Raw genomic sequence first — 51,995 nt, forward strand, 5'->3', positions numbered from 1 at the left:
ACGATAAGTATTCAACCCAGGCGCACCGCCAAAAGGCAGCACCGCATACTGCCCAAACCGACACTGACAAGCCGATAAAGTTTTCGCGCACTGGTCTAGCGCTGGATTTGAGGTTGGTTGATTACCCAAAGTAAACATCCCACCCATCCAACCACACTCAGCACTGCGATATCTCCAACTACACGAACGCAGCAGTGGACGCGCTGGAAGGCTGACACCCTCAACATCAAATGGACTACCTAAGCGAAATTTCACAGCAAGGTAGGTTTCTTCTTGCATTTGGTCTATTACATATATTTGCTGTGGTAACTCTTTGATTGCCGCGTTGACGCTCGGCTGACCATCCAAATATTGCTGCTGCGTGACTCTTCTTAACACCCTAGACCCTTCTAATCGGTAGTTTGGAAGGGTTTTGCATTTGAAAAGAAAATCACTAATTATCCGCCCCACATTGGAAATAGTTAGCCCTGGTGTAGGAATTGGCCCTTGCCCAATCAAATCAAATCCCTCGCTTTCGCAACCAATTGCTAGATAGCCGACCCCTTCAAAAGCTACACCTGTGAAATTGCAAATAAATAAAGTCTCTGTAGGATTGGCGAGGTTCCAGCCCGATATTTCAAATAATTCAATAGGACTATTAGGTGATAGTGTTGCTAAATTAGCGGGTAGTAAGCTCATGAAAATCTATCCAACAAAATAGTATTGTTGCTAATTGATAAATACAGAATGGCTTTATAGCCCTGTGCTGAGTTATAGCGATTGAAGGAGAAATATTTAGTTTGGGCGCTTGGTGCAAAGGTAAAATAATTGTTTGATATTATGTCTGCCATCCAAACACGGTTGCTAAATGTGGATAAATTGTTGTTCCACTTATTTACTTCAATTGCGCGACTACCTACGGTGGCAGTAATTAAAAAAGTAAAAAACTGGTCATAAGAAGGCGGTAAAAACTCTAGTATTCTGCCTCTGTCTGATGAGTAAGCACCGTTGCAAATAATTTTGAATAATGGCCCCATTGGGGATGGGAATCGTCGTACCTGGTTAATAGTGGCGCTGAAACTTCCAACTCCTACACCCAATTGCTGAATCTGCCAATCTGTGCATATATAACATTTACCATCGTCAGTGACACCGCCATCCAAAGACAGGCGAAATGGTGAACCACGGCGCGAACGCAAAAAATCATCAACTTCTTGAAAATTACGGACACTAACGTTAATCTCCCAACTTTCATTAATTGAATTAATGCTGTAGAGCGATCGCAACTCTACCCCAGCTTCACCGTATTTGCTTTTGGCAATGTCGGTTTGGAAAGATTCAGTGTTACCCCAAGTTGGCGTTAAGGGAAGAATGGGATACGACATGAAGAACGAATGATGATTACTATTACTCTATGTGGTGAACTAGCTGATATATTTATAGAAACAATTGATATTGCTGTTAATAGTGTTGCCGAAGCGATCGCGGCGTTACGTGCTAATTTCCCAAGTTTTGCAGCTTATTTATACGAAGCTGCCCATCGGGGTGTGAATTATCAAATAAAAGTTGGGTATCAAGAAATTGATGAAACCCAACTTTGTAATCCAATATCTCAAGAGGTGCGGTCAATTAGAATCATTCCCGTTATCGCCGGTGCTGGCACAGTTGGGAGAATTATCGGTGGTATTGCGCTGCTGGGATTAGGTTTGGCTGGTGTAGGCTTTTTAGGGCTTGGTGCTACACAACTGGCATTACTTGGTGGTGCGATGCTACTCGGTGGGATTTCTTCTCTGTTCGGCAGGGTAAATTCTCCTGCTGACGATGCTAGTAATGGCAAGAAATCACTAGTTTTTGGCAGCCCTTCCACAACCCAGCAAGAAGGGGGAAGAGTCCCGATAGCTTACGGTGTAGTGCTTTGTGGGCTGTATGTGGTCAATGCTAAAGTGGTTTCGTATTTAACCGCTTAATATTTGTACACATGACTAAAAAACGCACTCTCCTTGGAAGCGGTGGCGGCAAAAAACCCAAAAAGCCCAAAGAAGAAGCTGATAGTGGGCACAGTTCGAGCTACGCAACTATGCTGGGTATTGTGTCTGAAGGTGAGATTGAGGGGTTAATTAGCGAGGCCCAGTCAATCTATTTCAATGAAACCCCAGCACAAAATAGCGATGGTAGCCAGAATTTCCAGTCTTTCAGCTATGATTATCGGCTAGGTACGCAAGGGCAAGATAAGCTACCTGGATTTAGTGATGAGATAGCCAGTGAAACCAACGTTGGGGCAGAGGTTAAAAACCAGTTCCCCCTTACCCGTGGAATCGTTAATGCCAACCTCGACCTTATTCGTATCCGTATTGGGATAGTGTTGCAGGAGTATCCCTCAGATGGTGGGGTATTGGGTCTAAGCGTCCAATTTCGCATCTATATAAAGGAAGGGAACGCCGCTTTCGTATTACGGCTTGACCAAACTATCAAAGGTCGGTACTCAACGCTCACAGAATTTGAATATAATTTCCCGGTTAACAATGCGTCGGGTACTATTCAGAATTTCTCAGCCAGGATAGAGCGTGTAACGCCGCAAGATACTGACACGACCCGTTATCAGCGAACATTACAATGGCGGACATTACTAGAAGTCACCGAAACCCAACTTTCCTACCCCAACAGTGCGGTTTTTGGATTTCGCTTTGAAGCCAAACAGTTTGAATCGTTACCCCAAATTGCCGTCAGAATTGCGGGCCGCAAGATTAAAATCCCCACCAATGCCACAGTAACTTCTGCACGGGGTTTACAATTTTCAGGCTTGTGGAATGGAACTTTTTATACACCCAGCGTAGCGATCGCTGACCCAGCTTGGATTTTGTACGATTTATTAACCAGCACTCGCTACGGTTTAGGGCGCTACATTAACCAAAGTCAAGTTGACAAATGGTCGCTTTACGAAATCTCACAGTACTGTAACGAATTAGTTCCGAACGGTGAAGGGGGTATGGAGCATCGGTTTCAGTGCCACGCATTCATTGAAAATAAAGACGATGCCTACAAAGTAATCGAAGCCATCCGTTCGATTTTTCGCGGTTTCTCCTATTGGATGAACGGTGCAATCGGATTTATCAGCGATAAGCCGGGGTATCCAGTAGCCCAGTTCACCCAAGCTGACATTGAAAATGGGATGTTTTCGTATTCTCGCACATCACTGCGATCGCGCCACACTTTGGCGATCGTAACTTGGGTTGACCCTGACGACTTCTACCGCCGCACAGTAGAAGTAGTGGAAGACCCTGAAGGAATTGCCAAGTTTGGAGTGCGGGAATTAGAGTTATCTGCTTTTGGTTGCGTTTCTAGAGGACAAGCAAGACGCGCTGGACTAGCTGCACTGCTAACTGAAAGGCTAGAGCAAGAAACTGTAAATTTCCGCGTCCGGGCTTATGGTGCGTATACGAAACCTGGCGACATTATCAGAGTGGCTGACGCAAAACGAGCCGATATTCGCTACGGCGGCTTAATCGCGGCTGCCACAACTACCACGATTACACTTGATAACCCAGTATCCTTAAATGCTGGCGAATCCTACACAATTACGGTGATGCTACCTGATGGCGCGATCGCAGAAAGAGTAATCACAAATACTCCCGGCTCTTACACCACCGTCAATCTAGTTTCTGTCTTGCCCCAAATACCCAATTCAGAAGCAAACTGGATAATTGCTTCTACGAATATACAACCACAATTATTTAGGGTGTTGAACCGAGTACCCGCGCCAGGAAGCGGAGAAATGCTGCACGAAATCACAGCGCTGGAGTACCGAGCAGATAAATTTAATGCCATTGAGCAAGGGTGGCAACTTGCACCACGCCCAGCAAAGAATACTGTCCCTCTGGTGGTAAATGTGCCAAGAAATATCCGGCTAATTGCCAGAACTGTTTTTAGACCATCAGGTGAATACACCTTTACCCTTGATGCAGCGTGGGATTACCCTTTGAATAATGGGGTGCGTGACCAATTTGTAACAGACTACTTTGTGGAGTATCGGCGTGGTGAAAATGGAGACTGGCAGGGGACAAAAACCGTAAGTAGTACTAATACTCAGTATGAAGGTCTACCAACCGGAGAATATTATGTAAGAGTAGCAGCAATTGACATCAACCAAAATAGCTCTCGTTGGGTTGAATCGGCTGCATTGGTACAATCGTCTGTTAACTACAATGCCGCTTTTAGTAGTCGACTAACTTCAGTTTTTGCAACTGACTTTTGAAGAAGGTTCATAATCTTTGCAGCCTTGACATGGGCCACATGGATTTACTGTGCATCGGAGGTAGGATGATCGCGCATTGTTTATGCATGTTAAATCGCCAATTGTTTGTACAGTAGCAGAGTTATCAAGAACAATAGGAGAGTTGTCAAAATCGTCCGTTCCGTAGAGTTCAATCTCTTGGTTTATTTCATCAAAGGTTCTACCCTCATCACGCCAGATTTGCCATCTTTTAAATCCTAAATATATCAGCAAGAAGACAGCCCAAATAAATAAACCCCAAAAACCGATAAAGTAAAAAATTATAAGGGTGACTTGAATACTGAACAGTGCTGTATAAAAATAGATATTATTAAGCTTTTTCACTTGAATCTCCACATATCAACAATCAATCCCAGTGACGCAAGCCACAAGCGATCACGCCATTTTTCAATATCAGCATTGTAGTGGAATAGCAAGCTTTTCAAGTAGTCGGCGTGTTCAACTTCGTCCCGTGCAATAAGAGAAGCGATCACTCTTAATGGTTCAGGAGCGCGTTGGCTGTTTGCTAAAACTTCATAAAATTGTAGGGTTTGCCGTTCCAGAACATACATAAAAGCTAATCTGTCATCCCAGTTGTAGGCAAATGCACTCTTGTTTCCAAATAGTAAGCGCAGTGTGCAATACCGTTTAGATAACCCATCAAAGTTTTCAAAAACCCCTTTTAACCTTTCTCCAGGTAAATTAACGGAATCCCATTCTAAAACTTTCCCCTCAGCTTCATAATCAACATTACGCCGTAATTCCTCACCAGTAGGGCGGACAATACTAATGAATCTGCCACTACCTTCGTGATGAAACCGCTCATTTCCATCAGCCAAAGAAGCCAGCATTTTACCGTGTTTTTCTTCTTCTTTGCTGTGGGATTGCAGTAGTGCAGCTAAATTAAGTTTATTTTCTTGAACGGCCGCAACAGCTAGCTTTTTACAAAAAATACTGACTCCAAACTCAATTTTGGCAAGTAAGCGCAAAAACTTTTGCTCTTGCCGCAAGCCAATACTAATAATAATCTTAGTTAAAAACATACAATTTTTATTATGAGCGTTCCCTATATAGATGGCTCCGGCGCGTTACGCCAACGTAAATCGGCATCTGGAGATGGCACAACTGGCGATCCTGATGTATTTAGCTTTGCCGATCAAGGGACTTACGATCGCTTAGGTGCAATCAGTGATTCGCCCATAAGTACCCCTACAACTTCAGGATCGCTTGCCTCCGTTATCAGGGGGCTTTGGCAGAATATGCTAGGCACTGCATCCGATGCCTCGTCCCCCACTGGTTCGATTCACGCCAAACTGCGATCACTCATTGCTGACACAGTGGGCGCTACCTCTGATGCACTCTCAACCACCGGCTCGCTAATGGCAAGGGTGCGTACTCTGTCTGAAGGGCTTGGTACTGTGTCTGATGCAGCATCTAGTACAGGTTCAATTCATGCCAAACTGCGATCACTTGGCGCATCACAAGACGCGGCGGCAAGTTCCGGCTCGTTGATGGCGATGCTGCGATTTTTAGCTGAATCGAAGTTCCTAGAATCACAAACAGCCAGTGCTGTAACTGTTAGCACATCACTTACCACCGTAATAACCTTTGATTGTCGGGGTAAAAGGACTTTAGGAGTGCAATTACAAAATACTGGTGGACTGATTGCGCTTTCAGCACTACAAGTGCAAGCACGTTTTAATAGCTCTTTAAGTATTTGGAATACTATTGCTTCAACTAATGCCGATTTCACCACTAATAATGGTAAAACCGCAAATAACACCAGCGCTGAAATAATTAATAGTGCTGTGAGTGGCGGAACAATCCCTACCCTTCCTGCGAATGGTACGGCTTATTTTCGGATGCACTGTGAAGGGATGGAATCGGTTCGGATTCAAGCACAAGTAGCGATGTCATCTACTACTGTGCTGGCTCATGGAATTATGGAGTGAAGTACTTACGCTTCCCTTACGGGTAGGTGTGAGCCTTCTTGTTGAAAAAGGTAAATACTTAAAAACCAAGGTTAGCCTTGGTTTTTGCTCTCTGTGGTATTGCTCATGCCCCAGTGCCGAGCAAGGAATACTATGAGAGTGGCGTGTGGCCGCCATGTCGATTTTAGCGTAGGCATGGAAGAGAGTGAATTTTCAGCTGTTAGTTTACCTGTCCGAAGATAATAAAAAATCTCATGAATTAAACAACAGTTATGTTTTAGGCAGAGATTCCAGTTGCGAAATCCGCATACTTAGCAACATCTTATCAAGGGAGCATTGCACCTTGATTTTGATGCCTAAAGCTAAACACGATTTGCATCCCTATTACCTCCTTAGAGACGGAGTTTTTGCTGGCAACCCAAGCAGAAATGGCACTTGGGTAAATGGCGATCGCATTACTGAAATAACTAAACTTAAGCATCAAGATATTATTACTTTTGGACGAGATTATCCCAAAGCAGTCTTTTGGGAATCAGAATCAGAAGCTGAACAATATAAAAATGAAACTTTCCCCTCAGACTATGAATATTAGTGATAGCCAGAAACGGAATTTATTGATAATATCTTTTGCGCTGGTGTTAGCATGGTTAATTTATACTTTCGTTAACCACAAAGATAATTTTTGGAACTTAACAGGACTTGTTCTAGGATTAATAGGACTTTTTTTTAATATTGAAGATAAGCGCAACGCCAAAATAACCAAAGCTTTTGATGATATTTCGCTTGCTGTCCGGGAAATGAAAGCAGAATTAAAAACCGAAATGCAAGGCCGTGACTCAGGACACGACCATAGACTAACTGAACTAACCACAAAAGTAGCATTTGTGGAACACAAACTAGAATTGCATTCTGAGCAGTTCGGACATCCAAAAATGGTAGAAGAACTTTTTGATTTTCAAGGGATATGCAACAACAAGATTAGCGATTTGAACGCCAATGTTGCCCTACTGACGCAGCAGGGAAGGATAGCTCATCAATTGGATATCGTGAAGTCTGATAATGAAAAGCTGACCGAGCTAGTGCAAAGCTTGATGGCAGCACAACCAGACTCTTAAGTACGGGATATTGGGGTTTTGCAGGGGTAGAAATTGATACGACACGTTAAGGGATTCGCTGTAATCTTTGTTGTGTCCTTATTTTTTAAAGTTTGTGCTTGTTATATCCATTAGCAGATGAGTCAATCCACTAAGTTCAATCCCTATTAATGCCAAGAAAATTGATGAATAATTTTTTGCTATCCAGTGCAATAGGGATGCGTGAACGCCGGATAGCACTACTGGGATGAAGCACAGCAAGAATAGATACCCAACTCGTAGTATTGTGCCAATAATTGGGGCATGAGACAGAGGATTCCGGTTGAAAAATCTACCCCGGTGCGGGATAAGTTTTTGATACGGTTTCCAAATCCAACGCAGAAATCCCCAGCGATAAAAAGGCTTTGATTTTAAATCCAAATCTGGCGAGAGATACATTCCTCCAAGCAGATATGAAATTGTTAAAATGCCAGTTACCACCCAGTTAGTGGTTGTGTAATAAGTAAGTCCCCCAGCTAAAGGGGACGAGATTAAAATTGAGCGATCATGCCACTTCCCCGATGCCATTAAGTTACTCCCGATAGTTAATTAATCTTAAACTTGGAAGCTAATCCTCTGTGATTAGCTTCTTTGATGATTTTAGAGATTGCTTTTTTTAATTCGGCAAGGCGATTAAGATCACCCAGTTCTTGAACAATAAAATCATCAAGCGATTCATGTTTGGATCGCTCCAATTTATCTATCATTGCGAGTGTGGCTGTGCGCTGTCTTAATTCTTGGCTACCACCATTATTGGATTTGTTATTATCTCGATCAATAGCTGAGTAATTGGGCAGTTGTGGTAGTGCGTACCACTTGGAATGTCCTCCCCAGTACACGGCGCGATTTACTGGTGATTCTTTGGTTAGTACCTCTAGCAAGTCTCTGCTAATGTTCTCTAGGTTTGCCGATTTTGACCATTGCTTGATTACACCCATATCATTTGCCCCAATAAGCGCAATCCACTTCATTTGACTTGAGGAGGTTAAATTTAACCCCATTGCGGTTACGTAGGGTGTCTGAGTAATTAACCAAGCATTTTCTTCAGCCGCACCGCCCAAAGACGAGATGTGCAAAATCAAAGTACCGATGCGGGTGTTTTTAGTTTTTTTACAAGCGTCCCCAATCACCATTCCCTCATCTACCACAAGTAGGGATTCTTCTTGCTGATTTGCCCATTCAATATATTCATCTAATACTTCGTCAAGCCAGTTGCATATCTCCTCTGGAGATTTGTTTTTGCAGGTTTTACGGCGTATTACGTCTACCACGCCTTCTAGATACCTGTACTCACCCTCTTCGTTTTTAGGGTCGATGTAAAAAATCTTGCGGTTACGATTATCCGCCTTAATTGTACGTAATGCGTTGGATACTAGTATCCCTTTACCACTGCCACCAACACCCAAGATTATGCAATTTTGTACTGGAGAGGCAATCGCCCTAACTATGTCAAATACATTGCTTGTTTCGTGAACGGATGACTCGGTGACTGATGACTGTTGACGGTTGACGGTTGACGGTTGACTGATGACTGTTGGCGATGAACCCTCAACCCTCGACTTTTCTTCCAAATAATCTAAGGCTGCATTTGAAAGTGAATAGCCTTGTTTTTTTGCAAAATTTAATTCTGTTTGTATTCCGTCCTTCCCCGCTTGCTGGTAGTAGGCGCAGAAATCATCGCCATCTAGCACATGAGCCACGCAACCATATTCCCTAATTGCTGCTTGATTTCGCTGCACTTCCCGCGCTTGCTGCCAAGCACTGAAAATAGACCACATAGCGATCACTATTCCGGTAATTGGGGAAGTTGCAGAAGCAGCGACGGCGGCGACTATCACGCCTAGTGCAATCTTCCACTGAATATTATTTTCCGTGGTTTGTTTAAAAGCGATCGCGCTCCATTCTTCGGGGGATCTCTGGTTTTTTTGTATATCAAATCTCGACATTTCTATTGTTATTAATTGTTGATTACATCGCCGTCAATTACCTTTCCACCAAGGTTTTCAACGTAATTCGCGCCATTGGTGTTAATGGTGTCAGGGTTTGGTTTGGTAAATTGTTCAACTTTCTTCGGTTCTTTGACTTTTGGTTCTTTACCTTGGATATAATTGCCCTCAATATGTGCGTTATAAATGCCACCACCAAGATTGATAATCCGCTTCATTTTGCTGACTCCTGAATCGCATAACTCAATTTGCCGACCCAAACAATTAGGCTAATAATCACCTCAATTGCAAATAACGTAATTAGCGCCAGTGCCAGATTGCCGTAGTCCAGCTTCCCCCATTGCCCGGTAGCCAGGATGAAGAAAAAATCTGAAAACTTGCCACTGGCTACAGGTGAGTAAACGGTAATGCAAATCAAAAAATCTATGGTGTATGTGAAAATTTTTAGTATCTCAAGATTGCTGATTACAGAAGTAGGAAGTTTATTGTACGTCTTTTTCAGCATCCTCAGCGCCGGGTCGTCGTTGTCTTTTACCTGATAAGAACTGCGGCTATCTGCTGAGGAAATAATAGTCTGCACAAACTTTTCGTTGTTGTAGAGAACCAAGGGCAATACTTCGATGATTTGAATAATTCCCCACAGAATTGTCCCTAAAATCCAAGTAATTCCCTTGCCGATAATGGCAGCAATCCCATTAACGATTGGGATTACAGAAATCAGATAGCCAAATGCACCATTGACGGCTTTACCACTAAGCAAAGCCACTACTTTTTCGTAGGGTTGGATATTGAGGTAGGCGAACCATATAGCAGCAGCTACCAGCCCCCAGTACAAGATTCTCAGCAAGGAGTTGGGTTTACTCTTTTTATCTCCTTGCCGCTTAGGCATTGTGAAATTAATCATCACGGATTACCTCTGTCTATTGGTTGGCTGTAAGTCCCACCTCTAAATCTTTTGAGCCGTTTGGCAACCATATCCCTATCACCCGTGAAAGCTATCACCCCCACCGCTCCTTTTTCGCTAATTACGCCCGTGTTGCCATTGGCATCACACACCCTAGTGCCTGATGGGAGTGTGCGCCCTGTAATTCTATCTGTCAAAATTTGGTCTTCAACAATCGTTACGTAACGGATATTTGGGTAAGTTCCAAAAACGATCGGTATGCAACCTTCTTGATATCTAGTGTTCGCAATTTTGGCTTGTTCTTGTTCAAAAGCGATTTGCTGCTCTAGTTTGGTTTGTTTCTCGGATTGAGTTGCAATAGTAGCTTTAATGTTGGAAATGGACTGCATATTTCGGGAAATGTCGCCACTGGAGAAAGCAAGGGAGATAAGCGTAATTCCCCCAAAAATAATGGTGGTTTTGTGCTTGCGCCATTGTCTAGAAGTGAGCATTATTCGCCTGCCTCTAGTAAAAAAGCTTCAATGTCAAAATCTTTTTCCGATACAGGTGCAATAGTTTTTACTGTGCTTTTTACCTCTTGGGAATTACCCCTCACTTCTGCTAAGAAAGCCTCAACATCAACTGTTTCCACACCATACCTAGCAGTCATTTTGTTAAGGCGATCGCCATCGTTTGCTAACTCCTGAATATAGCTGGATGTTTGCTGTCCACGGTTTAAAATTGATTGAGCAATCGCCATATCCCCTTGCTCCAAAATCCGCCCCAGTACGTGAGATTTGATTTGAGTTAGCGCTGCACCTTGGGCGATCGCTTCTTCAGTCACCACCCGAATCATCGCGGCCATTAGCTGAGGGTTGGAGTGTTGCGAGAATTTGGATGCAATGGCGTTAGCCTCGATTACCGTTAACTCCTCTGATTGTCCCAGCTTCTTTTGGTTGTTCAGCGCTGCACCAACAGCTTTGAATATCTCTTCCAACTCTTCTGTGATATCCAAGGAAAATTCATTGGAGTTGATGTCAATGTTTGCTCCATTTTCTGCAAGTATTTGCAAGGCACGGTTTACCTGTTCTGGTGTATAGCGATCGCTAAAGTATTCATGTAATTGTTCAATACTGAACATATTTAATCCATTCCTCAAATTGTTCGCGTTTTAGTTGAGAAAAATTTATCTTGAGAAACTTAATTCCCTCTTTATTCGGTTTAGAGCAATTCTCTAAACCACCCTTGACGACAAACAAGCAAGCTAGGATAAAGCGTTGATAGTTATCAAGGCAATTACTTCTCATGCTTCTGGAGTCTCCAAAATAAGCATTTTTAATTGGGGAAACAGATTGGATTATTTCTGATTCCCACCGCATAATCGTCATGCGGTGAATTCCTAATACCTCTGCCCACTCTCCACGAGTTAGTAAGTTGTCCAATAATCCATCCTTAAAAGTGTTTTCTTGCTTGATAGTCTCCAAGACTATCAACAGACTACTATTCTCCATTGCTGTTTTAGGGCTTCAAAAACTGGTTTTTACTCGCATGTAGGTTGTTTTAGAGGTTGATTCTGTTGCATTGCAACTTTGTGCAAGGGTGTATCAATGATGCGGTGTCACAAAGTAACAATGAGTTTGTTTTAGGAAAAATTTGGTGGGCGAGAGCATAAGTATTCAATGTTTGCAAATGAAATGTAGGCAATCGCTCCCACCTTTACACATGAATTTACTTTCTGCCTTGTCGAAGCGAATTAGCAAAATCTTGTGTTGGGGCTTCATACACGGTGGTAGTTTTATCACCTTTGCTATCAGTTTTTGTCTCTGAATATGTAGTAGTTTGATCGTCAATAATTAGTTTTTCACTACTTAAAATGGTGTTAGGAGTGTATGCAGGATTCGGCATTGCTTTCTTTTTGAATTGGTGAAAGTTTGTTGCATTGCTGCTTTTAAATAATAAAAAACCCGCACAAGGCGGGCAATTGAGTGAATCAATGATTTGAGCATTGACTAGTAATTAATCAAAAAAAATGGGTTGTGGTGGCTCGTATCCACTTTGGCGAATGAAGTCAAGTAGCTGCGATATTCGACAGGTTGTAGCAGATGGTTTTGTTCTATTCTCAGTTGCCAAAGTCTGCTTGCGGTATGCGTTTTCGCTGATGCAATGCTCGTAAGCTACTGCGATCGGCTTGAGTTTATGCTTTAAAGCGTATTCTTGAGGTGTCATAATTTGGTAGCTCCAAGTGACTTTGGGGTTACTGCCTTCGGGTGGGGAGCGATCGCGTCTTTGCGGGGGCGATCGCTTTTAAAAATATATCATATAGCTTAAAGATAATCTATTTGGGGTAATATTAGAGCAACCACAGACAAATTAATGGACAGATGCCCAGTGAAAAAACATTATTACTAGCTCAAGAATTCTCTATTTCTTATTACTACCTAACTCCTGAAGACAGCGAGAAGGTGCAAATTTTCTGTAAAGTATCAGGCGATAAAGAATCAACGTTAATCAATCAATACGTTCGGGGCTTTATTGGACGAAATCGAGCTTACTTCTTAGAGCTAGCTAAGTTTGACGCAACAAGTAGAGGCTTAACCTCTGAACAGTGGGTAGACATCGTGTTGGCTGAGGGTATGAGGGGTATGCCTGAATATCAGAATATTGTAAAAACTGAGGATATTCCCAAAAACCCTTTAGCCTATATTCCCGCGCCTGTTGAAAGTAAAGTTAGGCGATCGCTTAACTACATTACCCTAGCTGCTCAAAATATAGCTTTCTTGCACCTGGGTATTTATTATGACCGCGATAGTCAGGCGGGCTACATTTCCCGTATAGCCCGTGAACACATTGATCGGAATTGGGATGATTTGTACTTGCGCCAAGTTGAGGCGGCACAATCTAAGGTTTGGTTTTAAAAGGAGAAAGAAAATGGTAACAACAACATCAGCAGCAGGATTAACATTAGAAAAAGTCACTGAAGCGATCACTCTTATCCTAGATGAACTTGGCGAACCGCAAACAGATGCACAGCATGAAGCACTATCTGCTTTTAACTTAAGTGACCACACAAGAGTGAAGAGACTGTCATTAACCAACCCAACTGACTATTTTTGTAAATCCTTGGGGTACTTGGGGGGAGCGCTGAAACTAACTCCCAACACTGACACTATACTAGCTGAAAGTATCCGTGCAGCTGTTGACCACAGCAGGGAAAGAAGGCTGCAAAATCTAGGTCAAGAAATTGGCACAATTCTAAGTTGAGGCTGCGATTCTCACAAAAAAGCCAGTAGTATCACTGGCTTTGTGTCAATTGGATTTATTGTGTGCTTTCTTAATTCTTTTCGTGAATCTCATCCGTGGCTTTCTCTAGATGCCCCGCAACCTCTTCAAGCCTCGGTTGCTCATTCGCCCAGTTAGCTAGCGCGTGTAACAAATCTTCAAAGCTGTAACCTTCAGAAAGCAAAACTGCCATAAATTCGTTGAGAAATAGTGTTAGTCCCAGACGGCGAGAGTCTTGTAAACCGTGCCGAATCCCAGCGATTGATTCAAAGTCCATTATTTTCCTCCCCCAGTGCTTCCAAAACTGACAAATGCCACTGCAAGGACTGAACGGTTTTATCTCGTCCCCTTGCGGTATCTAGCACCATCTGGCTGTACTCAGAGCCTTTTTCCGTGGGGAGGTAAGCGGGGTTTTTGCCATCAGGGTTGAGAATTTGAAAGCCTCGTTCAATCAACAGTTTGTTGACCTTAATAGCGCTCCACTTTTGGCCAGTCTTGGCTTCTAGTTTTTCACCCAGCACGGTTGGTCTGACCAATCCCTCATCAACCGGAATTGATAGGGCTGACTTTGCTATCTCTGCTGCTTCTAGTAGCGCAGGATTATAAGATGCGATCACATTTAACTTCACCCCTGCGATTAATCGGGGATCTAGTCCTGCACCGCCCAAGGTTAGGTCAAATAGTTCTGAAATTTCTTGAGCAGTTGGGGTAGGGAGTGAGGAAGGCGGTTGCAAGGCTTGTGGTAGCTCGTATTTGCCAGTTTTACGAATACTAGGCAACACAACTGAAGTCACCCATTTTTTAAAACGTTTTGCTTGCGCCTTGCGACTAGTAAGGATAAGAGAGTATAAGCCAGACTCGTTGATGCACCAAGCTTCACCTTGACGACCTATGTTAAACATAGCTCGTTCATCATCATCTAAGCGCTCTATTGCTTGACTCGGATTTTTGACATCAACAGCCGCACAAACATCAACAGCAACCCACCAAGGGTTTTCCGCAGTGCCAATAAATCGGACTTCGTGAGACTCAAACTGAAATATTGTTAAATCGCTCATTGCTTCTACCTCAACAAACATACAAAGCAAGGGAGAGCGTTAATTGACGCTCTCTAGTGGTGGAATATCGGCTTGCTATGCTGCCATTGGGACGACTAAGCCGAGCATGGCGAGAATGACGAGTTGTGCTTGATATTCGGTGTCACATTCTTGGCGGCATTCGGTATTGCTAGGCTGTGCGATCCACTTACCGTCTAGATTTTGGTAAAAGGAGCCAAGAAAGAGATAACCTTTCCACATTCTGTAGAGAGTGCCAAAATCTCCGTCTTCTGCGCTGTCGATTTCAAAATCTGGTGCGAGTTTGACATAAAGATTTGACTGAGGATGCGCGCTCGCTTGAACGTCAACGGTTGATAATGTCATAATCATGATCTCCATAGTTTTGGAATAGAAAAGCGCTTTAGTTTGCGAGACGGGGCGCTTTTCTATAATTAATACTGTAAACTGCTTAGTTTGCACTTGTCAACTGCTTACTTTGCGATTTACGATAGACTTAAACCGCAGGACTATAAATATGGCTGTGCTAATTCATCGACGGATCACTCAAACGGCTAATATGCCAGGACTTGCAACTAAGATTCAGCAAGCTCAAGAAGCAAGTGGTTTAAGTGTCACCGAAGCTTGTCGGCGAATTGGCATAAGCCGCACTTACTGGTACAAGCTAATTAATGATGATTTGCCTGAAGGAATGGCAGAACCAACGTTTCGTAAAATTGAAGAGGTGCTAGGTGTTGACTTTGGAGTGAGTTTTGATGATTAACCCTTCTCCATCAATTCCCTCACCCTCCCTAACCGTGCCTTTGGAAAAGCGATCGTGGTCGATGCAGAAGGTGTAATTCAATATATTAAGCATTTAATAATGATTGAACCAAAATTCCAAGTAGGCGATCGCGTCTTACACAAACGCAGTGGCAAAACCTACACTGTGCTAGATCGCGTCTACAACAAAGCCGTTGCCACTCATGCAATCAAGGTATACACAAACGGCACAACCTCAACAAGCCCAACAACCATTGCCGAACATTGGACTTACAAGCTGGACGATGGGCATAGTTGGCGGTATGCTGAATCGCTGCTGGAATACATTAAAGCGCTTTAAGGAGATTGAATTTAAATTCCTAAACGTAACTATTAATCACTTCCAGTTCCCCCAACCGAAACGTAGCAATCAAATTTTCATCTTCAGAATACGGCGACACCGTTTCTCTTCTCCTGGGAAAATATCGCCGTATTTTTTCAATTGCGCTGCTGAATTTGTTGTATCCTTCTGAGGTACGCTCATCCAGTTTCACCGCCACAATCCACTCATAGCGATGTTCTTGCTGGTTGTTAAGCAGCAGAGAACTACTAGAGATGTTTTTAAACCGAGAAATACTCACCTCCACGCCACCACTTGCGCCACCTTTGGGTGTGGATGGCGGTTCAACCCAGATAGCGGGTTGATTATTGGCAAAAGTGCCTAGCTCTAGTGCGAGTAAGTCGGCTAAGACTTGGCGTAGTTCGGCGGTGGTGTGAATATGTTGGGGCATCTTTTAAGATTCACTAATGCTTTGGCTATTGCATTAATCGCTTGTTCTTGAGATGTTGCTTTTAGTCCGCTTTCAATATTAAAGGGCGCAAAATGCAGATGCAACAACTCGTGAATTAGCGTTTGTTCCATATCATAAGGACGCATTGCGTCAAAGGGGTAGCCTTCGGGCTTAACTAGCTTGATATCAGCAATTTTCTTACCCAAGTCCCAAGTGATCCGCCCCTCCGCATCGTCTATTTCTTCTGAAGAAACGATTTTGACCAATACATCCCAATCCATCAGCCCTAATATCTGCTGCCACTCCTGACAAGATTGCTGGGGATTTTCGAGATTCATTAACTCAACACTATCGACTGCGACGCTTTCAACCTACCACCACGAACCGGAACTTCCTGCAAAAAGCGTTGATTCAGATAGTTAGCGGTTGTACTGAATGCTAAATCTAGGTTGGGAGTAGTCTGGTAGTTGGCAGCAAAAACAGCGGGTAAATTGCTTCCAGACAACGCTCTATCAGTCCAGCGATTACCTTGACGTTCGTGGACATCATAAGCGTAAGGCGCTGTCCATCGGTATGTCGCGGTGGTGATTGTCAGTTGTGGTGGTGTCCAGCTTCTCCAGATTGGCATTTTTAGGTCCCTTTAGTGTCAACCACGAGGTCGTAAGTTGCATCAAAAATATCAGGCTTGCAAGGATAAAACTCGTTTGCTACACCTCGAATAATCCAGTCACCAGGATTCGCCGCCATCGTGCCTTCAAGTGTTTGAAGTAGCATAATTGGCATTGAATACTTGAGTTCACCTGCTAATGCGAAAGTATCGCCGCAAGATTTCATCCATTCAACAATTTCTAAATAACTAGTCAATCCATTGAATTGTATGGCTTCGATTACTACTGGCTTTTTTCTGAATTGAGGCATATCAATACAGTCAGGAAAACGTCAATTCCATTTTCCACCCTACTTCATCGTTTGGCTCGTTTTCTGATATATTGAAACGCATTCCGACACGTACCAGAACGCATGGAACAGATTGATAGAGTAGCGATCGCACCCCTCAAAGAACGCTACGGACACCGCAAATTTTACACAGAATATATTCCCAAGCTGGGTATCCAAATACAGAAAGAGGGCAAGAGTGGCTATATTACTCAGCAAGAAGCCCATTTACTGGAGAGGTATCACGAAGCTAGAGGAAGGGGCAAAGAAGCGGCAGCAGAGTTGTTGGCGAACCTGGAACGCATACCAACCCATGATGAATCACCCACACTAGAACACGTTCCAACACGTACCAGAACACTTGAACAGATACCCCCAACACAATTATTACAATTAGCCGACTCACTCCCACAACTTACCCCGGTGGCGCGGTGGCTGGCTAGTAGCTGGGTGCTGCAAATGGTGGCAATGCAGCAAATCGTAATTATTCGTTCAGTTTTACTGGTTTTACTGGATAGGGAGAAACTGCCACGGTTGAAGCAGTTTAAAGCAAGAGGTTTTGAGTTTAAGCGAGTGGATAATAGAAGTAGTGAAGAGTGGTTAGCATCATATGGAATCAAAGAATAACAACTCAGATATTCCTTCAGCAACTTGTCCATTCTGTTCAAAAATCACCTATAACCCTAACGACATTGCTAACCAGTATTGTGCTAACTGCAAGTGCTTTTATGGTGACATTATTGCTCATGCCAATATCGCTAAAAACGCAGGCCCCGAAGCAATATCCGCGTTGAGAAAAATTGTAGAAGCTGCACATGAACACCTCAAAAATCTACCAACCAACTAGCTTGACATTTGGAAAATCTGGATGAGCTAATAATTCATCACGATAAGGACATTCAAAATCACATTCTTCAGATCCACCCAGCAGGCAACCCTCGCCAGGGACGAATCCACAATCAAAACACTCTTCATCATCTTCATCACCATCCCAATAATCATGTAAGTCATAATCTAGATCGTCTGATTCTGGGTATTCTGGATAGCAAATAAAACCCGTCATGTCTTAATTTGGAATTGCACAATTTCTTCAATTAAACTTGTTTTACCACAGTGGGGGCATAACGCATGACTACCTATATCTGGCTTAATGTCGGCAATCGTCCACCATTTTTGACAGTGGTCGCAGATGTAATGATACAGATATTCCAAAGATACTTTCATAAAATCAACCACGCTTTTTTTAATTCCTGCTGATAATAATTTTGCTGACAAATCATCTGTTGATATATTTCTATCAATGTCTGTTTAACTTCGTTCTCATCCATGTTTTCAACTTGTTGATTGAAAACATGGATCTTAAATTTTTGTTCTAGTTTTAACTCCATTCAAACGTCCCCTCAATCTCAGTTCCGATCGCTCTTGCCAACGCCTTAGCCACACGCGGACGGTTACTGTCAAACTTTGGCTTAAGTGTAAATTTCCCTTGATGCTGATTCCCAGTTAAGGGGTCGATGTAAACCGCGATCGCTTCAGACTGCTTATAGATTATTTCACTTGATAAAACCCGTGGTTTCACGGAATACCCCTGTAGCACAACCGTGTTAGGGTTGCTTCCAGGTTCAGGTTTTACACTGTTATTACCTTGCAACCATGCTTCTACTTGATATGGGACTGTTACCTGTACTGGGTTTCCAGTTTCAGGATCAGTAGTGAATTGCCCTTCCACTGGGATTGTAAAAGTCATTCGGATATTGGGGACAAATGGCTTGCACGACATTTTTGGATAATGAATCGCTACTACTTGAGTATCACCAAAACAAAAATATTCGTCTCCGCAATGCCCTAGTTGAGCAAAATCTAGGGCTGGTTCACATGACTGCTCACAAGATGACCAACTACTGCACACTACCCTACGAAGAACTGGTGCAAATTGGCACTGTGGGGTTAATCAAAGCAGTGGAACGATTCGACCCCACCAAAAAGCGCAAATTCTCTACTTTAGCTATTCCCTTCATCCAAGGCGGAATACTCCAATGGCTACGCGATAAAGGGCGATTAGTGAAAGTCCCACGGAATCTGCAAGAAACTCACCAAAAAATCAAACGGTATTCCGATAGTGTTGGTATACCTTATATCCAAGCAGCTTCTGAACTTGGCATCTCTTCAGAATTAGCCCAAGAGTCTAGTATCGCGTGTACACAGCATTTATTAGAGTTACCCCAGGCATTAACTGTTAATCAAGAAGACGAGGCTTTCGAGTGGGAACCGTTGCTATCTCAACTCCCACCACAACACGCCGCTATCATCCGTAGTATATACATAGAAGCAATTCCATTAAAGGAAGTGGCGCGATCGCACTCATTAAAGTTGAGTGAAATCAAAAAACTCGAAACCGAGTCTATACAATTATTACGATCAATCACTCAAGGGCGGGTGAAATGCCCTAACTGTGGTAAGTACGAAACCATCAAAAACGGTAGACGTACTGGCAAGCAATCTTACCTCTGTAAATCCTGTGGTCATCAGTTTGTAGAGAATCCTGCACCTGTGGGTAGGCGCGGGTATGACTTGGAAATCAAAAGTAAAATTTTGTCACACATTGCCCAAGGCAAAAGTTTACACTGGTGCGAAACTTACCTTGGAGGGGTTGACTACAGCACCATCTGTCGGTGGACAAAAAGTTGTGATATCAAGGGTAAGAAACCTTTGAAAAACCTAATGATGTCTCCTACACAACAATGGCAATTAATCGGCAAGTTTAATGGACTTGCCGAATGGCTGACTAAAAACTGTCCACAGTCTCCACAGTTAGATAGTGCATTGCAATCGCTGAGTGAAGCTATGCAGCACAGCCAACAAGCTGTTACAGCAGAGGTGAAAAAGTGAGCCAAACAAACGAGGTACTTTGGCTCCCCACCCGTACCATCATTGAGAAATTCCACCCCGAAAATCCAAGAGAACATACTGAAGAACACGATTTACCCTGGATACGCGAATCGCTGCTTGATTTTGGCTGGTTGACTTACCCAAGTATCCAGCAAAACCTAGATGGTAGCCTGGGATACCTCATCTCAGGCCACGGTAGAACCATTGGGGCTGATTGGCTGAGTCAGCAAGATGATGATTTCTTTACCCAAGAGTGGAACCGATGGATAAAAGCCACAGGACGGGACAAAATAGCCAATAAGCACCAAGGGCGGTTTTGTGGTGACTACTGGCTGAATACTCCAGTGATACCCGTGACGCTTGACGACCTCAGCCAGAAATCCGCGTTGCTACGACTCAATAACAACTCCCACGATGGACGGGATGACCCTGGAAAAATTGCCGCAATTCTGGCACAAATGCCTAAGCGCCAAATCAAAGCAGCCGGCTGGGACACCTCTACTGCGAACAGCTTCATGCAAGCTTTTCTAATTAGGAAGGAAGAAGAACCACAATCTGAAGAGGAATATCAAGAGAAGGAATATTTTGAACGCCCTGACGCTACCGATTACTCAGGTAATACAGTTGATGTAGAAGCGCGAGAATCTAACGACTACACGCCACTCAGTGATGCAGAAGTAGTTACCTTTGATGCATCAGAAGTAACCGAAAACGTATTAGCTGAGGTTGAATCAGCTAATTACAACCCCAATGCCGAAGAACAGACGCGGTTTTTGGTTTACTTGAACAAAGATGTGCTGGATGAGTTTAAGGAATTGGTAGCTGGTGCAGCTGATAAGTTAGGGATCGCTAAAGAAGGACTAGCACAGCAGTGGCGATCACAAACTATATTGGAAGCAGTGCGCTTTATTGTTAATCAAGATGCTTGATATAGAAAAGTTCTTGACCGAATTTAATGTTAAAAAATACCCGATAAAAAAATACCGCCGTAATTTGTCACCAGAATTTATCGAAGCCGCGAGACAGCGCATTTTAGCGAGTAAACCTTGGGAGAAATCGACCGGGCCGCGCACACTCGAAGGTAAAGCTAAAAGCAGTCAAAACAACTTTAAACATGGTCGCCGCAGCCGCACAATGATGGAGGTTAACCGCATTATTGCTGATGTGGTAAAAAGTAATTAACGATACGAATAGGTAAGCATTAGATGGCCAATTGGTCATTGAGTAACGATGACCAATGAAGAATCACTGTATGGCAGAAAATTAACCGGAAAGTGGCGCAATGCTTTCACCGATGCCCAAAACTACGACTATGAAACCATCATCCGCGAGAGTTTCTACGTTGCTCATGGGCGAGTAATCAGCCAAATTGAAGGTGCAGGTAAATTTGGCAAGGAAGCCAAAACTCTACTCCAGGCGTGTGAAGTGCTGGTAGAACAGGGTGAACTGACGGCTGAATTTGTAGATGAATTGAAACTGAGACTACTAGGACTTGATTTAGATGGGATGTTACGCGCCTTCCAGGGTACGCTTGTACTAGCTGATGGGGCAATGCGATTAAGCAAGATGGGTGATATTCGCCGTCAGCTTGATATATGTAAAGCTTTCATTGTGGCGGTGCTGAAAAACTCAGGCGATCGCGTGGCTCGTGAATTAGCCTTGTCATGCATCCAGCAGTTAAAATTGGATGCAGATTTACCAATTGAACAATTGCAGGCACTAATTGATGAAGCGCAAAACGACGAAGCCGAAGAAAGCAGCGAAACCGAAACCCAAGAAGGCGAAGACGAAACCGTGGTCATCCCAGAATCCAACTCAGAAGAAGTCCAAGAAGATGTGTTAGAGGGGGGTGCTTGGGATGATTGAGTAGTGGTTATTCAGGATGCAGGGGTCATAAATACTGAAGAAAAAGAAGAATTACAAAGGATTTACGAAAGCCGCTTTCAAAAGAAAGTTTTAGAATTCCTAAATAATGGATATGAGCAGTTTATAAACAAACGTTTATATCCACATTGTATTTTTACTGCAAATAAAATTGTAGAAATAAATAGCATCCCGGCGTATTACCTTCACATAGAAGCGTCCCCTCCCTTAAGTGAATTTCATGAATATAAATTTCAGGGATTTGCACAATTCCGAAGAACAACTGAATGCGGAGAAACCTTTAATATTCAGTTACTTGATGTTGTCGATCATGCTCAAGTCGAGAAGTTTTTTACAGAAATATGGCAGTTGATGAGGTGTGCAAATTACAGATAAGTGTCAAAATATGATTAAATGCCCTCGGTGTGATAGATCGTCTGATGTTCTTGACGCTCCAGAAATGTCTGACACAGGTTTAGGCGACAGATTTTGTATAAATTGTGGTATATATTTTTACGATGATGGTCAAGCCAGGGGTAATACACCTTGCTCACGCGCAAAGCCCAAGAAGGGCAAGAGTAGCCAAGAGTCTGGATGCAAGCAAGGTGAACCAGCGTGAAATTAACTAAATCTACTGGACATTATAACTCTGGACAACCAAGAGACGATCATGGTAGGTGGACTACCAGGGGTCGTTTCAAAAATGCTCTGGCATCGGCAACCAAGAAGCTAAAGATAACTTTATTCCCTGATGGAGAAGAATTTCAAGATGAAAGTGGAAATCAAGTTTATTATTATCGCAACAATGGCGACAAATTGACGGAAACCCCTGTTCTCCAGAAAAGAAAAATAAATACACCTGGGACTACTTTGAGAAAAGGTTCAGAAGGCAAAGATGTTATTATTTCTGATAGAGAACAAGTAAAGCAAGGTTTTAGGAATTGGCGCAGTAGCTTTCCAATGCAAGAATTAAATAAATACGAACACTTTCCCCATGCTCAAGAAGCAGTTGCATCTTTAAAGGAAAAACTAGCAGATCCAGAAGTAGAAAAAAAATATAACAAATATCGCTTAGAGCTTGAGCTAAAAGAAGCGCTACCTGCTCTTAAAAAATATACACCAAACCCAAAGCTAAACTTAGCTGTTGATATTTCAAGAGTTTCTGCGGCAACAGACATTTACGATATGTACCTTTGGCAAGGGCTTAATAGTAATACTGGTGTAAAAGCAATAAAAAACGATAAAGGAGAGCTATCTACTATATACACTTATAATAAGGGTGACGATCATCTAAAGTTGGAGTATTTAGTTTCATCTCCAAAAAATATGTTTAAAGAAACAAGACAAAAGGGAGGAGGGACGCAAGCCATTGTTGACATGATTTTAGAAAGTAAAAAAGCAGGTTTTGGAGGCAAGATAAAGCTAGATGCATTAGGCGATGCTATCCCGTTTTATGAAGCTATCGGCTTTAAAAACGATGGCGTGCCTGGATACAATAAACTGACTCTATCTCCTGAAAACGCCGACAAATTTTTAGAAAAAATAAACCAAAAAAATGCTAAATAATGATTTTTTAAATGAATTAGACGAATTAGAATTAAAGGCTGGTGGTATTTTATCAGCCCCTAGCGATATTATAAAAAAAACTTCTAATTTAGAAAATGTAAGTCAAAATAATACTCATAGTAAAACAAAAACTAAGCTTTTTAATATCTTAAAAAAGCAGCAAAGTGAGAATAGTTGAAGCACTCCCCCCAACTCGTTACGCCCAAGCAGCCGCCCACGCCCGTACCGACAAATTTAAAAGCCTCAAAGCCAAAACGATCGCCCGTGTACAAGAGTGGTATGCTGACCCACGGGTAAACCAAAACGTAGCACCTGGGCTGTGGTTTGGCTACGGTAAAGACTCAATGGCGGGTGCGTTAATTCTCAAACTTGCGGGACTAGATTTTTGTCATTTAACTGTTAACAATGGTGGTGACTTACCTCAACATTGGCTAGTTAAACCTGAGTGGGAGGCTTATTTTGGTGAAGATTTTTATTACGAAGAATATGCAACAGATAGACCATTTCCTCAGATAATTCGTGCTTATCTTGATTGGGGAAATGCCTATGGACTAAAAACCAAAGAAGGAAAACCGCTTAATTTTTGGAACTGGGGCGATGTAGCTGCAAGTATTTGCTATGAAGCTATTTACCAATTCGATCACCTCTACGGCGAACGTGAAAAAAATGTAATGTATATCTGGGCGAACCGTGCTGGTGAAGGCATGGAACGAGCCTTTGAAATGCAGCGTGAAGGTTTGTTTCAGTTTCACGATCAAGATAACGGAAATCTCCCCTACATTCGTGCCTTACCTATAGGTGATTGGAAAGACATTGATGTGTGGGCATTACTAATAAGCGAAGATTCGCCTATCTCTCACACATACTCAATGCATCAAATACCCCAAAAACAAGGTAATAAAGCTTTTCCTAGAACTCTCTGGTACTGTACGCCGGAAATACTCTGTTCACAATACTATAGGTGGCTGGCTTACTACGCACCTGTGCAGTTGAAGGAACTATGCGATCTATTTCCAGAAATTCAACTTAGATTCATGCAAAAAATCCTTAAATAAACCCATCGGGAAATCTAAATGTGTAATGTTACACAAACAAGATTATGGCAAGACGAGGAAAAACCGGAGGGGGACAGGGGTTTGGAGCGCCCACGGCTACTAGACCAAACGGTAGCGTAAGGACAGCAGCCGGGGGGACTAGAGCTAGGGGTGGGGCGATTGTACCTGTAAATCAACCGACTAGAACTAGTGTTACAGGGAAATTCGGAAGTAAGTATAGTGCAAGCGGCAGAGCGCGAAGACGAGCCCTAAAAGAATATCAGCAAGTTTTTGGTTTAGATAGAAGCCCACTTGTCGGAACTCGGCCGTCAAGCCGAGTTCTTGTTACCCCTGCCCCCACTAATCCTGGCGGCAACACCGGAGTAAAGAAAGGTAACGACAAAGAACCAGCATCTGGTTCAGCGCCAAATAAATCTGTATTTCGCCGAGCGCGACCAGGTGAATTTGCTCAACGTGCGCGTGGTGCAAATGCAAGAGCTAGATTACGCACCTTAGCGCGGACAGGTAGCGCTGCAACACAAGAAAGGGCAAGGGCTTTGGCTGGTAGAGTTGGAGTTAGACTGTAGATTCTAAATCTAGCGCTTCTGCCTCAAAACACTGTTTAAGACAGAGTAAATCAAACGGATTATCTGGTGTCCACCACTCCCCATGTATTTTTAGTTTGCCGATGCCCATAATCGGCATTTTTAATATTTGCATTTCGGCTAGGTGCAAACCATGTACCGCATCTAGCCATTCTTCTTGTTGCTTAAAATCTTCAAGTCTATGACTGGAATAGCAATGATTGTTAAAATCAGCCGCAAAAGTATTTGTGTCGTAGTCAATATTTTTATCAATCTTGCACCAGCCAACTAAACTGCCCTCCGGGACATCCTCTGGACTCCAGCCCATCTCAATTATTCGTTTGTAGGAGTCCTTTCTATCTTCTTCATCCGTACAACTAGCTGCATGAATTGCAAGCCTTCCTTTGTATCCATCCAATGATGGTGAAATGAGTACAGAAGGCTCTCCAGTGATGACCATTAAAGCCATATCAGGGCGTAAACTGCATATCCAAATATCTTTTAATCCCGCCATAGTTGCCCCTAAATAGAGCCATTTTAGCTCAATGATTGAATCATCCCCCAAGCTACTTTAAAGGCGTTATTGCGCTCAGGGTATTTATCGGAGATGCCCCAAAATATGGTCTGTTGCCCCTTAATCCCAACAAGAGCTTTGTCAAACAAGACAGGGCTTTCTAAGCAATAAGCATAGTCTCCAGGACTACCAATGCAGTCAGTTAGTTTACAGGCTCCAATAATCGCTCCTCGTTTAGCGATCACAATATCAATGCCGTAGTCTGTGAAATATTGGTCAGAATCTTTACTCTGACTGCTGTGTATCAAGACCCAGCCCCTAATTTTAGTCGGCTGCATGCGGTATTCTTCGTCCTTTAGCCCTAAGCAGATAGCGTAGGCGAAAGGCGCGTGTATTGAAATGGCTCGTAAATCAGTTGGTGTCATATCAATAGTATTTATCTATATATGAGTTTTAGAGAATAGCGAGTAACTCTTTAGCCAAATCTTTAGCTGACTGAATACCCTGTAATGTCTTGCGTTTGCCCTTCAGCACCAGTTCAATTCGCTGCTGTTTTTGAGTCAACAAGCTATCAATCGCCTTATCAATTTCGCTTAACTGTAACCAAGTTGCAAATACAGCATTTTCTTGTCCCAACCGATGAGCGCGATCCTCGGCTTGCTCACAGTCTCCCGGACTCCAAGCCCGATCAACTAAGATAACGTTGCTAGCGGCTGTCAAAGTTAACCCAAGTCCGCCAGCTTTGATGGTGCCGACAAACACCTTATTTTCACCAGACTGGAATTGATCTACTAAACCCTGACGTTCTTCTGGCTTGGTATCTCCAGTAAGGAGTAAACCGCCAAGTTTAGACGCGATCGCCTTCGCTGATTCTACAAACTCAGTGAAGATTACGACTTGCTGACCTTGTTCTAGCAGTTCTTCAGTGATCGCTCTCGCTGCCTCAACTTTAAACTCACTCCCTACCTTTCGCAGGATATTCAGAGTTACCAGCGCCTCTGCATTTTCATCAACCTCACCTAGTTTTGCGCGGCGGCGGTAGTCGTCCACGAGTGAGCGAATTGTCTCTTGATATGATTTGGCTGCACTTGCCTCTAGTGTGGCTTCCTTAAATAGTCTGGTCTTAGCTGGCAATTCAGTTAAGCATTCAGCTTTGGTACGTCTGAGAATTACATCCTCAGTTTTTTGAGATAGTTCGTCAAGGTGAGCAGCGCCACTGTTATCCCAGACTGATTTACCCCTACCTACTGATCTATGACCAGCATTGCAGTAGTAACGTTCGTATTCCCATTTATCATCTCCTAATGGGTGGTTGACCGCGAATAGTAAAGGATAAAGGTTAGCTGGTCTACCATTTTTAATTGGCGTACCTGTCAGCAACCATGTTGTTAAACAGTTTTCATGATGCGCTAATTCTAGTGCTTTCTTCGTCCGTTGTGAATTGATATTTTGCATATAGTGACTTTCGTCACATATAAGCACGTATTTTTGAGTATCTAACGGCTTCGGTATTTTAGCCCAACTGAAACATTCGATTTTCACCTCTGCCCGTTCTGCCTCTCTCACCCAATTTTCCAGCACAGACACAGGAGCAATCACAAACACCGGGCAATTGTGTGTAATCTGCATCGCCCTGGCTGCTACCAGTGCTTCTAGGGATTTTCCTAATCCCATGTGATCCGCAAGGATGCCCCCGGTGTAGATACCACCGCGACGATGAGCAAGCAGCCATTCAACACCTTTTTTCTGATAATCCCGCAGATACCAACCATTAGCTAAAGGTGCATCTAAATTGGCAGTTCTCACTAACTGTACAATTCCGTCAGCCGCCGCCAGCGCTGCCATTTCCTTAGCAGTTTCCTCTTCTTGGCGCTGCATCCGAGCAAGTACGATCGCTCCCTCTACCTCCGGTGTAAGGTAAAATTGGTCATTTGTAAGCTTTTCTACCACTTCCTCAATCATCAAGAGAGGAAAACGCCACGATTTATCCTCACCCTCAAACTTATATCCCTCAATGGTTTTGCAATCACGCTGAAATTTACCAGAGGAATCATAAGGAGCGTACACAGCAATTCTTTCGCCTTTAATCTCTACCCTACGCTCTGGAAGTACGTCTACACCCTCGTCATCTTGAACGAGTACAGGTGTTGAATTCTTAGCATACTGGTGAGCGATCGCATCCCATTCAGGCAATGCCAAGCCGCCATGTTCAAGCTGTTTGATGTACTTCCTCACCATTTTTAATGCAGCTGTAGCGTGAGTCTGTAACAGTGGCTTATTTTGCTGAACTTGCGTTGCTAGCCAATGACCAAAACCAGCATCAGCGCCATTGAAGCCTACACCATCCTGGCTAAAGGCATGATCGCAGTTACTCGCTAAGTATAAAATTGCTTGTTCTAATCGGCGATCGCAACAGGCTTCTTTTTTCTGCTCAATAATTAACGGGAGTTCTAATTGCAGTTTAATTAGGTCTTCTAGGCTCCAGTTTCGCAGATGTGGAATGAGTGCTTCTAGGGTTGTAGATAATACTGCTACTGCATTACTTACTGCATTGCTGCTGCCCTCTCCCTGATGTGGCGATGATGTAGAGTCAGCGAGTAACGCCACAATAGCCTCCGTCAAGTTGCCTAGTTTGCCTTCGAGTATCAGCCGATGCAGCTTATCCCGTTCTTCCTCAACAAGCGCAATTCTCACTTGCTTAGTCGGACAATCTTCTAGTAGCACAGGGTTTAACCTGTCAGCCACCGCTAATCTTTCCTTAACTACTGCATTAGCAGATCGCCCATTAATCAGAGATTCAGGAACCATCACCGTAGTCACAAAATCCGGTGGTTTGCGACTCTTGGCATTCTTGGATCTATCCCAATCGCCTTTTTGGGTCAACGCTTTTCTTAGATTCCAGTTGGGGTCAGACAACCGCCGCCGCATTGCCCCCGGTGTTATCCCCACTAACGCCGCCGCTTGTTCTACAGACAACTCTTGTTTGGTTTCGGGATGAATGATTACAAGTGGTTTACGCGACATAATAACTAATTCAATAGTATCTATCTATATATTAGCAAATGGCGGGATGGAACACGTTACTAAATTTAGAAATTGCTACACAGCAAGCGTTAGCTGTGGAGTTGCAGGGCGAAAGTAAAATCACGCTGTTTGAAGACTTTGAACCTAATCCAGGTGGGCAGACAAAATTTCTAGAAATGACCAATTGGTTGTCTGTTGAACCGCTATCAGCACGATGGTTTTCAGCAATTGGGGGGATAGGATCAGGTAAGTCTTTTTCAGGTGCAATTTGGGCTTGCACCCGTGCCTTGCTTGCACCTGACGCTAGAGGGATGATATCAGCAAATTCTTACGGACAATTGAGTAGGGCGACATTGCTAGCACTAGTCGAGGTATGCCGACTTTTCAATATCCCCTTAGAACCGTGGCGAGAATCCCCTGAAGATCAAGCGCTAGCGATCGCTAACTGTCAACGCTGCTATATTGGGCCGGATCGAGCCTTCGTCTACGTTTTGAGTGCTTCTGCTTTTACCGGAAATACCCAAGCAGGGCGGGGTTTACAAATTCGCTGGTTTTGGGGTGATGAATTTGCGTACACTCCAGAAAAAGCGTTTCTGACAATTGACGGACGGCTAGGACGTGGCCCTGGCACACTCAAAGGACAAGGCATTCTCACCACGTCGCCGGTTGGCTACAATTACCTCTGGGATAAATTCGGCGACCCTACACGCTCCGATGATCTGAAACGCATCTATCAAATGGTTTCCATGTCGTCACTGGAAAATCGGGCTTACCTGGGTGATGATTACGTCGATTCACTGGAAGCTAATTACTCAGATGAATTGTATCAACAGGAGGTAATGGGGCAGTTCATCAACACAGTACAAGGGCTAATTTACAAATACTTCTCAAGGGCTAACCACTCTTTGAGTGATGAAGACGCACAGTTACTTGAATACGATCACAACCTACCCCTACTGTTGACATTCGACTTTAACTATAATCCCGCCGTTGCGATCGCAGCCCAACGACGCGGTAACGAAATTCACTTTTGCCAAGAATGGTTTTTGATGGATTCCGACGTGTGGGAGTTGACCGAGCAAATTGTGGACTGGGTGGAAAGTAACGGTATCCCGCCAGAAATTCAGATATTTGGTGATGCTACAGGACGGGCGCGTAGTGCTGCTAGTAAGTTGAGTAGCTGGGACATCGTGTTTCAAGGTTTAGAACCCTTAGCCAAACAACGTGGCAGAGGGTATCTGGTGCGGAAATTCGCTGATAGTAACCCGTTCGTCGTCAACCGCATTCACTCGGTTAATCAACTATTTCGACAATCACGCTGTTTCGTGCATTTTGCCAATTGTCAAAACTTGGTGAAGGACTTTGAGCAGGTGACGTGGAATCAGGAGAGTATTAATAAAACAGATAACCCACTGCTCTCTCACTTATCGGATGCGGCCGGGTATCTGATACACACTATTTATCCGTTTAAGAAGGAAACACGCGATCACTCATCTGGTAAACGTAAAACCACAGGATTAGCAGCTTAAAAGCTCATGAATCTTTAGCTAAGATATCTTATGGTAAAAAAGAAGCAAATTAAGCTTAAAATCACGGAATTAAGAGAAGCTGCTGGCTTGACGCAGAAAGAATTAGCTGATTTAGCGGGAACGACAGAAACTACTGTTGCTAATTGGGAGCATGAGCGAACAGGAGTAGAGCAGATAGTCCGTATTGCTAAAATCTGCAAGGCTTTGAATTGTTTACCTTGGGATTTGTACGAAGAAGTTGATGGGGAATGATCAGCATGACATTTCAGTAACGCGATTATGCCCCTAGATGCCGAAACTCTCAAAGCCATTCAAGATGCTATCAAAGAATCTTTGCCCACATCTGTAGGCGAAGCGATCAAGCCATTCTCTGAGCAGTTTGAAAAAATTCAACACGATAGCAAAAAACTGTCAGAGTCTGTTACAGCCTTGGCTACCTCAATACCTCAGCAATTGGACGAGCGATTTAACAGTATCAAGCCCTCACTGGATTTTATCGGCGAAGTAAAAAAAGAATACGAAAACGAGCAGAACAATCCCGCTGCGGGTGACAAACCAACCGATGCTGACAAAATACGTGAGGCGGTACTGGCTGAAATCAAAAAGGAATACGAAGGTAAGTTGACTGGGCTGCAAACTCAACTTGACGAACGCGACAAAGAAACTAAAAGCCTGCGTGAAGCTGACCGCCAAACCAAGATGCGGAACGAGGTGTTAAATGCAATGCGTGGCTTGGGTACGGTGCGGCCTAACACAGAAGAAGATTTGTTGACGCTACTAGAAAAGCGTGGGCTGCTAGTAGAAGAAGGTGATCGCTACTTTGTGAAAGGTGTAGATAAATTCAACGAGCCTACTAAGCTGGACTTTAAAGATGTTCTTCCCAAAATGTTAGAAGCCGACTTTGCCCATTTTGCAGTTCCTCGTGGTGGCACCGGCACGGATGGCACTACGGGAACTCGCGCCACACCTTCACAATACAACTTTGAAGGGATGAGCGCCCAGGATATCTACAATCGTTACGGCGGCGATGAAAACGCCCAAAAAGCTTTGATATCTGAGCTTGAAAATCAATACGGGAAACCTAGCTAAGGCGGGATGTAAAAGTTTAAACTCCTTGGTTTATCTTTGCAACCTTTTACCTCCTGCCTCCTAATTTCTATTTAAACTGATATGCCAACTCCGCCATTTTCGCCCAATACCGCATTAATCGAGACCGCGATCGCTCAACGCGCACTCACCCAGCTAAATCTTGCTGCTATGTATCCCCGCGTGGCTGTGCGGGATTTCGAGCCTGGGGCATTTGAACGGGGGGATGATGTGAAAATCCGCCGTCCTAAGCGCCGTATAGCTACAGACTTGAATCCTCGTGTAGCTCCCTTTGTCTTTACTGAAGCTCAATTCTTTGCAGGTAGTGTAAAGCTTGAAAGGCTATGGACAGATGGTTTTCTTTCATACGGCTACGATTCATTTCAAACAATGGATCGGTATTTGACGGAAACATCGGGTCAGATTGCTGATGCTATCGTCACACCCAACGATAGCTATATGTATAGCCAATTCCGCACTTGGAGCATTGCCGCCAGTGGTAACGTAGCATTGGGCGATCATCCCCCCATTGCCATCAGCGCATGTGTTGACAGTAGTGGACAATTAGCCAACTTTAATAATGAAGGACTACGCGGCGCGAATGTCTTCTTAGATAAAGAAAACACCCCTACATCTAACCGCTATGCCATCATTTCATCCACTGCCAAAGGTGCTTTCTTGGGTGATTCGGTGGTAGTCACTGGTTTTGCCGCTACAAGTATTGGTGGTGGTCAATTACTGCAACGGGGTTTACAGCTAGGTGATTTCGTGGAACGCTACGGGTTTATGGTAGGTGGCTCCAATACAGTCAGTAATCAAACAGGTGTAGCGGATTTAGATACTGCCGCAGGTACTCAAGCCACTCTCCCTATTGCCTCAGTAGCTGCTAACACAGCTTTCCTCTATGCCGATAATGCTACCACTACATTTGTTGGTGCGGTAGACTTTACCCTAACTGTAGGTACAGCATTGCAAAATGTCGGAGTTGGGCAAATTGCCAGAATTGGCACCAGCACTAAAGCTACAGCATTTGGCGTGATTTTGCGAATTGCCAGCAATGTGATTACCCTTGCTCCCTACGCACCTAATGGCACAAAGTTGACAGCAGGTGACATCACACCGGGAACAGATGTATTTAGCATCCCCACCATTCCTTCGGTGAATACAGTGAACCATCTAGAAGGCTTGGCTATGGCCACGCGCCGCATTGCTGAACCGCGTCGTGGTAGTGGTGCGATCGCGGCATCAATCACCGATCCAAATACTAATTTAAGTATTCAAGTTTTCACTGGGCAATACGATTTAGGAACCGTCAGCGAACGGAATGCCGCTTATTTTCTCACTGGCTCCAAAATCACCGACTTTCGTAAATGCGGATTGATTTTGAGTCTATAAACTTTTATTAAGACCCGTGGGTCTTTATCTGTATGCCAATTTTTTATGATCCACAGTACGGTATGCCGACATCAGTACCCGAAGGACGAGAAAATGACTTTTTAGCACAGGGCTACCGTAGAGAACCGCCGCCAACACCACAAACACCACTCGTAACAAGCGATGAGGGAGAAAAAAACCAAGTTTATTCTCCAATAGTTGACAACCAGCCACCGGGGGCGGGGTTTATTTTGGTCAATTCTGCATCTCTCAAAGAGCTAACTGAGCGTTTGGGCTTATCTACAGCCCAGGCAAAAGACTTGCAAAGTGGACGACCTTACACAAAAGTGGAAGACCTTGTTGGTAAAATCCCTGGTGTCGCTTGGGTGACTTTAGATTCACAAATTAGCTATCAAGTTCAAACTAAGGAAGCAGATGACAAATAACATTGTGACTGGTTCAGTGCAGCCATTTCCTGGACTAACCGAAGGAAGAATAGTTCACTACGTTTTACCAGATGGGCGTAGCGCCGGACAGGTTAGACCAGCAATTGTTGTCAGGGTGTGGCGTGATGTAAGCCCTGATTTGATAGCACAGGGATACAGCAATTTACAGGTTTTTACTGATGGAGACAATGATTACCCTGGTGCAGGGATGACTATCTGGGCAACATCCAAGGTTTATTCAGAAAACCACGAACCTGGAACGTGGCACTGGCCACCAAAAGTTTAGTTAATTATGCCACTCACTGACCACCAAGCAAACCTACTATTCGAGGTCTATGAGATTACTCAGCGCGATACTACTGTTGTGGTTGGTGGTGAGGGTAGTTCTCGCTTGGAGCCTGATTTATACAATACAAATACACCAGTGAGACAGGCGCTTACGGACGCGATCGCCGCCATTAATAATTTACCCTCTCAAGTTGAACGAGTTGGCGTGATTCTGGAAGAATTTGAATGTATCTCGCTTGACCCTAGTAACATCGACAAAGACGGATATCAGATGCGGCCAGATAAAAATTTGGCTGCAATTCGCGCTAGGTTGTTTCCGTATACTGGGATTTTGTTTAAAAAGAGTGGTGGAAGCGGAGGTAATAGGTTTTGCTTGGGTTAAATCTTAGTTTCTAGTTTGTGCATCAAATCCATAAATGCGTGATTCAAACTAAAGTGTTCATTTGTTTGCTGTAGATGAGCGATTGTCTTTTTGTGGCAAAATAAAACCGTTGTGCTGCGAACACAACGGTTTATCAAAGTTTTGGTTTTATAGGCGCGTTTTAATCTCTACGCTGCGTTATCGCCTCCAAATTCTTTTACTTTGGTACTTTTCCACTCAATCAGAACTTTGCCATCTAGGGCTGCAACAAGATCCATAAATGTTTCTAGCGTTGGGTTGCCTTCATTAGAGATTGCTTTAGCAAGCATATTTCTACGATTTACAGGCGTTGCGCTTTCGTCACCCTTTCTGCGCCTAATCTCGCAGTAGCGGCGGTTTAGAGTCGCCAAATCTACACCTAATTCTTCCATCCGTTCCCTAATCATAGACATATCCATACTCATACTTCTGCGACTTTTATTTAAGTCTACAAAGGCATGAGGCAACTTGACGATGCCGTGCATATAGTAATTCCTCATTTGCTCAAAGCATATACTTTACATGGCTAAATTGCAAGCCATGAAATACATTTTTTATGCTTTATAGTTATTGACGTATGCTTTTTATGGCATTAATATAATATATAGACGACCAAAAAGAGCGATCGCCTCCCTGGAAAGAATGCGATTGCTCTTGCGGCAAATCCCTACTAGGAAATACCAATGCAATCATATCCCGAATCTCTCAAGGCCATCAGCATCCATGCTCCCCATGCTTATGCTATTTGCATGGGCATTAAGCAAGCCGAATACCGCACACAGCCCACAGACAGACGCGGCTGGGTCTTGATTCATGCCTCCCAATCAAAAGATTCCGACCATTACCTCGCTGACTACGGCATCTCCAAGGACACAATCAAGCGCGGCGCGATTATCGGAGCAGCGCAAATTACAGACTGCACCTGGGATGCTGAATTTGAATGCTATGCCTACCATCTCAGCCAGCCCATCCTATTCGACCAGCCCATAGAAGGCATCAAAGGCTGCCAAGCAATTTTCTGGGGCGCAAAGCAGCCTGAGAAGCAAGCGGCTTTTGCGATCACCTGGGGGATGATTGAAGCGGCTACAGCGCCAAAGCCCGATGATATTTCTATAGAAGCAAATGAAATTCAGCAGCTAGCAAGCAAGATTGAAGAAATCGCACCCCAAGACGACATCCAAGATATAGCGATTCCTGGCTACCACCTGGCTTGCGATCCCCAGCACAGCACCAAAGATAAGCAGACTTACCAAGTCTCTGATAGTCTGACTCAAGAGCCGCTATTTCAGGTCTATCAGGGCTTTGAGGGCTGGCAGACCGACTTAAGCAAGCAAATTCATTCCAGCCCTACTCTTGCCATTGCCCAGGCGCGAGAAAAGATCATTGGGCGGATTGACCGCTCAAGACCCCTAGAGGTCAATCAAATCGACTCTGAAACCTTCATTGTCAAAAACCCTGACAATAGCAATCACTACGCGGTCAGACCTGGCCATCCCAACCATCATGAGCGCTGCGAATGCGGAGACGCACACTTTAGGGGGGTACGCTGCAAGCATCAGGTAGCAGCTGATGATTATCTACAGCAATCGATTACCGCAACCATTGCTCAATCTGAATTCAACCAATATATTGAGCAGCAAGCAAAAGAAATTGCGCCTAAATGCAAAAATCATATTGATATTCAATTTACATCGCCCGATGGCTTCTACAACTGGGAAGCTACTGTAGACGGCAAGACAATCGCCACCATCTACTATGACAGCGAACACCTGACGCAGCGATATGTAGTAGCTGTAGGCGGAAAAGAAGTCTTTCGCTCAAATACCCAAGCCAAAGCAGAAAACTATATTCGCTGGCATTACAAACAAGGCACATTACCAGTAACAGAAGAAGAGAAGCCAGAATCTTGCACAATTGAAGATTGCAAGTATGTGGACGACAAAGGACAACAACACGCCTTCAGAATTAACAATCAACTAATCGGATGGATTTGGCTTACTGACGATGGAGGCGATTGGTATTCATCACAGGAGTATTGGATTAACGGTGATGGTACAAAGTACGACGATTGGCGCGAGTGTGGACTGAAGCTAGCACGGCTAACTCGTAATGATTTGTACCAGGTTGTAGCAGCGTAAATAACTTGGGCAGAATTACATCTGCCCAAAAAGTCATTAACTTTTGAAAATATGAAATATTTAAACCAGCATTTCCTACCTTCAGATTGCGATGTTCATTTTGCTCTTTTAAGAGTCAAAAATGCGATTCCTAATGATTTAAGTATTAAGAGCGTGAGGGCGCTGTTATCGGAGTATGGGGCTACTTCTGAAAAATATGCTGATGAGTGGCGAAACATTGCTCTTTCCCTTCGTATTCGAGGCGCTTTTGAAAATCCCCTAACAATTGCAGATGTGGCGAATTGTATAAAACTGATTAAGGAAGTAAAACAATGAAGTGTGCAGCAATTTCAGCAATTTTAATAATTGTGCTAGCTCAATATGCCTCTGACAATTGTAATGGTCGTGGTCATGGGCGGCGCGAATGTCCTACAAGCAACATCACACATTTATTATGACACCAGAAGAAGCAATAAAGGCAATCGAAGAAGCTCAAGGTATCCTTACACCTGTAATGGATGAAGCGCACGAGATAACCAGCGATGAAGATTTTTACCAAGCAATGGTAGACATCATTAATTTGTTAGAAAAGCATAAAGAAGATTTAGGGGAGGGACTAGACAATGTTTAAGCTTTTCACCCCCCAAGAACAAATCATTATTAGTTCAGAATTTTACTCAGCAGAAGATGCAAGCGAATATGCACAAATAGAATTGAATTTACAAAGAAAGGCAGAGGGCAGAGGGCAGAGGGCAGAAGGAAAGAAGTACTAATAAAAACTTTAGTTGTGGGTCTAAAGCCCACCAGTATAAAAAGATTTGTGTCGAGATGCGTAGCAGGAGACACAAGGGAGCCAGTGCGGTCTTGGGATGCATCCCAAGTGGAGCATCTGGCGTCGTCCTTATTTCAATCCCGCGTTTTTAAACGTGGGTTCCCTTCTGCCTTCTGCCTCCTGCCTTCTGCCTTCTGAATGCCTCATGAATTTATCGTTAAACAAGTCGGATTTTTTGAGCAACAACCATATACAAAAGAGGATTTTTAATCATGTTTAAAAAAGCCATCAAATCACAATCAAAATTACGCCTTGCTTTAATCGGTGCAAGTGGAAGCGGCAAGACGTTTTCAGCTTTATCCATAGCATCTGGACTTAGCCAAAACATAGCCGTAATTGACACCGAACACGGAAGTGCTAGTAAGTACGCCGACAAGTTCAACTTCGATGTACTCGAACTCAGCAGCTTTCATCCACAGCAGTACATCAACGCTATTCAAGCAGCCAGCAATGCGGGTTACGAAGTGTTGATAATCGATAGTTTATCTCACGCTTGGATGGGTAAAGATGGAGCATTAGAGCAAGTTGATCGGATAGCCAAGCGATCGCAAACTGGTAACTCTTTCGCGGCTTGGCGAGATGTAACACCACTTCACAATCAACTTGTAGAAGCAATTGTCAGTAGCAAGTGCCATTTAATAGCCACCATGAGAGCTAAAACAGAGTATGTTTTAGAGGCTAACGAAAAGGGCAAAATGGCTCCGCGTAAAGTCGGGATGGCTCCTGTACAACGGGATGGTCTTGAATATGAGTTTGATGTAGTAGCTGACCTTGACCTTGACCACAACTTCATCGTTAGCAAATCGCGCTGTTTTGAATTATCAAACCAGATTATTAGCAAGCCAGGGAAGAACGTAGCGGATGTTCTTAAGAACTGGCTATACAGTGGGCAAACACCAGAAATTCAAAACGCAGACAAGCCTGAGTATCTAATTCCTGGTATAGCCTATGACCGCGACCTGTTGAACGCTGAAATTGAATCAGTTATGAAGCGTAAAAAGATAGAAGTTGAGCAAGCAAAGACTGTATTATTTGAATTATTCAATGTGCGAAGCCGACAGCAACTTGCTGATGAGCAATTAGCGCAATTCTTGGAATATTTAAAGTCTAGCAATGCCGCTTAATGACAACTACACCCTTGAGGAGTTGTTTGATGTCAAAAATTTCTCAAGCGGTTTTTTAAGATAAATTCGAGAGTGTATTGAGGTTGCCAATAATAATGTTTCACATCTACAAAGTCAAAATTAGCACTGGCTCTCCCTCAATAGCTAATTGGACACCGATAGCTATGCTGTGGAATTTCAATGATGCTAAAAAGACAGTTGATATTCTCAACCAAGAAAAGAACGAAGGGTTTGTTTTTAAAGTAACAGGTGATGCTTTTGGTTGGAACAGACCATTTTATGCAACACGTCTTAATAAAATCGGTATAGACACCAAGGCTTACAACTAACAATATTTGTCTTTTGGACTGAACAATCATGGTTAAAATACTTTTTGTAGACATCGACGGCACACTAACCGAAACAATTTCAGGACACACTTTCAAGCAATCGCCAACTGATGTAAAAATAATTGAGGGTGCGGATAAGGTGATCGCACATTTTGCTAATTTGGATTGGTTAATTATTGGTATCAGCAATCAAGGTGGTTGTGCAGCAATTAACCCAGGAACAGGTAAACCTCGCAAAACAATTGAGAGTACTATTGCTGAGATGCAATTCACTCTTGAGCTACTACCCCAACTATCAGCAATTTATTTCTGTCCTGATTTTGAAGGTAACGATTGCTGGCGAATCTCATCACTTGATGCTTACGAAATCAGCGATAGAGAAACACAACTGATAGGGGAATTCCGCAAGCCAAATGCAGGAATGCTAAAGCTAGCGAAATTATTTGTAGAGGATGGTGGGGAAGATGTCGAGGAAATGATTATGGTAGGCGATCGCCCTGAAGATGAACAGTGTGCTATCAACGCTGGGATTAACTTTTGCCCTGCTGATGTGTGGCGCGATCGCTTCCGTGCTGGGATGTTTTCTCACGAAGTCACACCAGCACAATTGGAATTTTTGGAGGGCGTAAAGTTGGGCGGTGGCTGATAGCGGTTTTTAGTGGTTGGGGATCTGTCCACTTTCCCCGACTGCTTATCTCGCACCACCCTACGGCGCGTGGAATGACTACTACGGTAACTATAGGTGGCAAAAGCTACCTGGAGGCGGCGAACACCGCGCACTAGCCGATTGCGAAGCTGTGTATCGACTGCTGCACAAAATGGGCAAGCGTGAATATAAACCGCCAGAAACGCCTTACCGACAATTTCCACCAGTTCAAATAGCTTGCGAGTGGCAGAAAACGGGATGGCTTGAATTGCATTGGAGAACAAAGACGGGTTTTCGCCAGAGTGCAAAAATCGATATCAAGCTACCAGTTTTTGGACTGATGAAAGACAACAAACTCTTGAAAAAAGCTAATGACGACAGACCAGATACGGATAATGTGCCATTTTAAAAGCGGCTTATGATTTTATCCCTCGGTTAATACTGAGGGATTTTTTGTTGGGCATAATAACAGTACTTAATGTATAAAATTATGTCCCGCGACATAGCAAGTGCTATTAGAAAGGAATTTACTACCAGCAACCCCCTTCCCATCACAGGCGGACAAGATACTTCTGCTTCTATTGGGCAAGCTTTAGATTCCCCAGCAACCAGCGATACTGCTAATGCAACCCTGATTAGCCTCTTCAAGCGGCTGCTACAAAGACTAACAACTCTTTTTGACAGGCCTGCTATTACAGTACTTGCTGGCACACTTAACACTACCGGAGATAACACAATCATTGCATCACCTGGTTCCGGCATATCAATAAATATCGCTTACCTGAAAATTCAACTTGAAGGAAGCACGGCAACCACTGTACTTCTAAAAGCAGGAAGTACAACCAGAGAGAGAATTTTATGCCAAAACCAAGGCGATGGCTTGGCCGTCAACTATTTTCCCAATCGAGAACTGAGGTTAGATGCCAATACAGCATTAATTCTGAGTCTATCCGGTGCAAACTCAATTAATTACGCATTCCACTACTACACATCGTAAGCTTACCTCGACCTAAAGGTACGAGGCTTTAGCCTCAGATTTGAATCATCGGAAACAGAGACATTTGCCCCTGCAATTGACAACTCATCCCATTGTACCATATAAAGCCGTGCTAGAAGCACGGGGTTTCAGACCCAGGAGTTTTGATGAGCAAAATAACAACTCTTAAAACCGAATTAGAATTACCAGAATACGCGCAAATAGTAGCAACGCAAAACTATCCAGGGATCGCGGCTCTACTTAATCAAAAACCACTAATTCCAAACCCTGTACCACAAGAGGAGTTACCAAAGCAACTAACTTTAGTAAACCTCTTTCAAGCAATAACACCACAAGAGGCAGTGGACACCTTCAAAATCCCAGGTTTATTGGACAGAATTGAAAGTGTTGCAAATGGAAATGATAGGGTTAACATTGCGATTCTGTTTGAAGTAGTAAAAACTTACATATCGCAAAATAGCAAGGATAATTTAGCAAACTTACTTGCACTTACCGAACCCGATCCAAATTGGCAATCTCAAATCTTCGGGCAATCACGGTCTGAAGAATTAAATATTTATCCCGTGAATGAACAAGAAGTACAGGAGGCGCTAAATTAAGTGCCAATTATCGGTTCAAAATTAGCAACATCCAAGCTCGATACAGATGTTGCTAATTTTAAAAATAGGATCATTGCAGATGGAGGAACCATATCAAATTCAAGCCTACAAGCCCACAACACTTTTGTTAAAAGTTTAAAGCTTGGGGGAATTTGGGATAAATGCCTAGAAATAGCAACTTATGCTGGTAATGACTTAAATGCGGCGTTAGTAAAACTAAAATACCCTAGTGGCATTCAATCATCCTTAACTAACGTCGGTTTTGTGAATGCTGATTATTCAGAAATTACGGGACTTTCAGGAGATACAAGTAATACCAAATACTTAAAAACTGGGTTTATTCCTAGTGTTCAGTTAACGAGTTCATTAGATGCACACTTAAGTGTATATGCTAGAAACACAGTAGCCATATCCGGTTCAGGAAGCGCGCCTTTTGCATATTTGGGATGCAATAATACCACACCCAGATTTTATCTTTTTAGGCAAACTTCAACATTAACTGGTTTTGTTGGCTCTAGCACGGAAATGAGCGTGACAAAATCCACCGCTACAGCACCAGGACATATACTTCTTTCTACAGTATCTTCCAATTTAGGATACTTATTTTACAACGGTAACGTAGAAACCACAGATACTTCTTTTACTACAAATGCTAGACCAACTTGTGAAGTATCAATATTTTCTTATGATAATGGCGGAACACAGTTTTTACTAAGATCCAATTTAATTTGTGGTATGCACACTATTGGTTATGGTTTAGATACTAATCAAGCAACTATTTTTTATAATGCCGTTCAAGCACTTCAAACAGCACTAGGAAGGCAAGTTTGATGCTTGAGAATCAATTTCTAAAAGTGCTTGCTCTACAGCTTTCTGATCAAGGTCGTACACACGAGCCGCACGCTTAACAAAGTGCTTTTGAATTTCCTTTTTAAACGTGGGTGAGGGGATATTAGCTGTGGCGATACCATCCATATCAGTAAGTAGTTCAGCAATCGAGAACCCAAGGAATTCATCGTACCCAGTAACCGCCCAATCCACAATTTCACCCCGTGCGATCGCGGCTGGCTTCAGTACCTGTACAAGGAATTCCTTTACTATCTGCCCGTAGCGTTCCAGCAAAATCTCTTCAGGTCTTCTATCTTCAGATTTAGATTCACCACTCCGAGCAATGATTGAAGCGCCATCACTGGCAGACATAGCTATTTGTTGCAGTACATCATATATATCGCGTTTCACCTCAGCCCGATAAGCGATCGCAGTTTGAATAGAAGCGCCGCTACGTTCAAAAGTGGTTATCCCTTGCCCAGTTTTCAATGTGAGATAATATGCTTCACCCATCAACCGACCCCCTAATGGGTCTTCGTCGTCATCCACCCCAGTTATTACAGGCATTGCAAAGTTATTACTGTAAAGCGCATACTCAAGCGCTGCTGTTTGGGTGAAGTACGATTTTTGGCAATCGAACAGTTGTGCAGCCATCCACAACGCCTTTGGTAAGGTCAGCGTCACTATAGGAAATTCAAACTTCCCTCCGACATTAAATATCGGTTGACCTTCAATAATTGCTTCTATGGATATATCGCGCTCATTTACCGAGCTAATGAATGGTTGTGGAAGTGGTGGTTTAGAATCGCGCTCAATTTTCCGCACCACATATTTAGATGTGAACACCGCACCCCCATCACGGTAGTAGATAGTGAAAACATGTTCGGGCGTGGGTGTAGCCTCCCATCCTGATCGCACTAACCGAAACTGGTGTAACTTGACAAAATCAAACCCTTCTCTCCCACTGTCCCAGTCCCACAACGCCGAACGCGGGTGCAAGATGACGTAAGGGTTGAGTTCACCCGATTCTCGCTGCTGTGCCTTACTTACCGCGCCATTCGCCCTTTTTGTATCGATTTGGGCGATCGCCTTACCCGTGGTTAAGGCCGTCATCATGGCTTGCATTAGGAAGGTATTAAATGATGCGCGTCCATCGTCGTCTCCATCCAGCAGCGCACCACCACTAAAAAACTGCTCACTCCAGAAAGGATCGTTACTTCCGGTGGGCGTGGCGGGGTTTTTGAAGAGTTCTGAGTTGAACCGCGACAGAATAGGAGCGATTTTGTTACAGTAGGTCGCTAATTTTACCCGCTCCTTCATCACCGCCTCCGGTCTACCGTCTGGGTTAGGTAGTAGCTTGCGTTTCATCTCATCGGTCATGCTGTCGCCGCCCTCAACCGTAGCTGTGAGTAATTCCCAATAATCGCAGTAGCGCTGGTGTTCCGAATGACGGCGAATGAGTGCTTCGAGGGTGGGCATTTTATTTTTAAAGTTCCCGCTTAATTCTCACGTCAATCCTCTTAAATTTTCTTTGTACCAATCTTCACGCTTGACTGGACAAGTTAACCAACAACACTCAGCGATAACACAAAGTCCGCATCTGTGCGATCGCACAACTTCTTCCCATCTTTGCCAGGGAATTTGATAGCTCATACAGATTATATTTTTAAATTCTGGCATCAAAAAAGTAACGGCGTAATTAGCATCATAAGCAGAATAATCAAAAGTTGTGTCGCAAGAATTGTTCATTGTAAGCAACTTTGCGTAAATATTCCAATCTCGAATTATTATCCGAACAGGCAATCTGCCAATTAATTTAATTAGCTTGCTATCTTCTTCCGCACTCCAGATATTTATATGACTTTTTAATCCACATTTCTTACTGCAATAATCGCGTTTTGCCCTGCCTACCCTAGTAAACTCGTTACCGCAAACAGAGCAAGTTTTGGTTGTCAGCTTTTCTCTGGACTTATTTGAACAAAAGAGAGAGCAAAACTTACGAGAGCTTTTGTCTGGCGTAAATTCACTTCCGCAATGACGACAATTTATTTGCATGATTGTTGGTGGGGACTGAGTAATTTTTCCCAGTCCCGCCTCCTTACGCAGCAACTTCCTGCTGCACCAACTCAACTTCCGACTTATGCAGCGAGGTAATTTTATTGTTTTGCTGCACAGAAAGCCACTCGCCATCAAAATTGCGTACCTGCCAAACCAAACCTGTTTCTTTTTCCCGTACCCAATCACCAGGGTGATGTGACAGAGACTTTTTTGCTTCCAACAATGCCTCAACTTTGGTTTTAAACGTTTCGCCAAGCCACTGCATATCCGTGATATCGCCCGTCTCGCTAATGTGGTCAGCCAGAAGAGTAGGCAGTTTTTCTATCAATTCTTTTTGATGTTTTGTGGCAGCGCACAATCCTATCTCTGCCAGGATTTGGGCGTTACCCTGGCATACCTCACTAATCTGAGTCCAAGTAACATTATTCATGCCAGTTTTAGTTTTCACGTTGGATATAAAATCACGCCCTTTAGTTTGGGCTTCATGCGTATCTACAAGGTTCAAATAGCGCGATCGTAAAACTACTTCATGCTCATTAAACTCAATTCTTTTTTCAAAAAATACAGCGATACTATCACCATCTACGCCAACAACAGTGCCTGAAATCCCAAGCAAATACCGTAAATCCTCGTCTTCATCCACATCTACAACACAAGCGCGATCGCCCACTGCAAAACTTGTATCGTGTTGAGTATTATTTTCTACGCACTGAGTATCGTGTTGAGTATTATTTTCTGAGTGCAAGCTGTAAAGTTTTCGCCGTGCGTCTTGTGGATCTACATCACAAAAAACAATACCTTTGTCCACAAGCCGATTCAGATGTGTGTAAATTCCTCTTTCTTCTTTATCCATCCCCAAAGCTTCAATTATTTGGCTTCCAGATAATTTGGGGTTGAGTTTTAAAATATCGATTATTTGCTCAGAAATGGTGCTGTCAGTCGTAGTCGCTACAGATGTTTGTTCTTTGAGGTCTTTTAATTCCTGCAAGACTTGTGCGTGCCTATCTTGAGTAGTTTGGAGTCTTCTTGTAACACGCAATTTATCTTCAGTCATATCCGCTATTTTATCCAGCGCTTCGTCGCGTTCTTTTGCTGTATCTGCCAATTGCATTAAAGCTTCATTCTTTAGATTGATCGCTCTTTCTTCACGTTTTTCTATGGTTACTAGCTCAATCTTCAATTGAGCGATCGCCTCATTCTGTGCAGCAATTACCCCACTATCACCCTCTACAAATTCCACACCACTAGCGGCGCTATAAAGCGATTTAGCCCATTTTAAAACGTCATCTTGGGGAATCCCTTTAGAAGTCATCTCACGCCCGTACTCTGCCACTTGTCGCCGCAAATCTTCAGCCTTTTGCTCACACTCTTGGAATGGCTTCAAAGAAGCAGTGAGTTGGTTGAGTTGCTGCTGTAATTGGGCGATTTGTTCGGCTAGAGCGCTGGTTGCAGAAAATTGGAATGTCGTCATAGTTCTGTCCTTTGGTTGGTTATTTTTTAGTTCCCATTGAGTCCAGGCTTGCTCGTAGGTTAGAAGGTTTGGGTAGTCGTCGGGGGCTGGCGGTTCGTGGGTGTCTTCATAAAAAATTGTTAATTGGTCGCCATCCGCTTTACGCGGCACATCTCCAAAATGAGCAGGATTCCAAGAGTCCACATTTTTTACAACTCCAACCTCATCAAAAACTTGTTTGAACTTCTGCGGATTTTCACCCCAATAAACCAAGCAGTGTGATTGTCTGGCTGACTGCTTCGGTTGATAGCTCGTATCCAAGAATTTGATGCGGCCTTTCCAGAAACAGACGGGTTGAGTGGCAAGCAGGGGGGATAACCAATTGGTATCGGTGGCGGCAGGGACAAGTGCGATCGCCTCACTCACCCGCCCAGCTTCGTACTCTGCTTGCAGTTTCACCACCCACTTACCAGGGCATGAGTAGGGCGGATTCATGAATATTCGTCCCTGCCACTGCTGAGATAATCCGTCATCCGAAACTGTGTAGTGTAATCGCGCTTTTATGTGTTTGCGATCGTCCGCGCAAGGGTCAAGGTCAATCGCGCCGAGTACCTGCATCACTAAATCTGAAATGCTTCTAGGCGTATACCAGCAATCAGACATTTTGCCACCACTCTTGCAAAAACTTGATTCTGTGGAACGCAACGGCGGCACAGGCTGGCACAACGGATCGCCCGTAGAGGTAGCGGCTACGGATTCGTCCTGGTGTTCCCCTTGAGATTGAGATAGGCACGCCGTCCAATCCTTCGGGAAACCCATAAACAGCGCCATCATCTCGCTGCTCAACTGTTGGGAAGCAGGAATTAGCCCTAATTGCCGCAACTTCGCTTCCAATTTGACTTGCCCAGGTGGGCGGCTGTTCTGCTTCCCTACCCCAGACGTAAGGGTAGGCAATGACAAACAAGCGTTCTCTTTCGTGGGGTGCGCCGATTTCCTTTGCTGATACGATTTGCGGATCGTCCCACTGATAACCTGCCATTCTGAATCCTCCAAGCACTGCTCGTAATCCTCGATTGATAAGTCCTGTAGGGTTTTCCACAACAACAAATCGGGGTCTGGCTGTGGCAATGACCCGAAGCATTTCCAACCAGAGACTTGATTCTGCTCCTCTGATTCCAGCGCGATCGCCGGCGCAACTGGTATTGGTACAGGGAAATCCACCAAAACAAATTCCTTGCTCGTAATTCCAGTTGACATCGGGGTTATATGTGCAGATATCTGGGTGAATTGGGGTATCTGGGAAGTGTGATCGCAGTACGGATTGAGCATCAGGATCAATTTCCACCGATTGAATTACTTGGGCTTTATCGCCAAAGACTTGATTGAAGGCAATCTCAAAACCGCCAATGCCAGTGAAGAGGCTAATTGCTTCCACTAGAAATGTCCTCCCGCATTTTCATTTTTTGGCGTTGAGAAAACCCAGTCATCCACAAGCTTGAGTATTCTTGAGGCCAAAAATGAGCGATCGTACAGGGGCAACCCTGAGACTGAAAGAGTTGCTAGTAAAATGGTGATTTCGATGATTAATTTCTCAGGCAAATCAAGCATCGGAAGTACTTTGAGCAAACATCTGGCATAGGCTCTAATTTGTTTGTGTGTGAGGTTGCCGTTTTGTTCTGTGGTTTCTTCGATTCGTCGAAGAATGGACTGGAAGCCTCTAATATCACCGTCAAATCCAAATATACTCATGCCTCCTCCACGATGTCGGAGTAAAGACAAGCTTCTTTATCGCAAGTATTATCGAATGCGGCTGTGGCATGGCTCCAGCAATACTTTTCACCGTTGAACTCGTAAACCGTCCAAGTATCGTCAACGGAACAGAAGGTTTCTAAATACTTACCTTTGCGTCGAACTTCTTTGATTTTCATATCCAATACCCCATATTCCCAGACCCCAACACAACCAGGGTTCGCACTACATAACTGTTCGTTTTTTCGTTGATTACCTTGAACTTTTTAGCTTGATGTTTAGCAGTGTCAATATCGATTTTGATTGACTTCCCCTCGCAGATGTCGTAGTAATCCATCGGGTTTAATTTCATCTCCAGGCAGTTATTGGCTGCAATCCGTCTTTTTTTCCTTGAGGTGCATTTTTCACAAACTAAAGCCATGCTTACATCAAGGCGATCGTACCGACCTGATAAATCTTCTTTGCATGATGGGCATTTCATTCGGTTTGTAGAATCAATCATCAAGCAGTATCTGTAGGCTGCTTTTACGTCATACTGGGCAATACTCCAAGCCTGAAGAAGTTGGTTGTCGCTTAGGGTGGTGAGTTGATTAGTTGCGTTTACCATTGCCATTCATTGATAATTTGGCTTTTAGCTGTTCCATCTGCTGTTTGAGGTGTTCTGGTACGGGCGTGAATTCCTCCTCACTCCTAACCGTTGGTGTCTGTGATACTGATGGCGGCAATGTTTTCGCATCTTTATCAACAGATTGACAGTAGACCGTGATAAACGATTTTTCTAACTGAGCGCGTTTGTAATCTTCAGCCATCCCTACAACCCTCAAGCCTCCGATCGCCTGGAGTGCAACACGAGCGCGTGTGCTGATATAAGCTAATTTGCTTTCATCCCCATGACTGGCCGCAAGAACTACCGATTGCCACTCAATCACCGCTTTTGACTCTTTAGATCCATTTATCGTATCGAATAGCTGCTTGAATGTCGGGAAATGTCCCCGGTAACGTTGTTCAAAGCTCAGAATTAGCTGTCGTCCAGCTTCGGCTAAATCTTCATCAGTTAAATATTGGTCTAGTTCATCTTTCCAAATCTCTAGGACTTTAGGATCTAATTGCTTCTCAAAGTGCTTCATGAGCAGGGACATACAACTATCAAAATTTTGTTGAGATATCATGTTGTCTCCTTCTTTCGACGAAATGGATTGTCAGTAATTGTTTTGTAAGCATCAATTGAACTTTGGATTGCAATTTCCAAATCTTCTTTGCTTCCACGACGAGAAGCTACCCTAGCGATCGCCGTGGCGGATACCTCTTCGGGAGTTACGGTTTGCCATCCCTGAACCAAGGCCACTAGCTGTCCCCACTTGGTCATATCGCGTTCGTAAGAAATGACTGTGTTCCGCGCCCATTCAAGATCATCTGGCTGCTTAAGTTCCTTCCATGCGACATACCGCAGAAAGTCTGTGCTGATATCATTAGCACGAATCGACAATATCCACCCATCGCGGCGATACAGCTTGATTTGTTCGCCCATCAAGTAATTTGCTAGCTGCTTCTTCTCGTTAATGGGTAAGTCTTTGAGTTCCCCCCTATCCAGTTGAGTTACCAAATTTTCCATTTTTTGAGAAAGCTGGGGCGGCGCGGAAAATTCACCCAATTGAAGATCCTGGTTTTTAAGAGTGGTTGTGTTTTTGTCTGGGGCGCTATTCGAGTGAACTTGTGTTACTCCAAAATCACAAGTTTCAAAATCAACAATTTGTGTTTGTGCGGGTGTAGCTTCTTCTACACATTCTTTAATTAAATTCTTAATTTCTTCTTCTATATATAGTGGTTCGGTTAATAAACCGGAGGGGTGCGGTTTATTAACCGGAGGGGGTTCGGTTAATAAACCGGAGGGGTGCGGTTTATTAACCGGAGGGGGTTCGGTTAATAAACCGGAGGGGTGCATACATCGTCCGGGGTATTGTTTGCGTAATTCTGATATTGATATTGACCAATCAACCGCATCCAGAGCTTGCTGCAATTGATGGACGTGAATGGTGTATGCGGTGTGATTTCCCACGCCCTTGGAGGATGAGATGAAACCTAGTTCCTCAAGCTCTTTGATTTTGGTGCGGATCTGCTTATCTGTGGCAATCCACAAAATCAGCTTCTCAATCTCCGATATTGTCCGAATTCCTAAATCTATAGAGGTTTCTGAGACTTGAGGATTTTTTGAGATTTCGCCATTTGCCCAATACTCAAAAACTGAAAGCAACGCGGACAGAACCTTGTCACACTTCGTAAGACGAAAATAATCTTCACGGATGAGAAGTAAGAGGGATTTAGGTTTGTGGCTTATACAACTTTCTCTCACGCTGCCACCTCAACCCTAAACCCAGATTTCATCAACTGCTCATATATCACACCTTTCTGTTGCTGCGAGAATCTAGGCAGTAGCCGCAGAAATTTAGCTAGAGCTAGCTCCAGTTCTAATTGCTGTGTTTCTGTGGGTATCTCTTTAGGGTCTGGTATTGCCTGAAGTCCAGTTTTGAGTCCGAAGGATCGCGCGATCGCTTTGCCCTCTGCTTTAGCCGACGTTAACCCCTCGGTCTTCTCAACAACAACAAGCATATTGTCAGGAATCAATTTACTGTTTTCATCCCCGAACCGGACAATGCACCGATCCACTGATGAATGCTGTGCTACCACTCCCTCTGCACCGTGCAACTCTTCATCTGGATAATGTGGAAGTATTTGCACTGTTGCCCCAATTGGAGGGCGGGGTGGCTTTCTGTTTCTTATCTTTGGCGGTTTAATCTCTTCCACCGCTTTTTTTACGTGTTCAGCTTTGAGTTGCGATCCTTCACTCTCGGCAAAAGACACCGCAGTTTTGTAGGCTTTCTGTATGTCTTTAGGATTTTTTAGTCCGGTCAATGGTCTGAGATGAGATTCTTTGGGGGTGTCGTTTTTAGGAACAATTGTTCCTAGAATGGTTATCACTCTCGCGGAAGCTATCAGCTGGTTGAGTCGGCGGAATGATACATCAGTATCCGCTAGCAACTCTCGGAATTTATCGCGGTATTGGTCAAAATTATTCGCTTCATCTCGCCACAATCCAAGTTCATCAATTCTTAATAAAGCTTGTGCGGCTTGTTGGAATCCTTTTTTTCCCGTTTCAATACCACTGATTACTGACTGTTCTAGTTGGTGCTTTTTATCCAACTCATCTTGTTTTAGTATTGTGATGTTTGGCACTTGTATAACTTCCTTTTTGATTTTGTACGTATATACGTACTTGATTGTGAATATCCAAGGATTTGTGCTATGATGAAAACCTAAAAACAACGCGGCTTAACAAAATCCGTTGCCTAGCAAACGCTACGCAAGTCTTGTTATTCGGTTGTTTTGCAAGTAATTAAAAAACATTTAGTAAGTTGCGAATTGGCGTTTGCAACTTACTTTTTTATGAAAACTCTCACCTCCTTGATTGCTATCTGTTGCTCTATTAATTGCTTGATATCTGCTCTGTATGGGCAATATTTACACCGCCCGTTTAGATGCCAAAACTTGAGTAGAGTGCTGAGGGCTGTTTGGTAGCGCACCACTGGTTGAGATGTTTTCATGCCGCCTTACCTTTTCGCTTGGCTGGTGGCAAGGATAATCGAGCAAGGCATTTTGTAATGTGGAATTGGTATCGGGGAAGCCTCGCACCAGGCGATCGCAAATCCCGCACCTCCTCATCTTTGCCCACCCGGAGAATGCCGAGCGTAACCATCTTTCGCAGATGCTTAGGTGAGTCAAGCCCCAACATAGAGTAGGCCGGATCTGTGTCATACCATTCGCGTTGGGGTTGAAGCGTGGTGTTGACACCTAGCATCTCTGACAAAATTTCCTTGACAGCTTCCCTGAGTTGAGATTCAGGAATTAGTCTCTCTGTATTTTTCGCTTTGTATATCCCTGATTGCTCCATAGCTAAACCTTGATTAGATGCAGTATCTTTCATGCTGCTACCTGCATATCATCTATTCCTAATAATTCCAGAGGTGTATCTGAAGTCATTAATTGAATAAAATGCTGGGGACTTTGACATCCCCATCTAGAAATTTGCGCTTGAATTTCTAGAGCCAAACATTTTTCTAAAACGTTTGAGAGATACATTGCTCCAAAGTTTTTCAAAAATTCATTCAATTCCTCATCTATGTAAACGTTCGTTGGATTTTGCCTTTTTCCTGTGGACTGCCTTACCTTAAAGTGCGATGGTGTAAGGAATGTTATCCATTGCTTGCAAATATTTAAATTATGCGAAGCTATCGTTTCTTTTTTGATAGCCGCCAATATATGCAAGCAATGTAAAGCTTCGTGATTTGGCAAGTAAACAATTTTTTTACTTCCAACCAAATCGCTGCAATTATTCTTTTTTCTGACATGCATAAGCATTTTTGAAACACTATGTGTTGCAGTTTAGCATGAAACACTATGTGTTTCAAATGACTATTGTAAAGTTTCACGTACAACAGCAAAGCTGGGTGTATGGCAAAAACTGTGTACACCTGGGAAGGCATACAAAAACTGGCGGAAATTATTCGTGCAGCAAGGGGGCATCTATCGGGAAGGGCTTTTGCAAAGAAAGTGGGTTTGAGTCCGACATCAATTGATCGGATTTTAGGTGGTGAAGTGAAAGAGCCAGAACTCAAAACCCTGGAAAAACTTGCACCGCATTTAGGCTATACCAGAGATGAACTGATAGCCATTTGCGCCGGCGATAATTCGCCGCAGCCCGTGAGAGAGTACAAGTTTGCTGAAGACTTGATGCCAATGGTTGATCAGCTACCCGATAGGGAGGCTGCAAAATTGGCGCAGCACATAATTGCTCGGTTAACGCAGCCCAAGGTATCGCTCAATGGTGTCAAAGGTGAAGGAGTTTCGTTTCACCTTGAGTTGATGTCACAAACCGATCTAGCAGATTTATTAAGAGCGATCGCAACGCGCGTGGAAAAAGAGTAGAGTTGATAAGTTCTTTACGGCACTTCACCATCAAACCGAGCGATCGCTCTTTCTACTGCCCTAGAATTAGTTTTTTCGTCGATATGCCGTTGGTAAGTTCTAAGGTGTTCTGTGATTGAGTGCCCCATCAGTTTTGCCGAGGTAGTCACCGGCAGTTCAAAAACCACGCTAATTCTAATCGCAAAGGCATGGCGGAGATCATAAGGAGCGAGTGTTGCTCCTATTTTTTTGAAGTGATAATTTAGGGATTGGTAAACCCGTCTACCGAGTTCTTGATACTGGCATTGTGTTTGGGTAACGACATGAATTTGTTCCCAGAGTTTCCAGCGCTCCGCCCACTGGGGATAAAAGGGTTGCACAGTCCGCGCTCCGGTTTTACCCTCTGAAACATAACACTTGTAGGGTGGTTTTGATTCAACCGTCGCAAAAAATACTTCATGCGGCCTTAAGCCATAAGCCGCCAACATCCCATAAACCCACTGCCATCGGTGGCTAGTTATTTGCTCCCTAATAAGGGCTATCGCCTCATCAGTTAGCAAATCTTTGATTGTGCTATTGGAACTATATTTACCTTTGTAGGAGTGTAAATCAACATCAACCCCCGCAAAGAAAGCTAGTTTAATATAAGTTTGAGTGGTGCGGTGTCTAGTCCAGCTATCTGGAGGCAAAGATAATATTGCTTTTAGCATTATCTCCCCACTTAATTCAGCCTTTGGCGGAAGTCTATTAAATTGGAATAAATAAT

Annotated in this window: 78 protein-coding genes and 3 pseudogenes (2 of these 81 cut by a window edge); 39 read left to right on the top strand and 42 right to left on the bottom strand. The window is 43.6% G+C overall.

Features of this window, described 5'->3' with window-relative positions:
- Positions 1-678: the 5' portion of a phage minor tail protein L gene (locus HWQ36_RS26535; RefSeq protein WP_292708434.1), read on the bottom strand. 3 nt of this gene lie to the left of the window's left edge; 678 of the gene's 681 nt are visible here — the first part of the coding sequence; it begins with the start codon at positions 676-678; the stop codon falls past the left edge of the window.
- Complete coding sequence (locus HWQ36_RS26540; RefSeq protein ID WP_292708436.1) at positions 675-1,364, bottom strand: hypothetical protein; 690 nt, start codon at positions 1,362-1,364, stop codon at positions 675-677. Before HWQ36_RS26540 ends, HWQ36_RS26535 begins: the two co-directional genes overlap by 4 nt.
- Before the next feature lie 9 nt (positions 1,365-1,373).
- Between HWQ36_RS26540 and HWQ36_RS26545 the strand changes: the two genes are divergently transcribed.
- Positions 1,374-1,946: a hypothetical protein gene (locus tag HWQ36_RS26545; protein WP_292708438.1), complete on the top strand. Its 573-nt coding sequence runs from the start codon at positions 1,374-1,376 to the stop codon at positions 1,944-1,946.
- Between the two features lie 11 nt (positions 1,947-1,957).
- Complete coding sequence (locus HWQ36_RS26550) at positions 1,958-4,231, top strand: phage tail protein (RefSeq protein ID WP_292708440.1); 2,274 nt, start codon at positions 1,958-1,960, stop codon at positions 4,229-4,231.
- Here the strand turns inward: HWQ36_RS26550 and HWQ36_RS26555 are convergent.
- Entirely contained in the window at positions 4,208-4,594 is a 387-nt protein-coding gene (locus HWQ36_RS26555) for a DUF6464 family protein (RefSeq protein ID WP_292708442.1), read from the bottom strand. The two genes, HWQ36_RS26550 and HWQ36_RS26555, sit on opposite strands and share 24 nt — an antisense overlap.
- On the bottom strand, positions 4,591-5,292 hold the full coding sequence (locus HWQ36_RS26560) for a ferritin-like domain-containing protein (RefSeq protein WP_292708444.1): 702 nt from the start codon (positions 5,290-5,292) through the stop codon (positions 4,591-4,593). Before HWQ36_RS26560 ends, HWQ36_RS26555 begins: the two co-directional genes overlap by 4 nt.
- 12 nt (positions 5,293-5,304) lie before the next feature.
- Here HWQ36_RS26560 and HWQ36_RS26565 point away from each other — a divergent pair, with 12 nt between their 5' ends.
- From HWQ36_RS26565 to HWQ36_RS26575, 3 genes are all read left to right on the top strand, one after another.
- Positions 5,305-6,201, top strand: coding sequence for a hypothetical protein (locus HWQ36_RS26565; RefSeq protein ID WP_292708446.1), 897 nt, complete (start codon positions 5,305-5,307; stop codon positions 6,199-6,201).
- A 184-nt stretch (positions 6,202-6,385) separates the two neighbouring features.
- A complete protein-coding gene (locus HWQ36_RS26570; protein ID WP_292708448.1) occupies positions 6,386-6,772 on the top strand; it encodes an FHA domain-containing protein in 387 nt (128 codons plus the stop codon).
- On the top strand, positions 6,762-7,295 hold the full coding sequence (locus tag HWQ36_RS26575; RefSeq protein ID WP_292708450.1) for a hypothetical protein: 534 nt from the start codon (positions 6,762-6,764) through the stop codon (positions 7,293-7,295). Before HWQ36_RS26570 ends, HWQ36_RS26575 begins: the two co-directional genes overlap by 11 nt.
- 78 nt (positions 7,296-7,373) lie before the next feature.
- Here the strand turns inward: HWQ36_RS26575 and HWQ36_RS26580 are convergent, their stop codons facing one another.
- From HWQ36_RS26580 to HWQ36_RS26620, 9 genes are all read right to left on the bottom strand, one after another.
- Positions 7,374-7,841, bottom strand: coding sequence for a metal-binding protein (locus HWQ36_RS26580; protein WP_292708452.1), 468 nt, complete (start codon positions 7,839-7,841; stop codon positions 7,374-7,376).
- Between the two features lie 17 nt (positions 7,842-7,858).
- On the bottom strand, positions 7,859-9,259 hold the full coding sequence (locus HWQ36_RS26585) for a hypothetical protein (RefSeq protein WP_292708454.1): 1,401 nt from the start codon (positions 9,257-9,259) through the stop codon (positions 7,859-7,861).
- 11 nt (positions 9,260-9,270) lie between these two features.
- Entirely contained in the window at positions 9,271-9,477 is a 207-nt protein-coding gene (locus HWQ36_RS26590; RefSeq protein WP_292708457.1) for a hypothetical protein, read from the bottom strand.
- The gene (locus HWQ36_RS26595) at positions 9,474-10,163 is read right to left on the bottom strand and encodes a hypothetical protein (protein ID WP_292708459.1); all 690 of its coding nucleotides are present in this window, start codon (positions 10,161-10,163) and stop codon (positions 9,474-9,476) included. Before HWQ36_RS26595 ends, HWQ36_RS26590 begins: the two co-directional genes overlap by 4 nt.
- The gene (locus HWQ36_RS26600; RefSeq protein ID WP_292708461.1) at positions 10,163-10,654 is read right to left on the bottom strand and encodes a hypothetical protein; all 492 of its coding nucleotides are present in this window, start codon (positions 10,652-10,654) and stop codon (positions 10,163-10,165) included. Before HWQ36_RS26600 ends, HWQ36_RS26595 begins: the two co-directional genes overlap by 1 nt.
- A complete protein-coding gene (locus tag HWQ36_RS26605; protein WP_292708463.1) occupies positions 10,654-11,283 on the bottom strand; it encodes a hypothetical protein in 630 nt (209 codons plus the stop codon). Before HWQ36_RS26605 ends, HWQ36_RS26600 begins: the two co-directional genes overlap by 1 nt.
- Positions 11,270-11,653, bottom strand: coding sequence for a hypothetical protein (locus tag HWQ36_RS26610; RefSeq protein WP_292708465.1), 384 nt, complete (start codon positions 11,651-11,653; stop codon positions 11,270-11,272). Before HWQ36_RS26610 ends, HWQ36_RS26605 begins: the two co-directional genes overlap by 14 nt.
- Positions 11,654-11,870: 217 nt before the next feature.
- Positions 11,871-12,047 carry a hypothetical protein gene (locus HWQ36_RS26615; RefSeq protein ID WP_292708467.1) on the bottom strand — a complete coding sequence of 59 codons (177 nt, stop codon included), beginning with the start codon at positions 12,045-12,047 and terminating at the stop codon, positions 11,871-11,873.
- Between the two features lie 111 nt (positions 12,048-12,158).
- Positions 12,159-12,368, bottom strand: coding sequence for a hypothetical protein (locus tag HWQ36_RS26620; RefSeq protein ID WP_292708469.1), 210 nt, complete (start codon positions 12,366-12,368; stop codon positions 12,159-12,161).
- Between the two features lie 155 nt (positions 12,369-12,523).
- Between HWQ36_RS26620 and HWQ36_RS26625 the strand changes: the two genes are divergently transcribed.
- Positions 12,524-13,057 carry a transposase gene (locus HWQ36_RS26625; RefSeq protein WP_292708471.1) on the top strand — a complete coding sequence of 178 codons (534 nt, stop codon included), beginning with the start codon at positions 12,524-12,526 and terminating at the stop codon, positions 13,055-13,057.
- Positions 13,058-13,070: 13 nt separating this feature from the next.
- On the top strand, positions 13,071-13,403 hold the full coding sequence (locus tag HWQ36_RS26630) for a hypothetical protein (RefSeq protein WP_292708473.1): 333 nt from the start codon (positions 13,071-13,073) through the stop codon (positions 13,401-13,403).
- Between the two features lie 70 nt (positions 13,404-13,473).
- Here HWQ36_RS26630 and HWQ36_RS26635 read toward each other — a convergent pair whose 3' ends face one another.
- The 3 genes and pseudogenes from HWQ36_RS26635 to HWQ36_RS26645 all read right to left on the bottom strand — a co-directional run bounded on the left by HWQ36_RS26635 (position 13,474) and on the right by HWQ36_RS26645 (position 14,938).
- Positions 13,474-13,698, bottom strand: a complete 225-nt coding sequence (locus HWQ36_RS26635; protein WP_292708475.1) for a hypothetical protein — start codon at positions 13,696-13,698, stop codon at positions 13,474-13,476.
- A gap of 460 nt (positions 13,699-14,158) precedes the next feature.
- A pseudogene (locus HWQ36_RS34450) lies at positions 14,159-14,479 on the bottom strand (BRO family protein); the annotation flags it as partial.
- A gap of 75 nt (positions 14,480-14,554) precedes the next feature.
- The gene (locus tag HWQ36_RS26645) at positions 14,555-14,938 is read right to left on the bottom strand and encodes a hypothetical protein (RefSeq protein ID WP_292708479.1); all 384 of its coding nucleotides are present in this window, start codon (positions 14,936-14,938) and stop codon (positions 14,555-14,557) included.
- Between the two features lie 55 nt (positions 14,939-14,993).
- On the opposite strand from HWQ36_RS26645, the gene HWQ36_RS26650 reads away from it, so the two are divergent.
- On the top strand, positions 14,994-15,239 hold the full coding sequence (locus tag HWQ36_RS26650) for a helix-turn-helix transcriptional regulator (protein WP_292708481.1): 246 nt from the start codon (positions 14,994-14,996) through the stop codon (positions 15,237-15,239).
- 54 nt (positions 15,240-15,293) lie between these two features.
- Positions 15,294-15,578 carry a hypothetical protein gene (locus HWQ36_RS26655; protein WP_292708483.1) on the top strand — a complete coding sequence of 95 codons (285 nt, stop codon included), beginning with the start codon at positions 15,294-15,296 and terminating at the stop codon, positions 15,576-15,578.
- A 19-nt stretch (positions 15,579-15,597) separates the two neighbouring features.
- Here the strand turns inward: HWQ36_RS26655 and HWQ36_RS26660 are convergent, their stop codons facing one another.
- The 4 genes from HWQ36_RS26660 to HWQ36_RS26675 are packed head-to-tail and all read right to left on the bottom strand — an operon-like array spanning position 15,598 to position 16,926.
- Positions 15,598-16,008, bottom strand: coding sequence for a hypothetical protein (locus HWQ36_RS26660; protein ID WP_292708485.1), 411 nt, complete (start codon positions 16,006-16,008; stop codon positions 15,598-15,600).
- Complete coding sequence (locus tag HWQ36_RS26665) at positions 15,963-16,346, bottom strand: hypothetical protein (RefSeq protein ID WP_292708487.1); 384 nt, start codon at positions 16,344-16,346, stop codon at positions 15,963-15,965. Before HWQ36_RS26665 ends, HWQ36_RS26660 begins: the two co-directional genes overlap by 46 nt.
- Positions 16,346-16,636 (bottom strand): hypothetical protein, encoded by a 291-nt coding sequence (locus HWQ36_RS26670; protein ID WP_292708489.1) that lies wholly within the window; start codon positions 16,634-16,636, stop codon positions 16,346-16,348. Before HWQ36_RS26670 ends, HWQ36_RS26665 begins: the two co-directional genes overlap by 1 nt.
- A gap of 2 nt (positions 16,637-16,638) precedes the next feature.
- Positions 16,639-16,926, bottom strand: a complete 288-nt coding sequence (locus tag HWQ36_RS26675) for a hypothetical protein (protein WP_292708491.1) — start codon at positions 16,924-16,926, stop codon at positions 16,639-16,641.
- 102 nt (positions 16,927-17,028) lie between these two features.
- Here HWQ36_RS26675 and HWQ36_RS26680 point away from each other — a divergent pair, with 102 nt between their 5' ends.
- Together HWQ36_RS26680 and HWQ36_RS26685 are read left to right on the top strand one after the other, a co-directional pair.
- A complete protein-coding gene (locus tag HWQ36_RS26680; protein WP_292708493.1) occupies positions 17,029-17,571 on the top strand; it encodes a hypothetical protein in 543 nt (180 codons plus the stop codon).
- The gene (locus tag HWQ36_RS26685) at positions 17,555-17,791 is read left to right on the top strand and encodes a hypothetical protein (RefSeq protein WP_292708495.1); all 237 of its coding nucleotides are present in this window, start codon (positions 17,555-17,557) and stop codon (positions 17,789-17,791) included. The genes HWQ36_RS26680 and HWQ36_RS26685 overlap by 17 nt, the downstream gene beginning before the upstream one ends.
- On the opposite strand, the gene HWQ36_RS26690 is transcribed toward HWQ36_RS26685, so the two are convergent.
- Genes HWQ36_RS26690 through HWQ36_RS26705 form a run of 4 tightly spaced genes read right to left on the bottom strand, consistent with a single transcriptional unit; the run spans position 17,777 to position 18,691 of the window.
- Positions 17,777-18,007, bottom strand: a complete 231-nt coding sequence (locus HWQ36_RS26690) for a hypothetical protein (protein ID WP_292708497.1) — start codon at positions 18,005-18,007, stop codon at positions 17,777-17,779. The two genes, HWQ36_RS26685 and HWQ36_RS26690, sit on opposite strands and share 15 nt — an antisense overlap.
- The gene (locus HWQ36_RS26695) at positions 18,004-18,168 is read right to left on the bottom strand and encodes a hypothetical protein (RefSeq protein WP_292708499.1); all 165 of its coding nucleotides are present in this window, start codon (positions 18,166-18,168) and stop codon (positions 18,004-18,006) included. Before HWQ36_RS26695 ends, HWQ36_RS26690 begins: the two co-directional genes overlap by 4 nt.
- The gene (locus tag HWQ36_RS26700; RefSeq protein ID WP_292708501.1) at positions 18,165-18,272 is read right to left on the bottom strand and encodes a hypothetical protein; all 108 of its coding nucleotides are present in this window, start codon (positions 18,270-18,272) and stop codon (positions 18,165-18,167) included. The genes HWQ36_RS26695 and HWQ36_RS26700 overlap by 4 nt, the downstream gene beginning before the upstream one ends.
- Before the next feature lie 50 nt (positions 18,273-18,322).
- Positions 18,323-18,691 carry a hypothetical protein gene (locus HWQ36_RS26705; protein ID WP_292708503.1) on the bottom strand — a complete coding sequence of 123 codons (369 nt, stop codon included), beginning with the start codon at positions 18,689-18,691 and terminating at the stop codon, positions 18,323-18,325.
- A 17-nt stretch (positions 18,692-18,708) separates the two neighbouring features.
- Here HWQ36_RS26705 and HWQ36_RS26710 point away from each other — a divergent pair.
- The 10 genes and pseudogenes from HWQ36_RS26710 to HWQ36_RS26755 form a co-directional block, all read left to right on the top strand.
- Positions 18,709-19,353 (top strand): annotated as a pseudogene (locus HWQ36_RS26710) (sigma-70 family RNA polymerase sigma factor); the annotation flags it as partial.
- Between the two features lie 27 nt (positions 19,354-19,380).
- Positions 19,381-19,494 (top strand): annotated as a pseudogene (locus HWQ36_RS26715) (IS1 family transposase); the annotation flags it as partial.
- A 335-nt stretch (positions 19,495-19,829) separates the two neighbouring features.
- Positions 19,830-20,762: a hypothetical protein gene (locus HWQ36_RS26720; protein WP_292708505.1), complete on the top strand. Its 933-nt coding sequence runs from the start codon at positions 19,830-19,832 to the stop codon at positions 20,760-20,762.
- A gap of 13 nt (positions 20,763-20,775) precedes the next feature.
- Positions 20,776-21,015, top strand: coding sequence for a hypothetical protein (locus HWQ36_RS26725; RefSeq protein ID WP_292708507.1), 240 nt, complete (start codon positions 20,776-20,778; stop codon positions 21,013-21,015).
- A 48-nt stretch (positions 21,016-21,063) separates the two neighbouring features.
- Positions 21,064-21,699, top strand: coding sequence for a hypothetical protein (locus HWQ36_RS26730; protein WP_292708509.1), 636 nt, complete (start codon positions 21,064-21,066; stop codon positions 21,697-21,699).
- A 3-nt stretch (positions 21,700-21,702) separates the two neighbouring features.
- Entirely contained in the window at positions 21,703-22,092 is a 390-nt protein-coding gene (locus HWQ36_RS26735) for a hypothetical protein (protein ID WP_292708511.1), read from the top strand.
- 219 nt (positions 22,093-22,311) lie between these two features.
- A complete protein-coding gene (locus HWQ36_RS26740) occupies positions 22,312-23,262 on the top strand; it encodes a hypothetical protein (RefSeq protein ID WP_292708513.1) in 951 nt (316 codons plus the stop codon).
- Complete coding sequence (locus HWQ36_RS26745; RefSeq protein WP_292708515.1) at positions 23,252-23,440, top strand: hypothetical protein; 189 nt, start codon at positions 23,252-23,254, stop codon at positions 23,438-23,440. Before HWQ36_RS26740 ends, HWQ36_RS26745 begins: the two co-directional genes overlap by 11 nt.
- The gene (locus HWQ36_RS26750; protein WP_292708517.1) at positions 23,427-24,317 is read left to right on the top strand and encodes a hypothetical protein; all 891 of its coding nucleotides are present in this window, start codon (positions 23,427-23,429) and stop codon (positions 24,315-24,317) included. The genes HWQ36_RS26745 and HWQ36_RS26750 overlap by 14 nt, the downstream gene beginning before the upstream one ends.
- Before the next feature lie 44 nt (positions 24,318-24,361).
- Positions 24,362-24,883, top strand: a complete 522-nt coding sequence (locus HWQ36_RS26755) for a hypothetical protein (RefSeq protein WP_292708519.1) — start codon at positions 24,362-24,364, stop codon at positions 24,881-24,883.
- Here HWQ36_RS26755 and HWQ36_RS26760 read toward each other — a convergent pair.
- From HWQ36_RS26760 to HWQ36_RS26770, 3 genes are read right to left on the bottom strand one after another with little or no spacing between them, the layout of a single operon-like run.
- On the bottom strand, positions 24,873-25,394 hold the full coding sequence (locus HWQ36_RS26760; protein WP_292708521.1) for a hypothetical protein: 522 nt from the start codon (positions 25,392-25,394) through the stop codon (positions 24,873-24,875). The genes HWQ36_RS26755 and HWQ36_RS26760 overlap by 11 nt on opposite strands.
- Before the next feature lie 23 nt (positions 25,395-25,417).
- Entirely contained in the window at positions 25,418-25,819 is a 402-nt protein-coding gene (locus HWQ36_RS26765) for a hypothetical protein (RefSeq protein ID WP_292708523.1), read from the bottom strand.
- 28 nt (positions 25,820-25,847) lie between these two features.
- Positions 25,848-28,418, bottom strand: coding sequence for a DEAD/DEAH box helicase (locus HWQ36_RS26770; protein ID WP_292708525.1), 2,571 nt, complete (start codon positions 28,416-28,418; stop codon positions 25,848-25,850).
- A 38-nt stretch (positions 28,419-28,456) separates the two neighbouring features.
- On the opposite strand from HWQ36_RS26770, the gene HWQ36_RS26775 reads away from it, so the two are divergent.
- The 7 genes from HWQ36_RS26775 to HWQ36_RS26805 all read left to right on the top strand — a co-directional run bounded on the left by HWQ36_RS26775 (position 28,457) and on the right by HWQ36_RS26805 (position 33,523).
- Entirely contained in the window at positions 28,457-29,947 is a 1,491-nt protein-coding gene (locus HWQ36_RS26775; RefSeq protein ID WP_292708527.1) for a terminase family protein, read from the top strand.
- Positions 29,948-29,977: 30 nt separating this feature from the next.
- Complete coding sequence (locus tag HWQ36_RS26780) at positions 29,978-30,199, top strand: helix-turn-helix transcriptional regulator (RefSeq protein WP_292708529.1); 222 nt, start codon at positions 29,978-29,980, stop codon at positions 30,197-30,199.
- A gap of 27 nt (positions 30,200-30,226) precedes the next feature.
- The gene (locus tag HWQ36_RS26785; RefSeq protein ID WP_292708531.1) at positions 30,227-31,036 is read left to right on the top strand and encodes a hypothetical protein; all 810 of its coding nucleotides are present in this window, start codon (positions 30,227-30,229) and stop codon (positions 31,034-31,036) included.
- Positions 31,037-31,117: 81 nt separating this feature from the next.
- Positions 31,118-32,428, top strand: coding sequence for a hypothetical protein (locus HWQ36_RS26790; protein ID WP_292708533.1), 1,311 nt, complete (start codon positions 31,118-31,120; stop codon positions 32,426-32,428).
- A 32-nt stretch (positions 32,429-32,460) separates the two neighbouring features.
- Entirely contained in the window at positions 32,461-32,853 is a 393-nt protein-coding gene (locus HWQ36_RS26795; RefSeq protein WP_292708535.1) for a hypothetical protein, read from the top strand.
- Positions 32,843-33,139, top strand: coding sequence for a hypothetical protein (locus HWQ36_RS26800; protein ID WP_292708537.1), 297 nt, complete (start codon positions 32,843-32,845; stop codon positions 33,137-33,139). The genes HWQ36_RS26795 and HWQ36_RS26800 overlap by 11 nt, the downstream gene beginning before the upstream one ends.
- Positions 33,140-33,145: 6 nt before the next feature.
- On the top strand, positions 33,146-33,523 hold the full coding sequence (locus tag HWQ36_RS26805) for a hypothetical protein (protein WP_292708539.1): 378 nt from the start codon (positions 33,146-33,148) through the stop codon (positions 33,521-33,523).
- A 167-nt stretch (positions 33,524-33,690) separates the two neighbouring features.
- On the opposite strand, the gene HWQ36_RS26810 is transcribed toward HWQ36_RS26805, so the two are convergent.
- Entirely contained in the window at positions 33,691-34,026 is a 336-nt protein-coding gene (locus tag HWQ36_RS26810; RefSeq protein ID WP_292708541.1) for a hypothetical protein, read from the bottom strand.
- 198 nt (positions 34,027-34,224) lie between these two features.
- Here HWQ36_RS26810 and HWQ36_RS26815 point away from each other — a divergent pair, with 198 nt between their 5' ends.
- From HWQ36_RS26815 to HWQ36_RS26860, 10 genes are all read left to right on the top strand, one after another.
- Positions 34,225-35,679, top strand: a complete 1,455-nt coding sequence (locus HWQ36_RS26815; protein WP_292708543.1) for an ASCH domain-containing protein — start codon at positions 34,225-34,227, stop codon at positions 35,677-35,679.
- 51 nt (positions 35,680-35,730) lie between these two features.
- Positions 35,731-35,994, top strand: coding sequence for a hypothetical protein (locus tag HWQ36_RS26820; protein WP_292708545.1), 264 nt, complete (start codon positions 35,731-35,733; stop codon positions 35,992-35,994).
- 88 nt (positions 35,995-36,082) lie between these two features.
- Positions 36,083-36,289, top strand: coding sequence for a hypothetical protein (locus tag HWQ36_RS26825; protein ID WP_292708547.1), 207 nt, complete (start codon positions 36,083-36,085; stop codon positions 36,287-36,289).
- A 413-nt stretch (positions 36,290-36,702) separates the two neighbouring features.
- On the top strand, positions 36,703-37,614 hold the full coding sequence (locus HWQ36_RS26830) for an ATP-binding protein (RefSeq protein WP_292708549.1): 912 nt from the start codon (positions 36,703-36,705) through the stop codon (positions 37,612-37,614).
- Between the two features lie 95 nt (positions 37,615-37,709).
- Positions 37,710-37,943, top strand: coding sequence for a hypothetical protein (locus HWQ36_RS26835; RefSeq protein ID WP_292708551.1), 234 nt, complete (start codon positions 37,710-37,712; stop codon positions 37,941-37,943).
- Between the two features lie 28 nt (positions 37,944-37,971).
- Positions 37,972-38,589 (top strand): HAD hydrolase-like protein, encoded by a 618-nt coding sequence (locus tag HWQ36_RS26840; RefSeq protein ID WP_292708553.1) that lies wholly within the window; start codon positions 37,972-37,974, stop codon positions 38,587-38,589.
- Between the two features lie 16 nt (positions 38,590-38,605).
- Complete coding sequence (locus HWQ36_RS26845; protein ID WP_292708555.1) at positions 38,606-38,998, top strand: hypothetical protein; 393 nt, start codon at positions 38,606-38,608, stop codon at positions 38,996-38,998.
- A gap of 81 nt (positions 38,999-39,079) precedes the next feature.
- Positions 39,080-39,586, top strand: coding sequence for a hypothetical protein (locus HWQ36_RS26850; protein ID WP_292708557.1), 507 nt, complete (start codon positions 39,080-39,082; stop codon positions 39,584-39,586).
- 146 nt (positions 39,587-39,732) lie between these two features.
- Positions 39,733-40,185 carry a hypothetical protein gene (locus HWQ36_RS26855; protein ID WP_292708559.1) on the top strand — a complete coding sequence of 151 codons (453 nt, stop codon included), beginning with the start codon at positions 39,733-39,735 and terminating at the stop codon, positions 40,183-40,185.
- Positions 40,186-41,016, top strand: coding sequence for a hypothetical protein (locus tag HWQ36_RS26860; RefSeq protein WP_292708561.1), 831 nt, complete (start codon positions 40,186-40,188; stop codon positions 41,014-41,016). It abuts the gene before it with no gap.
- Here HWQ36_RS26860 and HWQ36_RS26865 read toward each other — a convergent pair.
- The 13 genes from HWQ36_RS26865 to HWQ36_RS26925 form a co-directional block, all read right to left on the bottom strand.
- On the bottom strand, positions 40,999-42,492 hold the full coding sequence (locus HWQ36_RS26865) for a hypothetical protein (RefSeq protein WP_292708563.1): 1,494 nt from the start codon (positions 42,490-42,492) through the stop codon (positions 40,999-41,001). The two genes, HWQ36_RS26860 and HWQ36_RS26865, sit on opposite strands and share 18 nt — an antisense overlap.
- Positions 42,493-42,519: 27 nt before the next feature.
- A complete protein-coding gene (locus tag HWQ36_RS26870) occupies positions 42,520-42,762 on the bottom strand; it encodes a hypothetical protein (protein ID WP_292708565.1) in 243 nt (80 codons plus the stop codon).
- 349 nt (positions 42,763-43,111) lie between these two features.
- Positions 43,112-45,184, bottom strand: a complete 2,073-nt coding sequence (locus HWQ36_RS26875) for a DNA N-6-adenine-methyltransferase (protein WP_292708567.1) — start codon at positions 45,182-45,184, stop codon at positions 43,112-43,114.
- Positions 45,177-45,956, bottom strand: coding sequence for a DNA cytosine methyltransferase (locus tag HWQ36_RS26880; protein ID WP_292708569.1), 780 nt, complete (start codon positions 45,954-45,956; stop codon positions 45,177-45,179). The genes HWQ36_RS26875 and HWQ36_RS26880 overlap by 8 nt, the downstream gene beginning before the upstream one ends.
- Positions 45,956-46,270 carry a hypothetical protein gene (locus tag HWQ36_RS26885; protein WP_292708571.1) on the bottom strand — a complete coding sequence of 105 codons (315 nt, stop codon included), beginning with the start codon at positions 46,268-46,270 and terminating at the stop codon, positions 45,956-45,958. The genes HWQ36_RS26880 and HWQ36_RS26885 overlap by 1 nt, the downstream gene beginning before the upstream one ends.
- Positions 46,267-46,449, bottom strand: a complete 183-nt coding sequence (locus HWQ36_RS26890) for a hypothetical protein (RefSeq protein WP_292708573.1) — start codon at positions 46,447-46,449, stop codon at positions 46,267-46,269. Before HWQ36_RS26890 ends, HWQ36_RS26885 begins: the two co-directional genes overlap by 4 nt.
- Positions 46,446-46,877: a hypothetical protein gene (locus tag HWQ36_RS26895; protein ID WP_292708575.1), complete on the bottom strand. Its 432-nt coding sequence runs from the start codon at positions 46,875-46,877 to the stop codon at positions 46,446-46,448. The genes HWQ36_RS26890 and HWQ36_RS26895 overlap by 4 nt, the downstream gene beginning before the upstream one ends.
- Positions 46,861-47,439 carry a hypothetical protein gene (locus HWQ36_RS26900; protein WP_292708577.1) on the bottom strand — a complete coding sequence of 193 codons (579 nt, stop codon included), beginning with the start codon at positions 47,437-47,439 and terminating at the stop codon, positions 46,861-46,863. The genes HWQ36_RS26895 and HWQ36_RS26900 overlap by 17 nt, the downstream gene beginning before the upstream one ends.
- Entirely contained in the window at positions 47,436-48,521 is a 1,086-nt protein-coding gene (locus HWQ36_RS26905; protein ID WP_292708579.1) for a hypothetical protein, read from the bottom strand. The genes HWQ36_RS26900 and HWQ36_RS26905 overlap by 4 nt, the downstream gene beginning before the upstream one ends.
- A 95-nt stretch (positions 48,522-48,616) precedes the next feature.
- Positions 48,617-49,501, bottom strand: coding sequence for a hypothetical protein (locus HWQ36_RS26910; protein WP_292708581.1), 885 nt, complete (start codon positions 49,499-49,501; stop codon positions 48,617-48,619).
- Positions 49,502-49,701: 200 nt separating this feature from the next.
- Positions 49,702-49,869 carry a hypothetical protein gene (locus HWQ36_RS26915; RefSeq protein WP_292708583.1) on the bottom strand — a complete coding sequence of 56 codons (168 nt, stop codon included), beginning with the start codon at positions 49,867-49,869 and terminating at the stop codon, positions 49,702-49,704.
- On the bottom strand, positions 49,866-50,249 hold the full coding sequence (locus HWQ36_RS26920; protein WP_292708584.1) for a hypothetical protein: 384 nt from the start codon (positions 50,247-50,249) through the stop codon (positions 49,866-49,868). Before HWQ36_RS26920 ends, HWQ36_RS26915 begins: the two co-directional genes overlap by 4 nt.
- The gene (locus HWQ36_RS26925; protein WP_292708586.1) at positions 50,246-50,677 is read right to left on the bottom strand and encodes a hypothetical protein; all 432 of its coding nucleotides are present in this window, start codon (positions 50,675-50,677) and stop codon (positions 50,246-50,248) included. The genes HWQ36_RS26920 and HWQ36_RS26925 overlap by 4 nt, the downstream gene beginning before the upstream one ends.
- 99 nt (positions 50,678-50,776) lie before the next feature.
- On the opposite strand from HWQ36_RS26925, the gene HWQ36_RS26930 reads away from it, so the two are divergent.
- Complete coding sequence (locus HWQ36_RS26930) at positions 50,777-51,250, top strand: helix-turn-helix transcriptional regulator (RefSeq protein ID WP_292708588.1); 474 nt, start codon at positions 50,777-50,779, stop codon at positions 51,248-51,250.
- A gap of 14 nt (positions 51,251-51,264) precedes the next feature.
- Here HWQ36_RS26930 and HWQ36_RS26935 read toward each other — a convergent pair whose 3' ends face one another.
- On the bottom strand, positions 51,265-51,995 hold the 3' portion of the coding sequence (locus HWQ36_RS26935) for an integrase (RefSeq protein ID WP_292708590.1). 316 nt of this gene lie beyond the right edge of the window; only the last 731 of its 1,047 coding nucleotides appear in the window; the start codon falls outside the window, past its right edge — the gene reads right to left on this strand; the stop codon is at positions 51,265-51,267.

It is taken from the genome of Nostoc sp. NMS2 (assembly GCF_017115105.1).
Lineage (GTDB): Bacteria > Cyanobacteriota > Cyanobacteriia > Cyanobacteriales > Nostocaceae > Nostoc.

Excerpts from the sequence above, each read along its gene's own strand:
- HWQ36_RS26540 (WP_292708436.1), bottom strand. The coding sequence starts at position 1,364 with ATGTCGTATCCCATTCTTCCCTTAACGCCAACTTGGGGTAACACTGAA.
- HWQ36_RS26545 (WP_292708438.1), top strand. The coding sequence starts at position 1,374 with ATGATGATTACTATTACTCTATGTGGTGAACTAGCTGATATATTTATA.
- HWQ36_RS26550 (WP_292708440.1), top strand. The coding sequence starts at position 1,958 with ATGACTAAAAAACGCACTCTCCTTGGAAGCGGTGGCGGCAAAAAACCC.
- HWQ36_RS26560 (WP_292708444.1), bottom strand. The coding sequence starts at position 5,292 with ATGTTTTTAACTAAGATTATTATTAGTATTGGCTTGCGGCAAGAGCAA.
- HWQ36_RS26565 (WP_292708446.1), top strand. The coding sequence starts at position 5,305 with ATGAGCGTTCCCTATATAGATGGCTCCGGCGCGTTACGCCAACGTAAA.
- HWQ36_RS26575 (WP_292708450.1), top strand. The coding sequence starts at position 6,762 with ATGAATATTAGTGATAGCCAGAAACGGAATTTATTGATAATATCTTTT.
- HWQ36_RS26580 (WP_292708452.1), bottom strand. The coding sequence starts at position 7,841 with ATGGCATCGGGGAAGTGGCATGATCGCTCAATTTTAATCTCGTCCCCT.
- HWQ36_RS26585 (WP_292708454.1), bottom strand. The coding sequence starts at position 9,259 with ATGTCGAGATTTGATATACAAAAAAACCAGAGATCCCCCGAAGAATGG.
- HWQ36_RS26590 (WP_292708457.1), bottom strand. The coding sequence starts at position 9,477 with ATGAAGCGGATTATCAATCTTGGTGGTGGCATTTATAACGCACATATT.
- HWQ36_RS26595 (WP_292708459.1), bottom strand. The coding sequence starts at position 10,163 with ATGATTAATTTCACAATGCCTAAGCGGCAAGGAGATAAAAAGAGTAAA.
- HWQ36_RS26600 (WP_292708461.1), bottom strand. The coding sequence starts at position 10,654 with ATGCTCACTTCTAGACAATGGCGCAAGCACAAAACCACCATTATTTTT.
- HWQ36_RS26605 (WP_292708463.1), bottom strand. The coding sequence starts at position 11,283 with ATGTTCAGTATTGAACAATTACATGAATACTTTAGCGATCGCTATACA.
- HWQ36_RS26610 (WP_292708465.1), bottom strand. The coding sequence starts at position 11,653 with ATGGAGAATAGTAGTCTGTTGATAGTCTTGGAGACTATCAAGCAAGAA.
- HWQ36_RS26615 (WP_292708467.1), bottom strand. The coding sequence starts at position 12,047 with ATGCCGAATCCTGCATACACTCCTAACACCATTTTAAGTAGTGAAAAA.
- HWQ36_RS26620 (WP_292708469.1), bottom strand. The coding sequence starts at position 12,368 with ATGACACCTCAAGAATACGCTTTAAAGCATAAACTCAAGCCGATCGCA.
- HWQ36_RS26625 (WP_292708471.1), top strand. The coding sequence starts at position 12,524 with ATGCCCAGTGAAAAAACATTATTACTAGCTCAAGAATTCTCTATTTCT.
- HWQ36_RS26630 (WP_292708473.1), top strand. The coding sequence starts at position 13,071 with ATGGTAACAACAACATCAGCAGCAGGATTAACATTAGAAAAAGTCACT.
- HWQ36_RS26635 (WP_292708475.1), bottom strand. The coding sequence starts at position 13,698 with ATGGACTTTGAATCAATCGCTGGGATTCGGCACGGTTTACAAGACTCT.
- HWQ36_RS26650 (WP_292708481.1), top strand. The coding sequence starts at position 14,994 with ATGGCTGTGCTAATTCATCGACGGATCACTCAAACGGCTAATATGCCA.
- HWQ36_RS26660 (WP_292708485.1), bottom strand. The coding sequence starts at position 16,008 with ATGCCCCAACATATTCACACCACCGCCGAACTACGCCAAGTCTTAGCC.
- HWQ36_RS26665 (WP_292708487.1), bottom strand. The coding sequence starts at position 16,346 with ATGAATCTCGAAAATCCCCAGCAATCTTGTCAGGAGTGGCAGCAGATA.
- HWQ36_RS26670 (WP_292708489.1), bottom strand. The coding sequence starts at position 16,636 with ATGCCAATCTGGAGAAGCTGGACACCACCACAACTGACAATCACCACC.
- HWQ36_RS26675 (WP_292708491.1), bottom strand. The coding sequence starts at position 16,926 with ATGCCTCAATTCAGAAAAAAGCCAGTAGTAATCGAAGCCATACAATTC.
- HWQ36_RS26680 (WP_292708493.1), top strand. The coding sequence starts at position 17,029 with ATGGAACAGATTGATAGAGTAGCGATCGCACCCCTCAAAGAACGCTAC.
- HWQ36_RS26685 (WP_292708495.1), top strand. The coding sequence starts at position 17,555 with ATGGAATCAAAGAATAACAACTCAGATATTCCTTCAGCAACTTGTCCA.
- HWQ36_RS26690 (WP_292708497.1), bottom strand. The coding sequence starts at position 18,007 with ATGACGGGTTTTATTTGCTATCCAGAATACCCAGAATCAGACGATCTA.
- HWQ36_RS26695 (WP_292708499.1), bottom strand. The coding sequence starts at position 18,168 with ATGAAAGTATCTTTGGAATATCTGTATCATTACATCTGCGACCACTGT.
- HWQ36_RS26700 (WP_292708501.1), bottom strand. The coding sequence starts at position 18,272 with ATGGATGAGAACGAAGTTAAACAGACATTGATAGAAATATATCAACAG.
- HWQ36_RS26705 (WP_292708503.1), bottom strand. The coding sequence starts at position 18,691 with ATGACTTTTACAATCCCAGTGGAAGGGCAATTCACTACTGATCCTGAA.
- HWQ36_RS26730 (WP_292708509.1), top strand. The coding sequence starts at position 21,064 with ATGACCAATGAAGAATCACTGTATGGCAGAAAATTAACCGGAAAGTGG.
- HWQ36_RS26745 (WP_292708515.1), top strand. The coding sequence starts at position 23,252 with ATGCTAAATAATGATTTTTTAAATGAATTAGACGAATTAGAATTAAAG.
- HWQ36_RS26755 (WP_292708519.1), top strand. The coding sequence starts at position 24,362 with ATGGCAAGACGAGGAAAAACCGGAGGGGGACAGGGGTTTGGAGCGCCC.
- HWQ36_RS26760 (WP_292708521.1), bottom strand. The coding sequence starts at position 25,394 with ATGGCGGGATTAAAAGATATTTGGATATGCAGTTTACGCCCTGATATG.
- HWQ36_RS26765 (WP_292708523.1), bottom strand. The coding sequence starts at position 25,819 with ATGACACCAACTGATTTACGAGCCATTTCAATACACGCGCCTTTCGCC.
- HWQ36_RS26770 (WP_292708525.1), bottom strand. The coding sequence starts at position 28,418 with ATGTCGCGTAAACCACTTGTAATCATTCATCCCGAAACCAAACAAGAG.
- HWQ36_RS26775 (WP_292708527.1), top strand. The coding sequence starts at position 28,457 with ATGGCGGGATGGAACACGTTACTAAATTTAGAAATTGCTACACAGCAA.
- HWQ36_RS26780 (WP_292708529.1), top strand. The coding sequence starts at position 29,978 with ATGGTAAAAAAGAAGCAAATTAAGCTTAAAATCACGGAATTAAGAGAA.
- HWQ36_RS26785 (WP_292708531.1), top strand. The coding sequence starts at position 30,227 with ATGCCCCTAGATGCCGAAACTCTCAAAGCCATTCAAGATGCTATCAAA.
- HWQ36_RS26790 (WP_292708533.1), top strand. The coding sequence starts at position 31,118 with ATGCCAACTCCGCCATTTTCGCCCAATACCGCATTAATCGAGACCGCG.
- HWQ36_RS26795 (WP_292708535.1), top strand. The coding sequence starts at position 32,461 with ATGCCAATTTTTTATGATCCACAGTACGGTATGCCGACATCAGTACCC.
- HWQ36_RS26800 (WP_292708537.1), top strand. The coding sequence starts at position 32,843 with ATGACAAATAACATTGTGACTGGTTCAGTGCAGCCATTTCCTGGACTA.
- HWQ36_RS26805 (WP_292708539.1), top strand. The coding sequence starts at position 33,146 with ATGCCACTCACTGACCACCAAGCAAACCTACTATTCGAGGTCTATGAG.
- HWQ36_RS26810 (WP_292708541.1), bottom strand. The coding sequence starts at position 34,026 with ATGCACGGCATCGTCAAGTTGCCTCATGCCTTTGTAGACTTAAATAAA.
- HWQ36_RS26815 (WP_292708543.1), top strand. The coding sequence starts at position 34,225 with ATGCAATCATATCCCGAATCTCTCAAGGCCATCAGCATCCATGCTCCC.
- HWQ36_RS26820 (WP_292708545.1), top strand. The coding sequence starts at position 35,731 with ATGAAATATTTAAACCAGCATTTCCTACCTTCAGATTGCGATGTTCAT.
- HWQ36_RS26825 (WP_292708547.1), top strand. The coding sequence starts at position 36,083 with ATGTCCTACAAGCAACATCACACATTTATTATGACACCAGAAGAAGCA.
- HWQ36_RS26830 (WP_292708549.1), top strand. The coding sequence starts at position 36,703 with ATGTTTAAAAAAGCCATCAAATCACAATCAAAATTACGCCTTGCTTTA.
- HWQ36_RS26835 (WP_292708551.1), top strand. The coding sequence starts at position 37,710 with ATGTTTCACATCTACAAAGTCAAAATTAGCACTGGCTCTCCCTCAATA.
- HWQ36_RS26840 (WP_292708553.1), top strand. The coding sequence starts at position 37,972 with ATGGTTAAAATACTTTTTGTAGACATCGACGGCACACTAACCGAAACA.
- HWQ36_RS26850 (WP_292708557.1), top strand. The coding sequence starts at position 39,080 with ATGTCCCGCGACATAGCAAGTGCTATTAGAAAGGAATTTACTACCAGC.
- HWQ36_RS26855 (WP_292708559.1), top strand. The coding sequence starts at position 39,733 with ATGAGCAAAATAACAACTCTTAAAACCGAATTAGAATTACCAGAATAC.
- HWQ36_RS26865 (WP_292708563.1), bottom strand. The coding sequence starts at position 42,492 with ATGCCCACCCTCGAAGCACTCATTCGCCGTCATTCGGAACACCAGCGC.
- HWQ36_RS26870 (WP_292708565.1), bottom strand. The coding sequence starts at position 42,762 with ATGAACAATTCTTGCGACACAACTTTTGATTATTCTGCTTATGATGCT.
- HWQ36_RS26875 (WP_292708567.1), bottom strand. The coding sequence starts at position 45,184 with ATGTCTGATTGCTGGTATACGCCTAGAAGCATTTCAGATTTAGTGATG.
- HWQ36_RS26885 (WP_292708571.1), bottom strand. The coding sequence starts at position 46,270 with ATGAGTATATTTGGATTTGACGGTGATATTAGAGGCTTCCAGTCCATT.
- HWQ36_RS26890 (WP_292708573.1), bottom strand. The coding sequence starts at position 46,449 with ATGAAAATCAAAGAAGTTCGACGCAAAGGTAAGTATTTAGAAACCTTC.
- HWQ36_RS26895 (WP_292708575.1), bottom strand. The coding sequence starts at position 46,877 with ATGGTAAACGCAACTAATCAACTCACCACCCTAAGCGACAACCAACTT.
- HWQ36_RS26900 (WP_292708577.1), bottom strand. The coding sequence starts at position 47,439 with ATGATATCTCAACAAAATTTTGATAGTTGTATGTCCCTGCTCATGAAG.
- HWQ36_RS26915 (WP_292708583.1), bottom strand. The coding sequence starts at position 49,869 with ATGAAAACATCTCAACCAGTGGTGCGCTACCAAACAGCCCTCAGCACT.
- HWQ36_RS26920 (WP_292708584.1), bottom strand. The coding sequence starts at position 50,249 with ATGAAAGATACTGCATCTAATCAAGGTTTAGCTATGGAGCAATCAGGG.
- HWQ36_RS26925 (WP_292708586.1), bottom strand. The coding sequence starts at position 50,677 with ATGCATGTCAGAAAAAAGAATAATTGCAGCGATTTGGTTGGAAGTAAA.
- HWQ36_RS26930 (WP_292708588.1), top strand. The coding sequence starts at position 50,777 with ATGGCAAAAACTGTGTACACCTGGGAAGGCATACAAAAACTGGCGGAA.